This is a genomic window from Pseudomonas sp. FG86, assembly GCF_057808775.1.
This window is the reverse complement of the sequence record NZ_JBMDIS010000023.1, coordinates 54,813-95,675: the sequence shown is the minus strand read 5'-3', so window position 1 is coordinate 95,675 and position 40,863 is coordinate 54,813. Positions and strand designations below refer to the sequence as shown.

Genomic DNA, 40,863 nt, shown 5'->3' with positions numbered 1-40,863 from the left:
GTTTCGACTGCGCCGGAAGTGGGGCGAATTATAGACTTCCAGAATCTGCCGTCAACCCTTTATTTTGCTTTCTTATCAATTAGTTAACATTGATTAAAAAACCACCAAACTGTTTTATATGGGACCCGGGCGCTCCTATATAGAAGAAGCGTTATTTAGATGACCCCCGCCTCTCTTAAAGCAGCCACGCTAGCCGGACCCAATCCCAGTACCTCCTGGAGTACCTGAACTGTATGCTCCCCCAGCAGTGGAGGCGCACTGCGATATTCCACAGGTGTCTTGGAGAGTCGGATAGGATTGGCAACCTGAGGCACACTCCCTGCCAGCGCATGGGGCAACGCCATCGCCAAACCACGCGCCTTGACCTGCGGATCAGCAAACACCTGCGCCAGATCATTGATTGGCCCACACGGAACCCCCACCCGTTCGAGTTGCAATACCCACTCACTCGTCGTCTTGAAGACCGTCGCCTGGCGAATCAGCGGGATCAGCGTCGCGCGGTTGGCAACCCGTGCCTGATTAGTGGCAAACCGCGGGTCATTCGCCCACTGCGGTTGCCCGGCGACTTCAGCAAACTTGCGAAACTGTCCGTCGTTACCCACGGTCAGGATGAAGTCACCATCTGCCGTTGGGAAATCCTGATAAGGCACGATATTCGGATGCGCATTGCCCAGGCGCTTGGGTGACACTCCCGTCGTCAGGTAATTCATCGCCTGATTGGCCAAGCAAGCCACCTGCACGTCAAGCAGCGCCATATCGATATGCTGGCCACCGCCGTCGTGATCCCGATGAGCAAGCGCTGCCAGGATCGCCACGGTCGAGTAAAGCCCTGTCAGGATGTCGGTCAGCGCGACGCCAACCTTCACTGGCCCGGCACCTTCATCGCCTTCTGGCCGACCGGTAAGACTCATCAGCCCGCCCAGCCCCTGAATCATGAAGTCATAACCAGCCCGAGCCGCATAGGGCCCTGTTTGACCAAAGCCCGTGATCGAGCAATAGATCAATTCAGGATTGATCTCCTTGAGCGACTCATAGTCCAGGCCATAAGCCGCCAGACCACCCACCTTGAAGTTCTCGATCAGGATATCGGACTTGGCTGCGAGGTCACGTACCAGCTTCTGCCCCTCCGGCTGCGTGAAGTCGATAGTCACCGACTCCTTATTACGGTTAGCCGAGAGGTAATACGCAGCTTCACTGGTGTTCTCGCCATACGCATCCTTAAGGAAGGGCGGCCCCCAGGCCCGCGTGTCGTCGCCACTACCCGGCCGCTCAACCTTGATAACCTCAGCCCCAAGGTCCGCAAGAATCTGCCCGGCCCAAGGGCCCGCCAGGACTCGCGATAAATCCAGTACCCGCAGGTGCGAAAGCGCGCCCATGCCCATGCTCCTATTAATAGAACGCCTGAAGGCCGGTTTGCGCACGCCCAAGAATCAAGGCGTGCACATCATGAGTACCTTCGTAAGTGTTCACCACCTCCAGGTTGACCAAATGACGCGCCACACCAAACTCATCGGAGATCCCGTTGCCACCCAGCATGTCCCGAGCCATGCGCGCGATGTCCAGGGACTTGCCGCACGAGTTGCGCTTCATGATCGATGTGATCTCCACCGCCGCCGTGCCCTCATCCTTCATACGGCCCAGGCGCAGGCAACCTTGCAGGGCCAAAGTGATCTCGGTCTGCATGTCAGCCAGCTTCTTCTGGATCAACTGGGTCGCCGCCAACGGACGACCGAACTGGTGACGATCAAGGGTGTACTGGCGAGCGGTGTGCCAACAGAACTCGGCCGCGCCCAAGGCCCCCCAGGAGATGCCGTACCGCGCCGAGTTCAGGCAAGTGAAAGGCCCTTTCAACCCACGCACATCGGGGAAGATGTTCTCTTCAGGCACAAACACGTTGTCCATCACGATCTCGCCAGTAATGGACGCACGAAGTCCGACCTTGCCATGAATCGCAGGAGCGCTCAGGCCCTTCCAGCCTTTCTCCAGGACAAAACCGCGGATATCCCCCGCATCATCCTTGCCCCACACCACGAACACATCGGCGATCGGGCTGTTGGTGATCCACATCTTGGCGCCCGTCAGGCTGTAGCCACCATCCACCTTGCGCGCACGTGTAATCATCGCGCCCGGGTCGGAACCGTGGTTGGGCTCTGTCAGACCGAAGCAACCGATCCATTCACCAGAGGCCAACTTCGGCAGGTATTTCTGTTTTTGCGCTTCTGTACCGAATTCGTTGATCGGCACCATGACCAGTGACGATTGCACACTCATCATCGAGCGATAGCCGGAGTCGACACGCTCCACTTCGCGAGCGATCAACCCGTAGCTGACGTAGTTCAAGCCACTGCCACCGTACTGCTCTGGAATCATTGCGCCGAGCAAGCCGGTTTCGCCCATCTCACGGAAGATCGCAGGATCGGTTTTTTCATGGCGGAAGGCCTCGAGTACGCGCGGCGCCAATTTGTCCTGGGCAAATTGCTGCGCACTGTCGCGCACCATGCGTTCTTCCTCGGTGAGCTGTTGATCCAGCAGCAGTGGATCGATCCAGTTGAAGCTTGCCTTGCCAGCCATGAATAAGTCCTCGCAGAGAAAGTCAGTAGTCGTGCAAGGAGCCTAGGCCGGACGACCGCAGAGGGCAAACGAGGTTTCCGCATAGGGTTGTGCTAATTTCTCACTTCGAAAAGACCGAGAAGGGCGCATACGCGCTTTATAAGTGAGTACAAGGTACATGCGTAGAAAAATCCCCAGCACCACTGCCCTTGTCAGTTTTGAAGCGGCAGCCCGCCACGAGAGCTTTACCAAGGCGGCGCAAGAACTTTCCATCACCCAGGGCGCTATCTGCCGACAAATCGCCAGTCTTGAGGAATTTTTAAGTGTCGAGCTGTTTCGACGCTCTCGGCGAGGCGTCAAACTGACGGAAGCGGGGCTCTCCTACAGTCGTCGAGTCGCGACGCAATTGGACGCAGTGGAACGCGATACGCTGTCCGTGATGGGGCAGCAGGGGGCAAACGTCATCGAACTGGCAGTGGTCCCGACCTTTGGGACTCAATGGTTGATCCCTCGCCTCAAGGACTTTCAACGCCAACATCCCGAAGTGACGGTGAACCTAACCAACCGCACGCGCCCCTTTCTGTTTGCCGACACAGAATTCGATGCTGCGATCTACTTCGGCGATGCCGACTGGTCTGGTACCGAATCCCACAGGCTGATGGGCGAGAATCCTGTCCCCGTATGCAGCCCCAGGCTATTAAGAACCCGTACGCACTTCAGCCCCCAGGAAATTGCCGAGCTGCCACTGCTGCAGCAGACGACTCGCCCCTACGCCTGGCGCCAGTGGTTCAACGCCCAACAGTTGAACATCCCCCGCGACATGACAGGCCCGAGATACGAGCTATTCTCGATGTTGTCCCAGGCGGCCATGCATGACATGGGCATCGCGCTGATCCCACCTTTCCTGATCCAACGAGAGCTCGACGAACACCAATTGGTCATCGCAAGCCCCAACGCACTGAGCAGCTCCAAGGCGTACTACCTGATGATTCCAGAGAGAAAAGTTGAGTCCGCCTCACTGCATGCGTTCAGAGACTGGCTCGTGGACCAATCACAGCGCTACATCCCCAGCATTTGAAGGCCATAGTTAATTTGCTGACCTTGTAGTCAGCTATTTTTATATCCTACAGATATACGTATATGTCGCTTTTTAACAGACTGTACTTGTCCTCCAGAAACATGACTCAAAGCCATGACTTTGCTGGCTTTGAGCAACTATCTTCGGCCAATGCTCGACTATTCACCGGGACGATGACAAAAACCTCAAAAATTGCCTTAACACCTTTAAATACCTGTATTTAAAGAGGTTATTTCAAAGTGTTGCGACAATCAGTCACAGGGTGACTTGTAGTTAATTTTTCGTCACCCGTCATAATCCCTTGATGGCCGTAAAGTTCGCCTGCAAAATGCCGCGCCCCGCTGTCATTTCAGCGGGATCGTGCTGATCGGCCGCCCCAGATGCGCCACCCACGGTGCACTGGCCTTTTTACAAAAAGATCAAAAGCAAAAAGATCATGCAGGAGATTTGACGTGCACATTGGTGTTCCTCTCGAAACCCAGACCGGTGAAACACGGGTGGCTGCCACCCCGGAAACCATCAAGAAGCTGATCGGCCAGGGCCATAAGGTCACTGTACAAAGCGGCGCAGGTGTTAAGGCCAGCATCGTCGACAGTGCCTATGAAACGGCAGGCGCGACCATTGGCAGCGCCAACGATGCGTTTGGCGCCGAGCTGATTCTCAAGGTGGTCGCCCCCAGCGACAGCGAACTGACGCTGATCAAAAGCGGCACCGTGTTGGTGGGCATGCTCAATCCGTTCAGCAACGAAATCATCACCAAGCTGGCCGAACACGGCATTACTGCCTTCGCGCTCGAAGCCGCGCCGCGCACCTCGCGCGCCCAAAGCCTCGACGTGCTGTCGTCGCAGGCCAACATCGCCGGTTACAAGGCTGTGTTGCTCGCCGCCCATCACTACCCACGCTTTATGCCGATGCTGATGACCGCTGCAGGTACTGTGAAAGCCGCACGCGTGCTGATCCTCGGTGCTGGCGTTGCCGGCCTTCAGGCCATCGCCACGGCAAAACGCCTGGGTGCCGTGATCGAAGCGTCCGACGTGCGTCCCGCCGTCAAAGAGCAGATCGAATCCCTCGGCGCCAAGTTCGTCGACGTGCCCTACGAAACTGACGAAGAGCGTGAATGCGCCGTGGGTGTCGGCGGCTATGCGCGCCCAATGCCAACCAGCTGGATGCAACGCCAGGCCGTGGCCGTGCACGAACGCGCCAAGCAAGCCGACATCGTTATCACCACCGCGCTGATCCCTGGACGCAAGGCACCGACCTTGCTCAGTGCCGACACCGTCGCGCAGATGAAGCCCGGCTCGGTGGTCATTGACCTCGCCGCCGCCCAGGGTGGCAACTGCCCACTGACCGTCGCTGACCAGGTAGTGGTCGAAAACGGCGTGATCATCTGCGGCCCGACCAACCTGGCCGGTGCCGTTGCCGCCGACGCATCGGCCTTGTACGCGCGCAACCTGCTGGACTTCCTGAAGCTGGTCTTCAACAAGGAAGGGCAGTTTGAAATCAACCTCGAAGACGACATCGTCGCTGCGTGCCTGATGTGCCGCGACGGCCAAGTCATCCGCAAAAACGCCTAAGCAGGGATTCAGACGATGGAAGAGCTTATCTCCCCCGGTATCTACAACCTGATCATCTTTGTGCTGGCGATTTATGTCGGTTATCACGTGGTCTGGAACGTCACACCCGCACTGCACACGCCATTGATGGCGGTGACCAACGCGATTTCGGCGATTGTGATCGTCGGCGCCATGCTCGCCGCTGCGCTCACCGTGACCCCGCTGGGCAAGACCATGGGCACCCTGGCGGTGGCCCTGGCAGCAGTGAACGTGTTCGGCGGTTTCCTGGTGACTCGCAGGATGCTCGAGATGTTCAAGAAGAAAGCCCCGAAAGCAAAAGAAGAGGCGCCTAAGTAATGAGCATGAATCTGGTTACGACGCTCTACTTGATCGCGTCTATCTGCTTTATCCAGGCCCTCAAGGGCCTGTCGCACCCCACCACATCGCGACGCGGCAACCTGTTCGGCATGCTCGGCATGGCGCTGGCGGTACTCACCACCGTGGGCCTCATCTATAAGCTCGGCGCAGAACTCGCCACCGCGGGCATCGGCTATGTGATTGTCGGCCTGCTGATCGGCGGCACCGCCGGCTCGATCATGGCCAAACGCGTCGAAATGACCAAGATGCCGGAGCTGGTGGCGTTCATGCACAGCATGATCGGCCTGGCAGCGGTGTTTATCGCCATTGCCGCGGTGGTCGAGCCGCAATCCCTGGGTATCGTCAAACACCTGGGCGACTCGATCCCTGCCGGTAATCGCCTGGAGCTGTTTCTCGGCGCGGCGATTGGTGCAATCACCTTCTCCGGTTCGGTGATCGCATTCGGCAAACTCTCGGGCAAGTACAAGTTCCGCCTCTTCCAAGGCGCACCGGTACAGTTCGGCGGCCAGCACAAACTTAACCTGGTGCTGGGCCTTGCCACACTGGGCCTGGGCCTGGCCTTCATGCTCACCGGCAACCTCACCGCCTTTGCGCTGATGCTGGCCCTGGCGTTCGTGCTCGGCGTGCTGATCATCATCCCGATTGGCGGCGCCGACATGCCGGTCGTCGTTTCGATGCTCAACAGCTACTCCGGCTGGGCAGCGGCGGGGATCGGCTTCTCGCTGAACAATTCGATGCTGATCATCGCCGGCTCGCTGGTGGGTTCGAGCGGTGCGATCCTCTCGTACATCATGTGCAAGGCGATGAATCGCTCCTTCTTTAATGTACTGCTCGGCGGTTTCGGCAACACGCCGGATGCTGGCGCGGCGGCAGGCTCTAAAGAAGCACGCCCGGTGAAGTCCGGCTCGGCAGACGATGCCACCTTCCTGCTGACCAACGCCGACACGGTGATCATCGTGCCGGGCTATGGCTTGGCAGTGGCACGGGCACAACACGCGCTCAAAGAGCTGACAGAAAAACTCACCCACCGCGGCGTGACCGTGAAGTACGCGATCCACCCGGTGGCAGGGCGTATGCCTGGGCATATGAACGTGTTGCTGGCCGAGGCCGAAGTGCCTTACGACCAGGTGTTCGAGATGGAAGACATCAACTCCGAGTTTGGCCAGGCCGACGTGGTGCTGGTGCTGGGTGCCAACGATGTGGTCAATCCGGCCGCCAAGAACGATCCGAACTCGCCGATCGCCGGCATGCCGATTCTGGAAGCGTTCAAGGCCAAGACCATCATCGTCAACAAGCGCTCCATGGCCAGCGGCTATGCCGGCCTGGACAACGAGTTGTTCTACCTGGACAAGACCATGATGGTCTTTGGTGACGCCAAGAAAGTCATCGAAGACATGGTCAAAGCTGTCGAATAACACTGCGCCAGCGCAATACCTGAAACCCTGGCCTCCAGTAGGCTAGGGTTTTTTATTGCTGCATGAAACCCGACAAAAGGCTCTAAATCGGCACCCGGCATTCGACCATGGTAGCGGGCCGAAATTGTTTGAAATCACTAAACTGCGCACCTTGCCTCCCGTAGCCCGAGATAACAATCCATGTACCGTGATCGTATCCGCTTGCCTTCGCTGTTGAACAAGGTCATGAGCGCGGCAGACGCCGCCGCACTGATCGAGGACGGCATGACCGTCGGCATGAGCGGCTTCACCCGTGCCGGTGAAGCCAAGGCCGTTCCCCACGCCCTGGCCGAACGCGCCAAGACTTCGCCTCTGAAAATCACGTTGATGACCGGTGCCAGCCTGGGCAACGACCTGGACAAGCAACTGACCGAGGCTGGCGTGCTGTCCCGGCGCATGCCGTTCCAGGTCGACAGCACCTTGCGCAAGGCCATCAACGCCGGCGAGGTGATGTTCATTGACCAGCACCTGTCAGAGACCGTCGAGCAACTGCGCAACAACCAACTCAAGCTGCCCGACATTGCCGTGATCGAAGCCGTTGCGATCACGGAACAAGGCCATATCGTGCCCACCACCTCCGTGGGTAACTCGGCCAGCTTCGCAATTTTCGCCAAGCAGGTCATCGTCGAGATCAACCTGGCGCACAACCCGAACCTGGAAGGGCTGCACGACATCTATATCCCGACCTATCGGCCAACCCGCACACCGATCCCGCTGGTGAACGTCGACGATCGCATTGGCAGCACCGCGATCCCGATCCCACCGGAGAAGATCGTCGCCATCGTGATCACCAACAAGGCCGATTCCGCCTCGACCGTGACACCACCGGACAACGACACCCAAGGGATCGCCAATCACCTGATCAACTTCCTCAAGCAGGAAGTGGACGCCGGACGCATGACCAACAAGCTCGGCCCGTTGCAGGCTGGCATCGGCAACATCGCCAACGCGGTGATGTGCGGCTTGATCGAATCGCCGTTCGAAGACCTGACCATGTACTCGGAAGTCCTGCAGGACTCGACGTTCGACCTGATTGACGCGGGCAAGCTGAGCTTCGCCTCCGGCAGCTCGATCACCTTGTCGGAACGGCGCAACGCCAACGTGTTCGGCAACCTGGAACACTACAAGGACAAGCTGGTACTACGCCCACAGGAAATCTCCAACCACCCGGAAGTAGTTCGCCGGCTGGGTATCATCGCCATCAACACCGCGCTGGAGTTCGACATCTACGGCAACGTCAACTCTACCCACGTGTGCGGTACGCGAATGATGAACGGGATTGGCGGCTCGGGTGACTTCGCGCGCAACGCGCACCTGGCGATCTTCGTCACCAAGTCGATTGCCAAGGCCGGTGCGATTTCCAGCGTGGTGCCGATGGTCAGCCATGTGGACCACACCGAACATGACGTCGACATCCTGGTGACCGAGATAGGCCTGGCTGACCTGCGTGGCCTGGCGCCCCGGGAGCGTGCACGGGTCATCATCGACAACTGCGTACATCCGGCTTACCGCGATGCGCTGAACAGCTACTTCGAATCGGCCTGCGCCATCGGCGGGCACACCCCGCACATCCTGCGCGAAGCACTGAGCTGGCACATCAATCTGGAAGAAACCGGGCATATGCTCAAGGCGTGATTGGTACAGATCCGAGCTGATGCAAACACAGTTTCATCAGCTCGGCTGTCTGACTGAGCTTTTTGCAAAAAACTGTACTGCTGTACCGGTCATTTCCTACCGAAATATCCCACACTCATCATCGAAAACACCTATTTCGCACTATTTCAGTGCGTACAGGTACAGTTGCTCCATTTCCGTACAGTACAGCCGCTATAAACAGTTAACTGGCCCCTCACAATACAGGTGAACTGTATCTAGAGAGTCTTGTGTCGGAGGAGGATCATTGGCATCAGTTAAACCACTACCTAATCCCGCCACAAGCGGAAGGATGTCATCATGGAACGTACACTCAGTTCCGATCTGTTCTTCGAAGAAAAAGCTGTAAACACCCAGGCTTCCCTGCCTCTGCGCGTTCTCGCCAACCTGATGCTGTGGCAGCGCCGCATCTCCAGCCGCCATCAATTGGCTCGCCTGGATTCGCGTCTGCTGGCTGACGCCGGTATCAGCGAAGCTCAACGCTACGAAGAGCTGAGCAAGCCGTTCTGGCGCTGATTGGCGCTCGCTGGCCCTGACCTGACGGGTCCACTGCCAGCAACCTGATTTGTCAAAACAAAGCCCGCCCCGGGTAACCGGAGGCGGGCTTTGTTGTATCTGGGGCCTGGCTTTTTTGATCGCCGAACAGAAGCCTTTCATCTCAACCGGTACAGTTTAAATAAAACAACAATTAAGCAGTACAATTTAACTCCGGTGTACCTGTTTCGGCAGCGGGGACTCGCACACCATGGTGCTTCAGCAATCATGGAAGCCCCGTCATGAACCTCCGTCCTTCGTCCAGCAAACGGCTGCTTATCCTTACTGCTTCAGCATTCGCCAGGTGGGTACGACGTCACTATGAGCGGCGCCAGCTGGCACAACTCGATCCCCGGGAACTGTCGGATGCCGGCATCAGCCACGCCGACCGAATGGCAGAGCTGGCCAAACCGTTCTGGCGTGACTAGACGGTCAAGAGGCTTTCCGAACGGACAAGCGGCGGCTTAATATCCACTCACCACGTGGCGAACCTTGTAGAACGGGCGTCTGATGCTCAATAGCAACGACAGTGCCCGTTTCACATGTGGCCACTCTGCGCCGCTTTTTCCATTTATCTACAGGAGTCCCCCATGTCCCGTCTTCGCCTGCTGAGTGCTGCCGCCCTGTTGGTATTGGCTGCCAATGCCAATGCGAGCAGTTTCATTGTGACCACCGACTCCATCGTTGGCGCACTGAAAGCCACCTCCGACGCCAGCTCCGATGCCACTTCATCGCTGCGTGACAACAAAGTCGTGCGCGCCTCCCGTGACGACGCCGCCAGCTTTGTCGCCAGCGAAGGCGCCATTCGTGGGGTGAAGCTGGAAAGCGCCCTGGCCCAGATCCGCCAACAAGCGCCACAACTGAACGCCGCGACTGACGCACAACTGGCCCAGGCTATCCTGGCCATCTAAGTCGCAGCACGCAGGGAGCGAGCGCCGCTCCCTGAATGCCATCGGACTGGCTCTCGCCCGGGCATTGCGCTAGCCTTGGCGCTCGCTTTCAGTTGTCGAGTCCCATGGCTTTTTCATTCCGCCTGTTGATTGTTCCTGTGTTGTTTTCGGCCTGCTGGTCGTCGACGGCTTCGGCCTTTGACCTGACCACCCAGAGTACCGTCGTGAGCGCGTACGCCACCAGCAAGGTGACCTCCGCGCCGTTTGACAGGAAGCTGATAATGGCCGCCCAGGATGACGCTGCCGCATTCATTGCCACCGACGGCCAATGGCGGGGGGCCCGACTGGAGTCAGCGCTGGATTATCTGCGCCGTACCCAGCCAAAACTTAACGCCAGCGACCTTGAACTGGCGCAAGCAATTCTCGTCCAATAATCATCTTTGTATTTCGGAGTCATTCCATGCGTAGCCCGCTGATCGCCGCCACCCTTGGCCTGCTGTTGTTGGCAGACGTTGCCCAGGCGCATACCTTGGTGGCCACCAGTAACATCATTGTTCGCGCCTCTGGCCGCACCATTGATTTCACCTCGGACACCACCACCTCCATCCGCGACTCCAAAATCGTGCGCGAAGCCCACGATGATGCCGCCAGCTTCGTCGCCACCAATGGCGAAATTCGCGGTGCACAGTTGGAAGCCGCCTTTGACACCCTGCGGACCCGCGTACCGGAAGCCCGCGACGCCAGTGACCAGACCCTCGCCGAAGCCATTCTCGCTCTGTGAGGCGCATTAACGCCTGGCTCCTGGCCGGGGTTGTGCTGCTGTGTGCCAGCACCGCCCAGGCCAGCCTGCAACTGCGGCTCAAGACCGATGGCTTGAGCCCGGCTGAACAGCAGGCCAGCCAGGCATTGCTTGATGAGGCGATGCGCTCCTTGCCGCCGCGCTTCATCGAACAGCTGGACCGGCGCATCGATGTCGGCTGGACCGACCAAATGCCCGGGAACGCCTATGGCCAGGCTTCCCTGGTGTCCGAGCTGGACCTCAACCGCAACCTTCTCGCCAGCCTGACCGACGGCAGCGCCGCCACCCAGAAGACCAACCGCCCCCACGGCACCGTGCGCCGGGAAATGCTCGCCACCGTGCTGCATGAACTGACCCACATCTATGACCGTGCGCGCCTCTGGTCCAAAGACGAACGCACACTGATCCAGCGTTGCAGCCGCCAGAACAACATCACCGGCTTGATCGGCCTGCCTGACCAATGCCGTGGCCAGAACGATCGCCGTTTCACCCTCAGTGACGACCCGCGCCTGCTGGACCTCGCCGGCTGGCCGCAATACGTCGGCCGCCGCGGCGAGCGTGAACAGCACAACCACCAGGTCGCGCGCAGCCCGGATATCTACGAAACCACCAGCCCGCTGGAGTTCGTTGCGGTCAACATGGAGTACTTTCTCCTCGACCCAAGCTACGCCTGCCGTCGCCCGTCATTGTTCCGCTATTACCAGCAACACTTCGGCTGGGCACCACCGGCACAGGACACCTGCGCAAGCACTTACGCCTTCCTCAACGCCGGTAACGATTTCGCCAAGACGCCCCTGGGCCAGGTCGATCCGGAGCGAGTGTATGAGATCGACTACCTGCTGGCCGAAGCCAACCAGAACCTGGTGAGCCGCTGGGGCCACAGCATGTTGCGCCTGGTGATCTGCGCGCCCGGGCGCCCCCGTGGCCCGGATTGCAGGCTGGACCTGGACCAGCACCTGGTGTTGTCCTACCGCGCCTTCGTCGGCGATGTGCAGCTGTCGAGCTGGGATGGCCTGGTGGGCAAGTACCCGTCACGGTTGTTCGTCCTGCCACTGTCCCAGGTGATCGACGAATACACCAAGACCGAGCTGCGCGGCCTGGCCTCGGTGCCGTTGAAACTCACGCGCCAGGAAATCAACGACACCGTTGAGCATGCCGCCGAGATGCATTGGAGCTACGACGGCAATTACTTTTTCATCTCTAACAACTGTGCGGTGGAAAGCCTGAAACTGTTGCGCAGCGGCAGCGCCAATCCGCAACTGACCGGGCTCGACAACATCACCCCCAACGGCCTGCTCGAAGTCCTGCAGGCACGCGGCCTGGCGGACACCAGCGTACTGAAGGACAAACGCGAGGCGTTACGCCTGGGCTACCACTTCGACTCGTTCCGCGAACGCTACCAGGCGATGTTCGATGTACTGCGCAAACACCTGCCGATCAAGCAGACCCAGGTTGAAGACTGGTTATCCCTGAGCGCGGCCGAGCGCCGGCAATGGTTCGGCCAGGCCGACCTGCGCACCAGCGCCGCGCTGCTGTTGCTGGAACAGGCGAGCTTTCGCAAGCAGCTGATGCTGGCCCAGGATGAGGTCAAGCAGCGCTACCTCGGCGCTCGTGAGCTGAAAAATGGCGGCATGGAGAAAGCCAACGCCACGCTGCAACAGATCCTCGCCAACAGCGGCTTCCTCAGCCGCCCGGCGGAACTGCTGGGCAGTGGTGGCTACGGCTTGCCGCAACCGTCGGAATCCAAACGCCTCGAATCAGAAAGCGCCGAGCGCCAGAAGCAATTGCAATCCCTCACCGGCGAGCTGGATAAAGAGGTGAGGGCGCTGCTGGAGCCCTCCCGTGCCGCTGAGATTGCCGCGTGTGAAGCCAACCTCAAGCAAGTGGGCGAGCATTTGCGGGCACTGCACAAGGCCGCCGGCGGGCTCGAACTGCCCTGAAATGCCCGAGATAAACGTATTCCAAATGTGGGAGCCAACCCTCTCCCACATTTGACCTGTGTATCCCTGTAGACCGTGCGTCTTCCCACCACCCTCCGTTTGCCCAGCGAAAGCTGGTTGAAAGCTTACGCGTCTAGGATCGCCCCCCACTGCCGGCAACAGACCGGCTGTTAACAACAACAATGGTGATTCCCGATGTCCGCCCGTACCCACCTGTTCGTCCCCCCTCCACCCGTACGCCTCGTGCCTTTCGTTCTGCGCTGAACCACCCGGTTCGCCATTCCCTAGTCGCGCTACGCCTGGAGTATTCCTATGCTGACTTTCCTTGGCTTTGCCATGGTCATCACGTTCATGTTCCTGATCATGACCAAGCGCCTGTCCGCGCTCATCGCCTTGATCATCGTGCCCATCCTGTTCGCGCTGTTCGGGGGTTTCGCACCGAAGATCGGCCCGATGATGCTCGAAGGCATCACCAAGCTCGCGCCGACCGGCGTCATGCTGATGTTCGCCATTCTCTACTTTGCCCTGATGATCGACTCCGGCCTGTTCGACCCGGCCGTGCGCAAGATCCTCAAGATGGTCAAGGGCGACCCGCTGAAAGTCTCGGTCGGCACCGCCGTGCTGGCCCTGGTGGTGTCCCTCGACGGTGACGGCGCTACCACCTATATGATCTGCGTGGCCGCCATGCTGCCGCTGTACCAGCGCATCGGCATGAGCCCGCGGATCATGGCCGGGCTGATCATCCTCGCCGGCGGCGTGATGAACATGACCCCCTGGGGTGGCCCGACCGCCCGTGCAGCCAGTGCGCTGCATGTGGACCCGTCGGACATCTTCGTACCGATGATCCCAGCCATGGCCGCTGGCGTGGTGGCGATCCTGGTGATTGCCTACATGTACGGCAAGCGTGAACGTGCGCGGCTGGGTGAACTGCACCTGCAAGGCGACGAGATCGACCACAGTGAGATCAGCGTGTCGCAATTCCCGGACGCCCGCCGTCCCAAGCTGATCTGGTTCAACGGCGCCCTGACCCTGGCCCTGATGGGCACCCTGATTGCCGGCCTGCTGCCGCTTCCGGTGCTGTTCATGGTGGCGTTCAGTATCGCGATGATCGTCAACTACCCGTGCCTGCAACAGCAGAAAGACCGTGTCGCCGCCCACGCCGGCAGCGTATTGGCCGTGGTGGGGTTGATCTTCGCTGCGGGTATCTTCACCGGCATCCTGTCGGGCACCGGCATGGTCGACGCCATGTCCAAGAGCCTGCTGGCGGTCATCCCTGAAGCCCTGGGCCCGTACCTGGCGGTAATCACCGCGTTGGTGAGCATGCCGTTCACCTTCTTCATGTCCAACGATGCGTTCTACTACGGCGTACTGCCGGTCCTGGCCGAAGCGGCCAGCCACTACGGCATTACCGCGGTGGAAATGGCCCGCGCCTCCATCGTTGGCCAACCCGTGCACTTGCTCAGCCCGCTGGTACCCTCGACCTATCTGTTGGTGGCCCTGGCCGGCATTGAATTCGGCGATCACCAACGCTTCACCCTCAAGTGGGCAGTGCTGGTATGCCTGTGCATAATGTTCGCCGCATTGCTGATGGGGATTTTTCCGCTGTTCAGCACTCTATAATCGTACCGACCCACTCACCGCGCGGCGCTGCAGCTTGCGCGGTTTAACATTTGCTCAAAGGAATACACATGGAATGGCTGACCAATCCGGAAATCTGGATTGCCTTCTTCACCCTGACGGCCCTCGAGATCGTCCTGGGCATCGATAACATCATCATGATTTCGATCCTGGTCAGCCGCATGCCCAAGCATATGCAGGCGCGCACCCGGATTTTCGGCCTGGCCCTGGCCATGGTCACCCGCATCCTGCTGCTGCTGTCGATCACCTGGGTCATGCGCCTGACCGACGATCTGTTCGTGGTCTTCGGCCAAGGCATCTCCGGTCGCGACCTGATCCTGTTCTTCGGTGGCCTGTTCCTGCTGTGGAAAAGCTCCCAGGAGATGTACCACGCCCTGGAAGGTGAAGACGAAACCCACGACGAGCCAAAGGGCGCCGGGGGCAAGTTCATCTACACCATCATCCAGATCGCGATCATCGACATCGTGTTCTCGCTGGACTCGGTGATCACCGCGGTCGGCATGGTCTCCCATGTGCCGGTCATGGTCGCAGCGATCATCGTTGCGGTACTGGTGATGATGCTGGCAGCCGGCACCATCAGCGATTTCATCGACAAGCACCCATCGCTGAAGATGCTGGCGCTGTCGTTCCTGCTGGTGGTCGGTACCGTGCTGATCGCCGAAGCCTTCGACGTGCATGTGCCAAAAGGCTACGTCTACTTCGCCATGGCGTTCTCGCTGGCGGTGGAAGCGGTGAATATCAAGATGCGCACAGCCATCGCGAAAAAGAAGAAACAGCAGGACCCTGTGAAACTGCGCAAGGACATTCCGGGTCAATAACATTGATCCGCTGCCGAAATGGGGCGTTCGCGCCCCATTTTTTCATCTGCAAAAAGCTGAATTCATGACAGTTTTGTTTCAATCCCCACTTTAGCTATGCGATGCTGGCGCAGAGCCCATTCGCCAACTACAGCTTAAGTACAAGACGTAGAACGGCACGCGGCAATTCTCCTTAGCTCCTGTTGGAGCACACCCACACGGGGGGCCGAGCATGCTGACCTTGCTCAATCTGCTTTCCGCCGTGACCCTCTTGATCTGGGGCACGCACATTGTCCGTACCGGCATCCTGCGGGTCTACGGTTCCAACTTGCGCCAAGTCATCGGACAGAACATGTCCAAGCGCTGGCTGGCATTTGTCGCCGGTATTCTGGTGACGGCCATGGTGCAAAGCAGCAACGCCACGGCGATGCTGGTGACTTCGTTCGTCGGCCAAGGGCTGATGGGGCTGATGCCCGCCCTGGCGACCATGCTCGGTGCCGACGTCGGTACCGCACTGATGGCGCGGGTGCTGACGTTTGACCTGTCCTGGCTGTCGCCGCTGCTGATTTTTCTTGGGGTGATTTTCTTCCTGTCGCGCAAACAGACGCGGGCAGGGCAGTTGGGCCGGGTCGGAATCGGCCTCGGGCTGATCATCCTCGCACTGCAACTGATCGTCGAAGCCGCCGGGCCCATTACCCATGCGCAAGGCGTGAAGGTGCTGTTCGCCTCGCTGACCGGCGACATCCTGCTCGACGCCTTGGTCGGCGCCTTGTTCGCGATGATCTCCTATTCCAGCCTCGCCGCTGTACTGCTGACCGCTACCCTGGCCGGCGCCGGGGTCATCGGCTTGCACGTGGCGATCGGCCTGGTGATTGGCGCCAACATTGGCAGTGGCGTGCTGGCCTTCCTCAGCACCAGCATGCAGAACGCCGCCGGCCGCCAAGTGGCTCTGGGCAGCCTGCTCTACAAACTGATTGGCCTGCTGCTGATCATCCCGGTGCTCGACCCGCTAGTACGCTGGATGGACGGCCTGGACTACAGCGCCCAAGGCATGGTCATCACCTTCCATCTGCTCTACAACGTCAGCCGCTGCCTGATCCTGTTGCCGACCATCGGCCCGATGGCCCGGCTATGTGCCTGGCTGCTGCCCGAACGTGAAGAGGCCAACGGCAAGGCCAAGCCACGCCACCTTGACCTCGCGGCGCTGAGCACGCCGAGCCTGGCACTGGCCAACGCCGCGCGGGAAACCTTGCGCCTGGGCGACCTGATCGACAACATGCTCACCGCCATGCGTGAAGTATTGCGCGGAAAACAGACGGCCATCACCCAGGAAATGCGCAGCCTCAGCGACGACGTCGAGTCGCTCTACAGCGCGATCAAGCTCTACCTGGCGCAAATGCCCCGCGAAGACCTCAGCGAACAGGACAGCCGCCGCTGGGCAGAAATCATCGAACTGTCGATCAACCTGAAACTGGCTGGCGACCTGATCGAACGCATGTTGCGCAAAGTCCAACAGCAAAAAACCTCCCAGCGCCGCCAATTCTCTGAAGTGGGCCTGGAAGAACTCACCGGCCTGCACAGCCAACTGATCGCCAACCTGCGCCTGGGCCTGTCGGTGTTCCTCAGTGCCGACCCGGAAAGCGCCCGCCAACTGCTGCGCGAAAAGCGCCGCTTCCGCGCCCAGGAACGCCGCCTGGCACACGCTCACGTCAGCCGCTTGCAGCGCAAGATCGTACAGAGCCTGGAGACCAGTTCCCTGCATCTGGAACTGATTGCCGACATGAAGCGCTTGAACTCATTGTTTTGCAGCAGTGCCTATGTAGTCTTGGAAACCTCCGACACCGGCGCACTTTCCGCCGAAGATATTGCCGACATCACACATTCGCCCTGAACGTACGGTGGCCCGTGAAGTCAGTTAAAACTGACCTCACTCGCCAGGAAGCTTGTTATGCGTCGCCTGTTATTCGCTTGCCTGCTCATGGGCTCTGCACACGCCTTTGCCTTTGATCGCCTGCAGGTCGAGGGCTACACCTTGCCCAACGGCCTGCAGTTGCTGCTCAAACCGGGCACCGAACGTGGGCACGTGGCCATTCGCCTGGTGGTGGGCGTGGGCCTGGATGACTTCAGCTGCGAGGACAAGGAACTGCCGCACCTGCTCGAACACCTGCTGTTCAGTGGCATCGACGGGGGCGGCGAAGGCGATCTGGAAGACCGCATGCAAGCCCTGGGCGGCGAGTGGAACGCCTACACCAGCAACGCCGACACCACCTTCGTGATCGAAGCCCCCGCGCAAAACCAGCGCAAGGTGCTGGACCTGCTGCTCGCCATCATCACCCGCACCACGCTGACCGACGCCAATATCAAAGCCGCCAAGCAAGTCGTCGAACGCGAGGACGGCGGCCACTACTCGCACCTGCAACGCCTGCTGGACCGCCAGGACCTGGGCCACACCGCCAGCAACCAATTGGCCGTCGAACTGGGGCTCAAATGTGCCGAACGCGCCGAGGTTGGCCAACTGACTCGCAACCAGCTGGAGCAACTGCGCAAAAATTGGTACGCCCCCAACAACATGACCCTGATCATCGTCGGCGACCTCGACAAGCTGCTGCCGGCCTACCTGGAACGCACCTATGGCGCGCTTGACCCGGTCGAGCCGACCGAGCACCTGGCCCTGCCGGAAATCCAACACGCCGCCGCCAGCCACCGCGACCTGATCCACGGCTGGGTCGGTGACAGCGCCAAACTGCACTGGCTGTTCCCCGAGCCGGTACTGGACGACCAGCATGATGAAACCTACGACCTGCTCAAGGATTACCTGGATTGGGCGCTGTACCGCCAACTGCGCCTCAAGCATGGGCTGTCCTACGGCCCCTGGAGCGAACGCGAAGTGCTCGGTGGTGTCGGTTTCCTGAGCCTGAACGCCGACCTCGAGCGCGATAGCCTCCCTGCAGCCGAACAGGTGCTGCAAGACCTCAAGGCGCAATTGCTCAAGGACGGGCTCGACCCCACGGTATTCACCCGCCTCAAACAAGCCGCCATCGCTCGCCAGGCCTGGGCCGTGCAGGGCAACAGCGCCCTGGCCGACTATTACTGGAGCGCTTCGGGCGACTACAACAACGGGCGCTTCAGCGACCCGGCCAAACGCATCAAGGCCGTCAGCCTGGAGCAGACCAACCAGGCCATGCGCGAGGCGTTCAAGCAGCCAGGCTACTGGCGTATCGAGAAACCGCTGCTGAGCTACGACGGGCTGAGCTGGATCGGCGCCGGGGTGCTGGGGCTGATCGCCACTGTGTTGATCGGCATGCGCCGCTATCGCAAACGGATCCTGTAATGAGGCACCCAACCCAGGGCTAAGACGTTATTCTGTCTGGGATTTTTTCCTACGAAGACTGTGACTGCCGAATGCCGAACCTGACTCACTACATCCAGCGCATCCTCGAACTGATGAAGCGCTACCCAGGGGTGATCGCACTCGGCGGTTTCATATCGGGGGTCAGCAGCTTCATCCTGGTGGACCGCCAGCAGGGCATGGCCAGCTGGATCGCAGTGATCATGCTGGTGAGCTGGCTGTGGCTGATGCTGGAAAACAGCTTTACCCAGCTGTTCACCAAAGTCTTCAAGCGCGAAATCCCCGAACCGCTGCTGCGCTATGCCACCCAGATGATCCACCAGGAAAGTCTGTTTTTTGTACTGCCGTTCTTTTTCGTCACCACCACCTGGAACAGCGGCCAGTCGATCTTCACCGGGCTGCTTGGCGCGGCGGCGCTGGTGTCGATCACCGACCCGCTGTACTACAAGTGGCTGGCGCCCAAGCGTTCGCTGTTCCTTGCGCTGCATACCCTGACCCTGTTCGCCGCACTGCTGACCGCGCTGCCGATCATCCTGCACCTGACGACGGCCGAGAGCTACAAGCTCGCCCTCGGCGTGGCCATGGTGCTGTCGATACCCAGCCTGGCCGTGAGCTTGCCACTGCGCAGCCTCAAAGGCTGGGCGATGCTGCTGGGTGTCACGGCGGCCATTGGCTGCGCCGGCTGGTTCCTGCGCAGTTGGGTACCACCGGCAACCCTGTGGATGACCGAAGTGGCCATCAGCACCCAATTGCAAGACCGCACGCCGGGCGATGACCTCACCGAAGTCAGCGCCGCCCAACTGCGCAGCGGCGGCCTGTATGCCTATACCGCGATCAACGCACCACGCGGGCTGGATGAGCGGATCTACCACGTATGGAAATTCAACGGCAAAGAAGTCGACCGTATTGCCCTGGATATCCATGGTGGCCGCAAGGAGGGTTACCGCGCCTGGACGCACAAGCAGAACTTCCCGCCCGACGCGGTGGGCCGCTGGCAAGTGCGTGTGTTGACCGAAGACGGGCAGGTGATCGGAGTGTTGCGTTTCAAAGTGACTGACACAGCACAAACGGACAACCCAAAGTAGGCTATATCGTGCTATTACGTAGGCATTGTGGATAGCAGACAAGCTCGGAGCTTATGACCAGTAGCACCACGGCCGGCACAGCCCACCTCGATACGTCCACCGCTCCTCCGTTGCTCAGGATTACGGGGGACTGGACGCTTGCCCACTACGCCAACCTGAAGAAGCTGTCAGACAAACTCGACGGCCAATACGACGCTGGCGCGCGCATCGACCTCAATGGCCTGGGCGCCCTGGACACGGCCGGTGCTTCGCTGCTGGTGGAGCTGCTGGGGCCGGCCCGCATTGAGCAATCGACCGAACAGACCGATTGCAGCCTGTCCACCGCCGACCGCGCGCTGCTCAAGACCGTCTACCGCTCACTCAATGATTTCTGCGTGCCGGAGAAAGCCCCGGAGGAGGCCACCGGCATCCAGGTGCTGGCGCGTATCGGCCGTGCTGTGGATGCGGTCTGGCAGGACAGCAAGCAACTGTTGGGCTTTATCGGCCTGATCCTTGAGACCTTCGCCCGCAGCATCTTGCGCCCCAAGCGCTGGCGCGTGACCCCCATGGTCGCCCACATCGAACAGACCGGCCTGGACGCCGCGCCCATCGTTGCCTTGCTGACGTTTCTGGTGGGCGCCGTGGTGGCCTTCCTCGGTGCCACAGTGCTCAAAAGCTTCGGCGCGACCGTTTTTACCGTGGACCTGGTGGCGTTTTCCTTCCTGCGGGAATTCGGCGTGCTGCTCACCGCAATCCTGATCGCCGGTCGCACCGCCAGTTCGTTTACCGCGCAGATCGGCTCGATGAAAGCCAACGAAGAAATCGACGCCATCCGCACCCTGGGCCTGGACCCAATGGAACTGCTGGTATTGCCACGCGTGCTGGCGCTGCTGGTAGCGCTGCCGATGCTGACGTTCCTGGCGATGCTCTCGGGGATTGTCGGCGGTGGGGTGGTGTGTGCCGTGACCCTGGATATTTCGCCGGCAATGTTCCTCTCGCTGCTGCAATCGGACATTGGCGTACAGCATTTCCTGGTGGGCATGGTGAAAGCGCCGATCTTCGCCTTCCTGATTGCCGCCATCGGTTGCCTGGAAGGCTTCAAGGTCAGCGGCAGCGCGGAGTCAGTCGGCGCCCACACCACGTCCAGCGTGGTGCAATCGATCTTTGTGGTGATTCTGCTGGATGCGGTCGCCGCGCTGTTCTTCATGGAGATGAACTGGTGAGTCGCCTACCCCGAGCCCCCAGCGAGGCGGTGATCGAGGTCCGTGGACTGTGCAATCGCTTTGGCCGCCAGAGCGTGCACGAGAACCTCGACCTGGATTTGTACAAGGGCGAAATTCTCGCAGTGGTCGGCGGCTCCGGCAGCGGCAAGTCCGTGTTGTTACGCAGCATCGTCGGCCTGCGTCGGCCCAGCGAAGGCGAGGTGCGGGTATTCGGCAAAAACCTGCCAAGCCTGCCGGAGCATGAGCGCTCCCTGGTGGAACGGCGCTTTGGCGTACTGTTCCAGAAGGGCGCGCTGTTTTCCTCGCTGACGGTCACCGAGAACGTCGCACTGCCGCTGATCGAACACGCCGGCCTGAGCCGCGCCGATGCCGAACACCTGGCAGCGGTCAAACTGGCCCTGGCCGGCCTGCCACTGTCGGCAGCCGACAAATACCCGGCGTCGCTGTCCGGCGGCATGATCAAGCGCGCCGCCCTGGCCAGGGCCCTGGCGTTGGACCCGGACATCCTGTTTCTCGACGAACCCACCGCCGGCCTCGACCCGATTGGCGCGGCGCAATTCGACCAACTGATCCTGACCCTGCGCGATGCGCTGGGCCTGAGCGTGTTCCTGGTCACCCATGACCTCGACACGCTGTACACCATCACCGACCGCGTGGCGGTGCTGGCGCAGAAGAAAGTGCTGGTGGCCGACGCCATCGATGTTGTCTCGGAAACGAACGACGCCTGGATTCACGAATATTTCCACGGCCCCCGGGGCCGCGCGGCATTGGATGCCGCTCAACCGCTCAACGAGGTATGACATGGAAACCCGAGCCCATCATGTGATGATCGGTCTGTTCAGCGTGATCGTGGTGGTCGGCGCGATGCTGTTTGGCCTGTGGCTGGCCAAGTCCAGCGTCGACACCGCCTTCGAGGACTACGAAGTGATCTTCAACGAGGCGGTCAGCGGCCTGTCCCAGGGCAGCTCGGTGCAGTACAGCGGGATCAAGGTGGGTGATGTGATCAGCCTGCGCCTGGACCCGAACGACCCGCGTCGCGTGCTCGCGCGCATCCGCCTCTCTGGCCAGACGCCGATCAAGGAAGACACCCAGGCCAAGTTGGCCCTGACCGGCATCACCGGTACTTCAATCATCCAGCTCAGCGGTGGCACGCCACAAAGCCCGAAACTCAAGGGCAAGGACGGCAACCTGCCAGAAATCATCGCGTCGCCGTCGCCTATCGCGCGGCTGTTGAATAACAGCAACGACTTGATGACCAGCATCAACCTGCTGCTGCACAACGCCAACGACATGTTCTCGGCGCAGAACGTCGAGCGCATCAGCAATACCCTGGATCATCTGGAACAAACTACCGGTGCGATTGCCGACCAACGTGGCGATATCAAGGTGGTCATGCAGCAACTGATGCAGGTCAGCAAACAAGCCGGTGCCGCCCTGGAGCAGACCACCGCGCTGATGCGCAATGCCAACGGCCTGCTCAACGATCAAGGCAAGCAGGTATTCGGCAGCGCCGAGCAAGCCATGAAATCCCTTGAGCAGAGCACCGCGACCATCAATACCTTGCTGACTGACAACAAGGATTCGGTGAACAGCGGCATGCAAGGTCTTAACGAACTGGCGCCGGCCGTGCGCGAACTGCGCGAAACCCTCGGCTCGCTGCGCGCCATCTCCCGTCGCCTGGAAGCCAACCCCAGTGGCTACCTGCTGGGCAGCGACAAGAACAAGGAGTTCACGCCATGAAGCGTGCTTACCAAATAATGGCCCCTGTGGCCCTGGCCCTGGCGCTGCTCGGCGCGTGCTCGATCCTGCCCAAGGCGGATCCGTCGGACACCTACCGACTGCCCTCGGCCCAGGCCGCCCACCAGGGAGCGCCGGTCAGTTGGTCGCTGCGCCTGACCAAGCCGCAGACCAGTGAGTTCCTCGACAGCCCGCGCATCGCCGTGGTGCCCAATGGCGATTTGATCAGCAGCTATGCGAACTCACGCTGGAGCGATCCGGCGCCCGTGCTGTTGCGTAATCGCCTGTTGGACGGGTTCCAGCGCGATGGGCGAGTGACCCTGTTGAGCACCGACGACACCAACCTGCAGGCCGACTATGAGCTGGGCGGACAGTTGCAGGCGTTCCAGAGTGAATACCGGGGCAGTGCGGTGGACGTGTTGATCCGCCTCGACGCACGCCTGGTGCGTGGGAGTGATCAGCGGATTATTGCCAGCCGGCGGTTTGAAGTGCGCCAGGCAGTGACAGACACCCAAGTGCCGGCGGTGGTGGCGGCTTTTGGCCAAGCCGGGGATCAGTTGAACAGGCAGGTGGTGGAATGGGTTGTTCAGCAGGGTAACGGTACTGTGAAACGCTGAGGGCCTCATCGGGGGCAAGCCCCCTCCCACATTTTGAATGTGTTCACAGATCAACATGTGGGAGGGGCTTGCTCCCGATAGCATCCAGCCTTAACCGAAGAACCAGTAGCACACCGCAATCGCCGCCACCACGCCAGCAAACTCAGCCAGCAACGCACACCCTACGGCATGCCGCGCCCGCTGGATGCCCACCGAACCGAAGTACACCGCCAACACATAAAAGGTGGTTTCCGTACTGCCCTGAATCGTCGCCGCCACCAACGCCGGGAAACTGTCCACCCCCTGCGTCTGCATGGTCTCAATCAACATCGCCCGGGCCGCGCTGCCGGAGAATGGCTTGACCATCGCGGTCGGCAGGGCATCGACAAAGCGCGTGTCCATACCGGTCCAGGCCACCACGTGGCGAATGCCTTCAAGGCCGAAGTCCAGTGCACCGGAGGCGCGCAACACGCCCACCGCGCAAAGCATCGCCACCAGATACGGCAGCAGGTTCTTGGCAACATCGAAGCCCTCCTTGGCCCCTTCGACAAACGCCTCGTAGACCTTCACCTTGCGCAACGCACCGATCACCACGAACAGCATGATCAGGCCGAACAGCGTCAGGTTGCCGAGGATAGAGGACAGGCCGGCCAATGCGGTGGCTGACAAGGTCGCCAGCAACGCCATGAAACCACCCAGCACCAGCGCACCAGGAATCAGGTACGCCAACACCACCGGGTCCCACAGCCGCAGGCGCTGCATGATCGCGACCGACAACAAGCCCACCAGCGTCGACGCACTGGTGGCCAGCAGAATCGGCAGGAATACCAGCGTGGGGTCGGCAGCGCCTTGCTGGGCGCGGTACATGAAGATGGTCACCGGTAACAACGTCAACGATGATGCGTTCAGCACCAGAAACAGGATCTGCGCGTTACTCGCGGTGTTGGGGATAGGGTTGAGTTCCTGCAACGCCTTCATGGCTTTCAGGCCAATGGGCGTCGCGGCGTTGTCCAGGCCCAGGCCGTTGGCGGCGAAGTTGAGCGTGATCAAACCGATGGCAGGGTGCCCGGCGGGCACTTCCGGCATCAGGCGGCGAAACAGCGGGCCAAGGGCCTTGGCCAGCCAGTCGACAATCCCGGCTTTTTCGGCAATCCGCAGGAAGCCCAGCCACAACGTCAGGGTGCCGAACAGCAGCACCATCACTTCCACCGACAACTTGGCCATGGCGAAAATACTTTCCACCATCGCCGCAAAAATACCGGCGTTACCGCCGATCAGCCATTGCGCCAGTGCCGACACCATTGCCACGACAAAGAAGCCAAGCCACAGGCCATTGAGCATCAGTTGAATCCCCCGAAAGATGGGGCGAATGATAGCGGGGCTGGCAGAAACGACAAACCCCGGATTTCCCGGGGTTTGTTTCGTTCACGCGGGTTTCAGCCGCGGCTGGCCTCACCGACCGGCAGCGCTTGCTTGCTGCGCCAGTGCGGCAGGGAGTTCCAGTAGCGCTCGCCCTTGGCGTCGTCGTACATGCCTTCCCAACGGGAGATCACCAATACCGCCAACGCGTTGCCGATGACGTTGAGTGCGGTACGCGCCATGTCCATGATGCGGTCGACACCGGCAATGAATGCCAGGCCTTCCAGCGGAATGCCCACACTGCCCAGGGTGGCCAGCAGCACCACGAAGGAAACGCCCGGTACACCGGCGATGCCTTTGGAGGTGACCATCAGGGTCAGTACCAGCATCAACTGCTGGCCGATCGACAGGTCGATGCCGTACAGCTGGGCAATAAAGATCGCCGCGATGCTCTGGTACAGGGTCGATCCGTCGAGGTTGAACGAGTAACCGGTCGGTACCACGAAGCTGCAGATAGCCTTTGGCGCGCCGTAGGCCTCCATCTTCTCGATCACCCGTGGCAGCACGGTTTCGGAGCTGGCGGTGGAATAGGCCAGCACCAGTTCATCCTTGAAGATGCGCATCAGCTTGATCACCGAGAAGCCAAACAGGCGAGCGATCAGGCCCAGGATCACAAAGGCGAAGAACAGGATGGCGACGTAAACCAGGATCACCAACTTGGCCAGCGGCAGCAACGATGCGAAGCCGAAGTTGGCGACGGTCACCGCGATCAGCGCAAAGACGCCGATAGGGGCGTACTTCATGATCATGTGGGTGACTTTGAACATGCTCTCGGACACGCCCTGGAACATTGTCACCAGCGGCTCGCGCAGTTCCGGCTTGAGGCTCGACAGGCCCAGGCCGAACAGCACGGAGAAGAAGATGATCGGCAGCATTTCGCCACGGGCCACGGCGGCGAAGATGTTCGAAGGGATCAGGTTGAGGATGGTCTGGATGAACGCATGCTCATGCTGCACTTCGGCGGCAGTGGCGGTGTACTTGGAGATATCGACGGTACCCAGGGTACTCATGTCGATGCCGGCACCGGGGTGGAACAGGTTGGCCAGGAGCAAACCGACCACAATGGCGATGGTGGTGACGATCTCGAAGTAAAGAATGGTTTTGACGCCGATGCGACCGAGTTTTTTCGCGTCACCCACCCCGGCAATGCCGACGATCAGCGAGGAAATCACAATCGGGATCACGATCATCTTGATCAGGCGGATAAAGATATCGCCTGCCGGCTGCAACACATTGCTGATCCACCAGGCCTTTTCAGCACTGAAATGGTTGAGCACTGCACCGATTGCGATCCCCAGTACCAAACCGATGAGGATCTGCCAGGCGAGGCTTAGCTTTGCCTTCTTCATGTCATTACCCTTACTTCAAGTGGACTTAAGGCACATGCGCCATCTGGAACGCTCGGAAGCGAAAAAGTGAGTGCATCTGCCTCCATGGAAGGTCACCGCAGCGTGGCCGAAATGGCTTACTGGCAGGCGAAAAAAGGCGCAACTATTCCCATGCAAGGGGGCGACGTCTAATGCCGTAAACGCCTACCCCATGCCGAATCGGCATGACTTTTTTGAATAATAACTGTCCGAACGGTCAGTTCAAATGCGACAGATTGCCAGGTGAATATGCCGTGAACTGGCCGATTCAGGCTCGCACAGAGATTCAGGGCGAGTTGTGGTCTACGGCAAAAATGCCTGGGAATTCAGAGGGGTCATGTCAGAAATGGCCTATAGCGCAGACAAAACTTTCTCGATGGATGGTCTCCACCGACACACCAAGTAATGGTTGAGGGAGCGCAAAAAGAAGTTTCTCGGCTATGGACGGTATGGGAGGCGAGGGGGGCTTAATAAGCCCGTCGCAAGTTCAGCAAGCTTGAGGACTTGTGAACTTGCGCCGCAGCTTTTCGCCTGACCCGGCCCTTGCGCAGGTACTCCCTGTACCCGTAGGTCACGCCGATCTCGATTGATCAGAACAACCCGGCCCCCTGGTCATGCATCACCCCTGGCGGGCGATGCAAACAGAAAGAAGCGAGGGGCTTCTTTCTATGGACGCCAGCCCCGTAGACGCCAGACGCGTCAGACGGAACCTAGTACCAATTCGGATCTTTCTTCAGCTGTTCCATCAGCAGCTTTTTCATGCCCTCATCCGGCTTACCGATAAAACGGTAATCGGCGTGTCGCGTCGGGGATTTATCTGCCGGCAAACCGGCGGGGACTTCCACCAACATGGCGTAGGCATCTTCCTTGTCGAAGCTGAAGGCAACGATCAAGCGCTTATTCCGGCACGTGTCCGCGGTTTCACAGAGCGGCCCGACCAAGTACTTGTCGCCATCCTCCTCGACAGCATTCATTTGCTCCGCCGCACCGGACAGGTTCATCACCCATTCCGGCAGGCGTTCTTCTTTCTTCACCACGCTTTGCCAGGTTTCACGGTATTGCGGGTCCGTGCTGAGCAATTCGCTGGCCCGGGTCTGACCGTCGTTGGCGGCCATTGCCAGGCCGCTGCCGCCCAGGAGCAGGACGGCAGCTATGGCTTTGAGAGACAAAGTGGTCATATTCAGCCTCGGCCGCGACGACCAAAGAAGAACGAAGCGATGAACATCACCAGGAAAACGACAAACAGGATCTTGGCGATACCCGTTGCGGTGCCCGCGATACCACCGAAGCCCAGGACTGCAGCCACAATGGCGATGATCAGAAATGTGATTGCCCAACTCAACATGGTGATTCTCCTTACGCTTCTATAGGGGTAACAGCGGTAGTGCCGTACAGCCGCTCGACTCGAGCGGCCTTTTGTTGCCTAGAACACCCAGCGCTCCTGGGATGGCAGTTCACTCAGGGATGAATCCTGGTCAACCATCCGCAGCTGCGGGGCTGTTGCATCGGCAGAAACGCTGCCAACGGAACGGAAATGGGTCTGCGTCATCACTGGACGTTCAAAATGCGGGGTTTGCTGCTGACCGTGCTGCCAATGCTGCAGTTGCTGGCCGCCAATCAACGTGACCATCAGGGCCAGGCTGGCAAACAGACCTTGTTGCAAGCGCAGTGGCGATACATGCAAGTGGCTGAGGCTTTGGCGAGTCATGCTGCATTTCTCCCGCATTCTGATTATTCGTTCATGACACTCTTGGGAGAGGTATTGCAGAGCGCATGCCAGCTTTTTTACAAAATAAAACTCAATAAAAACAATGAGTTAAATATTTTATCTAGGGATAAGGCCCAGCATCCTGCACGATGCCTCCGTGTGGGCCGTGCGAAATGCACGATAGCCAACGGTCGGATCGATGGATCGAAAACAGAAACTGCGTTGCCGAAGTGGCAAGACGGCATGAAAACGCCATCAGGTAGGCCTTGTAGGAAGACATGCAGATACCTGCACGACCTTGCCTTTTATCGATCAGAATAAACCATGCAACTTGCCCGATTATTACGGGACTAAACACCATCATTCATAGTTTAAGGAGCGCGGGACAGATGGAATCAGCCAAGGAACTTCAAGGCCGTATTCTTTTAGTGGATGACGAATCCGCGATCCTCCGCACCTTCCGTTATTGCCTGGAAGATGAAGGCTACACCGTGGCCACCGCCAACAGCGCCGCCCAAGCCGATACCCTGATGCAGCGCCAGGTGTTCGACCTGTGCTTCCTGGACCTGCGCCTGGGCGAAGACAACGGCCTGGATGTATTGGCCCAAATGCGAATTCAAGCCCCCTGGATGCGCGTGGTGATTGTGACCGCGCATTCGGCGGTCGATACGGCCGTGGATGCCATCCAGGCCGGTGCTGCCGACTACCTGGTCAAGCCCTGCAGCCCGGACCAGTTGCGCCTGGCCACCGCCAAGCAGTTGGAAGTGCGCCAGCTCTCCGCGCGCCTGGAAGCCCTTGAGGGCGCAGTCCGCCAATCGAAGGACGGCCTCGACTCCCATAGCCCGGCGATGATGGTGGTGCTGGAAACCGCACGCCAGGTGGCCGGGACTGATGCCAATATCCTGATCCTCGGCGAGTCCGGCACGGGTAAAGGCGAGCTCGCTCGTGCTATTCACGGCTGGAGCAAACGTTCGAAGAAGTCCTGCGTCACCATCAACTGCCCCTCTCTGACGGCGGAACTGATGGAAAGCGAATTGTTCGGGCACAGCCGCGGAGCCTTCACCGGCGCCAGCGAGAGTACCCTGGGGCGTGTCAACCAGGCGGACGGCGGCACGTTGTTTCTTGACGAAATCGGCGACTTTCCCCTCACTTTACAGCCCAAATTACTGCGATTCATCCAGGACAAGGAATACGAGCGCGTGGGCGACCCGGTGACCCGGCGCGCCGATGTGCGCATCCTCGCGGCTACCAACCTGAACCTGGAAGACATGGTGCGCGACGGTCGCTTCCGCGAAGACTTGCTGTACCGCCTCAATGTCATCACCCTGCACCTGCCGCCGTTGCGCGAACGCAGTGAAGACATCCTGACCCTGGCCGACCGCTTCCTGGCGCGCTTCGTCAAGGAGTATGCCCGTCCGGCACGCGGCTTCAGCGACGAGGCCCGCGAGGCCCTGCTGAACTATCGCTGGCCGGGCAATATCCGCGAACTGCGCAACGTGGTGGAACGCGCCAGCATTATCTGCCCTCAGGAAAAAGTCGAAATCAGCCATCTCGGCATGGCCGAGCAACCGACCAACAATGCGCCGCGGATTGGCGCGGCGTTGAGCTTGGATGAACTGGAAAAAGCTCACATCGGCGCGGTACTGGCCACCAGCGATACCCTGGACCAGGCGGCCCGAACCCTAGGCATCGACGCATCGACCCTGTACCGCAAACGCAAACAGTACAACCTGTGAGCGGTACCTTATGAAGCTAGCGATGACACTGCGCACTCGATTGTTCTTGAGTATCTCCGCGCTGATTACCGTCGCCTTGCTGGGGTTGATCCTGGGCCTGGTCAGTGTGATGCAAATGGCCAAGAGCCAGGAGTCGCTGATCCGCAGCAACTTCATCACCTTGGACCTGGGCCTGAAGTTGCAACAAACCCTGGGGGACCAGTTGATCCTGATGCTGGATAAGCCTCCGGACCTGGCGGCCCTGCAAACCTCCAAGCAGTACTATTTCGAGCTGCTGAACCAAGGCATCGCCCATGAGGAGCAAGATGGCCTCGCCAGCGGGTTCAGCCAGGCGCGAATTGACTACCAGCAGTTCCTGAAGGCATTCGAGGACTCCCAACAAACCTCGCTTGCCCACAATAAGAACGAAAAGCTCACCGAATCCTTCAATGCGTTGCGCAATGGCCTGCTCGCCGAACACAAGCGCGCCCTGGAGAATATCAACACCAGCGAGCACAAATCCCGTGACCGTGCGTTGTTGATCGCCGGACTGCTGGGCCTGGTCGGCCTGGCGGTGCTGATCATCGGTTTCATCACCGCCCATGGCATCGCACGGCGCTTTGGCGGGCCGATCGAAGCCTTGGCCAAGGCGGCGGACAAGATCGGGCAGGGCGATTTCGAAGTAACGCTGCCCATCTCGTCGGCCGCGGAGATGAACCAACTGACCCGCCGCTTCGGCATCATGGCCGAGGCATTGCGCCAACATCAGGCAACCAATGTCGACGAGCTATTGGCCGGTCAGCAGCGCTTGCAAGCCGTGCTCGACAGCATCGATGACGGGCTGTTGATGATTGACCGCCAGGGCCATCTGGAACACCTCAACCCCGTCGCACAGCGCCAGTTGGGTTGGGACGAGGAACGTCTTGGCCAAGGCTTGAGCGAAGCACTGGGGCGCCCTGAAATGGATGAACAGCTTCAATTGGTGCTGCGCGGCGGCAACCTGGAGCGGGCGCCCGAGGACCTGGAAGTGGAAGTCGAAGGTGAATTGCGCCTGCTGACCTACAGCCTGACGCCGGTCAGCCATACCCAAGGCCACATCCTCGGCGCAGTGATGGTGCTGCATGACGTGACCGAGCAGCGCGCCTTTGAACGGGTACGCAGCGAATTCGTGCTACGCGCCTCTCATGAACTGCGTACGCCAGTGACCGGTATGCACATGGCATTTGGTCTGTTTCGCGAGCGCGCGAAGTTTCCTGAAGACTCGCGGGAAGCGGACCTGCTGGATACGGTCAATGAAGAAATGCAGCGCCTGATGCAATTGATCAATGACCTGCTCAACTTCTCGCGCTATCAGAACGGTCTGCAAAAACTCACCCTGGGCCCGTGCGATGTCACTGACTTGCTGGAGCATGCACGTGCCCGCTTCGCTGAACCGGCGAATGCGCAACATATCGAATTGCTGGTTGAAGCCCAAGCCGACTTGCCGAGGTTGTATGCCGACCAGGCTCAGCTGGAGCGCGTGCTCGATAACCTGTTGGGCAACGCCCTTCGCCATACCGCCGAAGGCGGGCAGATTCGCTTGCAGGCCCGGCGACATGGCGAACGGGTGATTATCAGCGTCGAGGACAATGGCGAAGGTATCGCCTATGGCCAGCAAGGCCGTATCTTCGAACCCTTCGTCCAGGTGGGCCGCAAGAAAGGCGGCGCCGGCCTCGGCTTGGCGCTGTGCAAGGAAATTGTGCAGCTGCACGGCGGTCGCATGGGCGTGTACTCGCGGCCGGGGCAGGGCACGCAGTTCTACATGGCACTGCCCTTGTAGGCGCCTGGCTCGCAGTGGCGCGAGTGCTGTCGAAGGGTCGCGCCGTCCCGCTGCGTGTAGCCGTCACGGGCTTGCGGGGGCGCCACAAGCACGCTTGTTCGCAGATTCAACGGCGATTCAGGGCACGCAGGATGGCGGCGCTTTCCGCATCCGGTGTGCCATCGAACAACGACGGCCGGAAGTGCATCTGGAATGCGGCGATCACGTGGCGCGTGGCGACATCCAGCTCGCCGGTTTGCGGCGTCTGGTAGCCCAGGCGGGCCAACTCTTCCTGGAACCAGGTGATGCTCGGCAGATCGGTGGTGTACTGCAACTGGAAGCGGGCGACGGCCTGCGCATCGGGCCAGATCCCCAAGCCCTCGTCAGCCAGGCGCTTCCACGGGAACAACGGACCCGGATCCAGCTTGCGCAGCGGCGCGATGTCGCTATGCCCAATGATATTCCTGGGGTCGATGCCATTGCGTTTGCTGATGTCCTTGAGCAACACCACCAGGGATTTCACCTGGGCTTCGGAATACGGGTACCACACGCGCCCCGTCGGCGTGTCGCGATACCCCGGGTTGACGATTTCGATGCCGATGGAGCTGGAGTTCAGCCAGGTTCGGCCCATCCACTCGCTTTCCCCTGCATGCCAGGCGCGCTGGCTTTCGTCCACCAGCTTATAGATGGTGGCAGAGGCGTCGTCGCCGATCAGATAATGGCTGCTGACCTGGCCATGCGTGAGCAAGGCCAGGGAGCGCTCAAGGTTGGTGGAGGTGTAATGCACGACAACGAATTGCACACGGTTGTCGTGGTTCACGGAAGGGTGGCTGGTATCCAGACGCGGGCCACTGGCGCAGCCGGCGAGCAGGAGAAACACAAAGGCGAAGCACAGGGATTTCATGGCGGAAGACAGTACGCTGAAGACAATAATGCAACAGTGTAACGTACGGCTTCTTGCCTGGCGGTCAAATTACAAAATGGAACATCTTTCAGGCCGCCTGCACCTGGTTACGCCCTGCCGCCTTAGCGCGGTATAACGCCTCGTCGGCGCGCTTGAGTGCCAGCTCACTGCGTTCGCCAGGCTGGAACTGCGCCACCCCCATCGACACCGTGATTGTCACCGGCTCGCCCTTGAAGTGAAACGGACAGGCCTCGATGGCAGCGCGCAGCATGCCACCCACCGCCAAGGCATCCGCCAGGGATGAGTCCGGCATCAGCAAGACAAACTCCTCACCGCCAAAACGCGCGATGAAGTCGCCCGGACGCAGGCGCTTGCGCAATACGTTGGCGATGATCTTCAACACTTTGTCACCCGCCAGGTGACCATAGCCGTCGTTGATGCGCTTGAAGTGGTCGAGATCCAGCATCGCCAGCGACAGGCTGTTGCCACGCTGATGCCAGATGTTCACCTCATGGTCCAAGCGCTCGCTCCAGGCCGCACGATTGGGCAGGCCGGTGAGCGGGTCGATCAGGGCCTTCTGGCGTTGCACCTCCAGGTGCTCGCGATAGCCCTGGGCCTCCTGTTCCATATTGGCGACGCGCTCCGCCAGCCCCTTGAGCCGCGTGGACAATTCCTGCTCGCGCTGGTCGCGCTGCTGCTGGTGTTCATCCATGGTGCCGAGCAAGCCTTCAAGGTGGCTTTCGAGCACCTTCTTGAGACTGTCCAAGTCAGCCGCTTCCTGCACGCTGCTTTGCAGGCCGTCGACCTGCTCGCGAATCTGCGTGTCCAGCTCACGGGCTGCTGAGCGGCTGTCGGCATGGCCGTCGCTGGCCACCTGCAAATGCCCCTGGAACGCTTCGAGCCGCTCGTTCAATTGCTTGAGGTAAGCCTCGAACTCATGCTGGCCGCTGTCGGTGACCGCCAGCATCAGCACGGCCAGGTCATCGAGAATCGGCAGCAATTCGTACCAGTTCAGCCCATGGGCCAGGCGTTCGCGCATGGCTTCGGCCTGGGGCCGATGGCGTTCGGGGAGGGACAGGTCTTCCAGCAGGCCGAGCAATGTGTCTTCGATGTGCTTGGCCACGGAGCTGTAGGACGGCTCAGGCGAATCGGGCAGCGCGTAGACGCCATCCGATTGCAGCTCGTCAGGATCGGCACTCTCCAGGACGGGCGGCAGGGACAGGCTGCCGATAGTGGTCTCGTCTGGCGCATCGATCAGCACGTCGGGCGCCTCGATAAAGGCAGCGAGTGCGCTTTCGGGTGCTGGCTCCTGGATCGCCGGTTCAGAGACCTCGGTCTCAGCTGCCTTGATCGGCTGCGCGACAGGAGTGGCCTGGGCCGGAGCCTCGAATACGAAGGTTTCGCTGGCGACTTTCGCGGCACCGGCAACCTCTGCGACCGGTACAGCCTTGACGGGCGCGACTGACACGGCAGGCGCAGCAGGCGCAAGCTGAGGTTGAGACTCAGGGGCTGCCGGCAGCGGCGCAAAGGCCCGCAAGGCTTGGGCCAACTCTTCGGATTGTGCAGGCGCTTGGGGTGCTGGTTCGGCTGCGACCTGGGTAGCAACAGGCGGCGGCGCGGACGGCGGCGACGCTGGTTCGCCCACTGGCGCCTCAGTGCTGGCCTCCCGAGTGCCAAACAGGCGTTGCAGCAGGCCCGGCCCGGAGCGCGTGGCTTCACCCTCCGGCTCCAGATTATTCAACGCTTGCCCTTGCAGGGCGCTCAACTCACTGAGCAACAGCGGAATCTCGCGCGCCTGGCCGACACGGCCATCCAACTGCTTAGCGAAGGTTTTCAGCGGGCGCGCGACTTCACGGGGCAGCGGCAGTTTTTGCAACTGCGTCACCAGGGCCGTCAGCGCAGCACCCATCTGGTCGACACGCGTTTCGCGGCGCTGCTCTGAATCCAGCACGGCTTTTTCCAGTCGCGGCAACAAGGCAGCAAGGGCGGCGTCCATATCATCCGTGCGCACGACATCGCGCATTTCCTTCATGCATTGATCGACCGCGCGGTCGGTGCCCTCAGCAGCCAGCGTGCTGCGTACCAACCCTCGGCGCAGCAGGTCGAGGCGAGAGGCCCAGCGACGTTCGAGCTTTTCTTGTTGCTCGATGCTTAACAGGTATTTTTCTTTCCAGCGCTGGGCGTCGTCGCTCATGCAAGGGGTCCGCGAGGGCCGGGGCTCAACGCGGGCAATGCATCAACCGTGAGCGAACCCGGCAGACGAATCTCTACCGCGACCGGCAGGTGATCGGAGATAGGCTGCGCCAGCACCTGCACACTTTCGAGTGTGAGGGTCGGGCTGAGCAGGATATGGTCAAGACAACGCTGCGGACGCCAGCTGGGAAACGTGGCTTCGACTTGCGGCGCCAGTAGCCCGAGGTCCCGCAACGGGGAATTCTGCAACAGGTCGTTGGCATGGGTGTTCATGTCACCCATCAGCACTTGATGCTTGTAGTTGCCAATCAACTCGCGCACGTAGGCCAGTTGCAGGTTGCGCGTACGCCCCCCGAGCGCCAGGTGCATCATCACCACCACCAAGGCCTCCGGCCCTTCACCGAAACGCACGAGAATCGCTCCCCGGCCCTTGGGGCCCGGCAGTGGGTGATCTTCGATGGCGGTCGGTTTAAGGCGGCTCAGCACACCATTACTGTGCTGCGCCAGACGCCCGAGGTTGCGATTGAGTTGCTGATACCAGTAGGGGAAGGCACCGAGCTGAGCCAGGTGCTCGACCTGGTTGATGTAGCCCGAGCGTATGCTGCCGCCGTCGGCCTCCTGCAAGGCGACCAGGTCAAAGTCGTTGAGCAGGTTGCCGATCTTTTGCAGGTTACCGGCCCGCCCATTGTGAGGCAGCAGATGCTGCCAGCCACGGGTCAGGTAGTGCCGGTATTTTTCGGTACTGATACCGACCTGGATATTGAAGCTGAGCAGGCGCAACCGGCTATCTGCCGGCAAGCCCGTGGATTCCAGGTGATGCTCATTGACCCGCGCGTCATGCAGGCCAACAACGCGTTCGGTACCCCAGCGGCGCATGACAGGCCCCTTACTTGGCTGCGCGCTCTTTGGCGATCAGTTGGTCGGCAACATTGAGGGTCGCTTCAGGACCACCGGTAGTGCCCAGGTCGAAACGGTATTTGCCGTTGACGATCATGGTTGGAACGCCCTGCACGCCATACTTCTGCGCGAGTTCCTTGGCCTGCTTGATCTGGCCCTGGATGGCGAAGGAATTGAAAGTGGCCAGGAACTTGTCCTTGTCTACACCCTGGGTTGCGACGAAGTCAGCCATTTCATCAGGCTTGGTCAGGCGCTTGCCTTGTTTCTGGATCGCGTCGAAGACGGCGTTGTGAACCTTGTGCTCCACACCCATGGCTTCCAGGGTCAGGAACAGTTGGCCGTGTGCATCCCAAGGGCCGCCGAACATGGCCGGAATACGTTTGAAGTTCACATCGGAAGGCAATTTCTCAACCCATGGGTTGATGGTCGGTTCAAAGGCGTAGCAATGCGGGCACCCATACCAGAACAGCTCCACCACTTCGATTTTACCGGGTACCGATACAGGTACAGGGTTAGCCAATTCAACGTAGGTCTTACCGGCTTCAAGCGGCACGTCGGCAGCTTGTGCGGTCATGCCGAAGAGGCTGGCAGTGACGAGAGCGGCGCTGAGGATCAGATTACGCATGCTTTACTCCTGGACAAATAAAGTCGCCTCACGCGACCTTTGTTGTGACAGGTCTACGCGGGCATGAGTTCGTTAGTGTAACGGCACCGGCCACAAAAAAGGGCGGCCTAAGCCACCCTTTTTATGCTTGCATCGCGGGATTAATCGAGCGTTAACGTACTGCCCGGATCAGTGCAGGCCCTGGATGTACTGGGAAACCGCTTCGATATCCTTGTTGCTGAGCTTGGCAGCAATGCTCTGCATGATCTTGGTATCACCGTCGTTGGTACGATTGCCTTCACGGAAGTCAGTCAGCTGCTTGGCGACATACTGCGCATGCTGGCCGCTCAAGTGAGGGAAGCCTGCCGCTGCAAGGCCTGCGCCATTAGGCGAGTGGCAACCGATGCACGAAGGCATGCCTTTTTCAAGGTTGCCACCGCGGAACAGGTCTTGGCCACGGGCCACCTGCTTGGGATCGGCAGCTCCCACACTGCCTTTCTGGCTGGAAAAATAGGCGGCGATATCGGCCAGGTCCTGGTCACTGAGGTTGGTCAGCAAGCCGGTCATTTCCAGGACCGTGCGCTTGCCGTCCTTGATGTCGTGCATCTGCTTGGTCAGGTAACGCTCCCCCTGGCCGGCCAGTTTGGGGAAGTTCGGCGCCGGGCTATTACCATCCGGTCCATGGCAAGCACCACACACGGCGGCTTTCGCCTGACCCGCAGCAGCGTCGCCTGCAGCATGGGCAACACCGGTGATGCCCAAGGTCAACAGCAGACTCACGATCAGTTTGTTCATCAGCTAATCCAACTACGGCTAAGGGTTTAAGAGTTATCTAACCGGGTTTACTCACCATCATTTCAATAATGGCCTGGTAATCCTCGGGACTGCAGTCCATGCACAAACCACGCGGCGGCATTGCCTTGAAACCCTGGGTCACGTGTCGCACCAGCGTGTCCATGCCCTGCGCCCGCCTGGGCGCCCATGCTGCCTGGTCACCCCGCTTCGGGGCGTTCGGCAGTTGGCCGGCATGGCAAGCCACGCAAACTCGGTTGTACACCGCTTCCGGATCCTGTGTAGCCTGAGCGCCGTAAAGCGGAACCAGGACACCGATAGCAAGCAACCATCTGGTCATACATCGACCTTTTCAGGGTTTGAGAGCGTTTTGCGTTCTAATGCGCAATAAAGGTCTATCGCTCCCGTGAACTTCATCCTTCGCTGGGACAAAGCACACACAAAATCTGCGGCATTATATACTGGCGCTACTGAAACGGAAACGACACCGCTTGCCGCACCCTTTTTCGGCACCGCCCACATCGGAAATCTCATGCAACTCAAGAATCCCATCCTCGGCCTGTGCCAACAGTCCACGTTCATGCTCAGCGCCGCCAAAGTTGACCAATGCCCCGATGACGAAGGCTTTGAAGTCGCCTTTGCCGGTCGCTCCAACGCTGGTAAATCCAGCGCGCTGAACACCCTGACCCACGCCAGCCTGGCGCGTACCTCGAAAACCCCGGGCCGCACGCAGTTGCTCAACTTCTTCAAGCTAGACGATGATCGGCGTCTGGTCGACCTTCCCGGCTACGGTTACGCAAAAGTCCCTATCCCGTTGAAGCTGCACTGGCAGCGTCACCTGGAGGCTTACCTGGGCGGCCGGGAGAGTTTGAAGGGCTTGATCCTGATGATGGACATCCGTCATCCAATGACCGACTTCGACCTGCTGATGCTCGATTGGGCAGTCGCCAGCGGCATGCCAATGCATATCCTGCTGACCAAGGCCGACAAGCTGACCTACGGCGCCGCCAAGAACACGCTGCTCAAAGTGCAGGCCGAAATCCGTAAAGGGTGGGGTGACGCGATCACCATCCAGTTGTTCTCAGCGCCAAAGCGCATGGGCCTGGAAGACGCCTACACCGTGCTGGCCAGTTGGATGGAATTGGCAGACAAGGGCGCGGAAATCGCCGAGTAACTTTTCGACGGGCAAAAAAAACCCCGGACTTCGTATGGGGAGGGGAAGTTCGGGGTTCAAGTTCCGGACCGCTAGGGCGGGGTCCAGATATCTGCCAACACTTAACACAACATAGGAGCATTGAAGGGCTTCACCACCCATTCAGTAACTCTGAGTCGCATTTCATGAGTTAAGTTCCTGCCCGCCCAAAAAACTATTGGCAATAACTGACATCACTTTCGGATCTAACGCGCTCAGCCGCCACGCTGGGTGGCGGCAAAGCCGCGAAATCAGTGGGCTTCGTCCCAGTTGTCGCCCACACCCACTTCCACCAGCAAGGGCACATCCAGTGTCACGGCCTGGCTCATGTGCTGACGAATCTCCTCACGCACTGTATCGACCAGGTCTTCGCGAACCTCCAGCACCAATTCATCGTGCACCTGCAGGATGACTTTGGCGTCCAGGCCCGACTCGGCCAGCCAGTGATCCACCGCCACCATGGCTTTCTTGATGATGTCCGCCGCCGTGCCCTGCATCGGTGCGTTGATCGCCGTCCGTTCGGCACCCTTGCGCAGCGCCGGGTTCTTCGCGTTGATGTCCGGCAGGTACAGGCGACGACCAAAAATGGTCTCGACGTATCCCTGCTCGGCCGCCTGGGCGCGGGTGCGTTCCATATAAGCCAGCACGCCAGGGTAGCGGGCGAAGTAGCGGTCGATATACGCCTGGGATTGCTTTCGGTCGACGCCGATCTGCTTGGCCAGGCCAAACGCGCTCATGCCGTAGATCAGGCCGAAGTTGATCGCCTTGGCGCTGCGCCGCTGGTCGGTGGTCACCGCATCCAACGCCACCCCGAATACTTCGGCAGCGGTAGCCTTGTGCACATCCAGGTCATTACGGAAAGCATGCAGCAGGCCTTCATCCTTGGCCAGGTGCGCCATGATCCGCAGTTCGATCTGCGAGTAGTCCGCCGCCAGCAACTTGTAGCCTTTGGGCGCGATGAACGCCTGGCGAATCCGCCGGCCTTCGGCGGTGCGGATCGGAATGTTCTGCAAGTTCGGGTCACTGGACGACAAACGCCCGGTTGCTGCCACCGCTTGGTGATAAGACGTGTGAATACGCCCGGTGCGCGGGTTGATCTGCTCTGGCAGGCGGTCGGTGTAGGTGCTTTTGAGCTTGCTCATCGAGCGGTATTGCATCAGCACCTTGGGCAGCGGGAAATCCTGGTCGGCCAACTCGGCGAGCACCGCTTCGGCGGTCGACGCCTGGCCCTTGGCGGTCTTGCTGAGCACCGGGTGACCGAGTTTTTCGTAGAGGATCGCGCCCAATTGCTTGGGTGAGCCAAGGTTGAATTCTTCACCCGCGATGGCAAATGCCTCACGCTCCAACTCGACCATCTTGTTCCCCAGCTCAACGCTCTGCACACCGAGGAGCTTGGCATCCACAAGCGCACCCTGGCGTTCGATACGCGCCAACACCGGCACCAACGGCATTTCGATATCCGTCAGCACTGAGGCCAGGCTTGGGATAGCCAGGAGTTTTTCATGCAGGGTCTGATGCAGGCGCAAGGTCACGTCAGCATCTTCTGCGGCATATGGGCCGGCTTGTTCGAGGGAGATCTGGTCAAAAGTCAGCTGTTTGGCGCCTTTGCCGGCGATATCCTGGAAGCTGACGGTGGTGTGACCCAGGTATTTCTGAGCCAGGCTGTCCATATCATGGCGGGTGGCGGTGGAATCCAGGACGTAGGACTCGAGCATAGTGTCGTAGGCAATGCCCTGCACCGAGATGCCGCATGCCTGATCACCGCCGATAGCGCAGTTGGCCAGGATGTTCATGTCGAACTTGGCGTGCTGGCCGACCTTGAGCTTGCTCGGGTCTTCGAGAATCGGCTTGAGTGCGCGCAGCACCGTGTCACGGTCCAGTTGCTCCGGTACGCCCATGTAGGAATGGGTCAGTGGGATGTAGGCGGCTTCATAGGGCTGGACTGCAAACGACAAGCCCACCAATTGCGCCTGCTGGGCATCAATGCCAGTGGTCTCGGTGTCGAAGGCAAACAACTTGGCGTCGCCGAGCTTCTTCAACCACACGTCAAAACGCGCCTGGTCGAGGATGGTTTCGTACTTGAGTGCGGTATCGACGAGCGGCGCATTCTCCACAACCGGAGCCGCCACCTCCAGCCCCGAGCGCTTGGCGTCGCGTTGCACTTCGTCGAACCAGCTCTTGAACTCCAGGAGGGTGTACAACTCCAGGAGCTTCTCGCGATCCGGCTCGATCAGGTGCAGGTCATCCAAGCCCACATCCAGCGGTACATCGATCTTGATGGTTGCCAGCTGGTAGGACAGGAACGCCATCTCCTTATGCTCCAGCAGCTTGGCCGGCAGCGTCTTGGCACCGCGGATGGGCAGGGTTGGCACGATATCCAGTTGCTCGTACAACTCTTTCAGGCCGCCATTAACGCCCACCAACAAGCCAGAGGCGGTTTTGGGACCAATGCCTGGAACCCCTGGAATGTTGTCGGACGAGTCGCCCATCAGCGCCAGATAGTCGATGATCTGCTCCGGAGCGACGCCAAATTTCTCCTTTACGCCCTCCACATCCATGGCGCTACCGGTCATGGTGTTGACCAAGGTAATGTGCCCGTCCACCAGTTGCGCCATGTCCTTGTCACCGGTCGAAATCACCACCGGGCGGTCAGCGGCCGCGCTGCTGCGGGCCAGGGTGCCGATGACATCATCGGCCTCGACGCCTTCGACGCACAGCAAAGGGAAGCCCAGGGCGATCACACTCTGGTGCAGCGGCTCGATCTGCAAGCGCATGTCATCGGGCATGCTCGGACGGTTGGCCTTGTACTGCGCGTACATATCGTCGCGAAAGGTCCCACCCTTGGCGTCGAACACCACCGCGAACGGGCTGTCCGGGTACTGCTTGCGCAGGCTCTTGAGCATGTTCAACACGCCCTTGACCGCACCGGTCGGCAGGCCTTTGGAGGTGGTCAGCGGTGGCAGCGCATGGAAGGCGCGGTACAGATAAGAAGAACCGTCCACCAGGACGAGGGGTGCTTGGCTCATGAGCAGGATCAACCT

At 60.0% G+C, this 40,863-nt stretch carries 37 protein-coding genes; 23 read left to right on the top strand and 14 right to left on the bottom strand.

Going from position 1 to position 40,863, the window contains the following annotated elements; all coding sequences use genetic code 11:
* Positions 1–155: 155 nt before the first annotated feature.
* On the bottom strand, positions 156–1,376 hold the full coding sequence (locus ACODSV_RS17055) for a CaiB/BaiF CoA transferase family protein (protein ID WP_150054991.1): 1,221 nt from the start codon (positions 1,374–1,376) through the stop codon (positions 156–158).
* A 13-nt stretch (positions 1,377–1,389) separates the two neighbouring features.
* Positions 1,390–2,571 (bottom strand): acyl-CoA dehydrogenase, encoded by a 1,182-nt coding sequence (locus ACODSV_RS17050; RefSeq protein ID WP_024072659.1) that lies wholly within the window; start codon positions 2,569–2,571, stop codon positions 1,390–1,392.
* A 157-nt stretch (positions 2,572–2,728) separates the two neighbouring features.
* Between ACODSV_RS17050 and ACODSV_RS17045 the strand changes: the two genes are divergently transcribed.
* From ACODSV_RS17045 to ACODSV_RS16950, 20 genes are all read left to right on the top strand, one after another.
* Positions 2,729–3,628, top strand: a complete 900-nt coding sequence (locus tag ACODSV_RS17045; RefSeq protein WP_024072658.1) for a LysR family transcriptional regulator — start codon at positions 2,729–2,731, stop codon at positions 3,626–3,628.
* A gap of 452 nt (positions 3,629–4,080) precedes the next feature.
* Positions 4,081–5,202 (top strand): Re/Si-specific NAD(P)(+) transhydrogenase subunit alpha, encoded by a 1,122-nt coding sequence (locus ACODSV_RS17040; RefSeq protein WP_150054992.1) that lies wholly within the window; start codon positions 4,081–4,083, stop codon positions 5,200–5,202.
* A 15-nt stretch (positions 5,203–5,217) separates the two neighbouring features.
* Positions 5,218–5,538 (top strand): NAD(P) transhydrogenase subunit alpha part 2, encoded by a 321-nt coding sequence (locus ACODSV_RS17035; protein WP_003220416.1) that lies wholly within the window; start codon positions 5,218–5,220, stop codon positions 5,536–5,538.
* Complete coding sequence (locus ACODSV_RS17030) at positions 5,538–6,974, top strand: NAD(P)(+) transhydrogenase (Re/Si-specific) subunit beta (protein WP_024072656.1); 1,437 nt, start codon at positions 5,538–5,540, stop codon at positions 6,972–6,974. Before ACODSV_RS17035 ends, ACODSV_RS17030 begins: the two co-directional genes overlap by 1 nt.
* A gap of 180 nt (positions 6,975–7,154) precedes the next feature.
* A complete protein-coding gene (gene scpC / locus ACODSV_RS17025) occupies positions 7,155–8,648 on the top strand; it encodes a succinyl-CoA:acetate CoA-transferase ScpC (RefSeq protein WP_024072655.1) in 1,494 nt (497 codons plus the stop codon).
* Positions 8,649–8,966: 318 nt separating this feature from the next.
* Positions 8,967–9,182 carry a DUF1127 domain-containing protein gene (locus ACODSV_RS17020; protein ID WP_003214752.1) on the top strand — a complete coding sequence of 72 codons (216 nt, stop codon included), beginning with the start codon at positions 8,967–8,969 and terminating at the stop codon, positions 9,180–9,182.
* Positions 9,183–9,442: 260 nt separating this feature from the next.
* Positions 9,443–9,628, top strand: a complete 186-nt coding sequence (locus ACODSV_RS17015; protein ID WP_024072654.1) for a DUF1127 domain-containing protein — start codon at positions 9,443–9,445, stop codon at positions 9,626–9,628.
* A gap of 162 nt (positions 9,629–9,790) precedes the next feature.
* Entirely contained in the window at positions 9,791–10,111 is a 321-nt protein-coding gene (locus tag ACODSV_RS17010) for a DUF2388 domain-containing protein (RefSeq protein ID WP_024072653.1), read from the top strand.
* Between the two features lie 104 nt (positions 10,112–10,215).
* Positions 10,216–10,524, top strand: coding sequence for a DUF2388 domain-containing protein (locus ACODSV_RS17005; RefSeq protein ID WP_024072652.1), 309 nt, complete (start codon positions 10,216–10,218; stop codon positions 10,522–10,524).
* Between the two features lie 26 nt (positions 10,525–10,550).
* Positions 10,551–10,871 (top strand): DUF2388 domain-containing protein, encoded by a 321-nt coding sequence (locus tag ACODSV_RS17000; RefSeq protein ID WP_024072651.1) that lies wholly within the window; start codon positions 10,551–10,553, stop codon positions 10,869–10,871.
* On the top strand, positions 10,868–12,829 hold the full coding sequence (locus ACODSV_RS16995) for a DUF7844 domain-containing protein (protein ID WP_024072650.1): 1,962 nt from the start codon (positions 10,868–10,870) through the stop codon (positions 12,827–12,829). Before ACODSV_RS17000 ends, ACODSV_RS16995 begins: the two co-directional genes overlap by 4 nt.
* A 312-nt stretch (positions 12,830–13,141) precedes the next feature.
* Entirely contained in the window at positions 13,142–14,449 is a 1,308-nt protein-coding gene (locus ACODSV_RS16990) for a CitMHS family transporter (protein WP_024072649.1), read from the top strand.
* 68 nt (positions 14,450–14,517) lie between these two features.
* Positions 14,518–15,285 (top strand): TerC family protein, encoded by a 768-nt coding sequence (locus tag ACODSV_RS16985; protein ID WP_003214768.1) that lies wholly within the window; start codon positions 14,518–14,520, stop codon positions 15,283–15,285.
* Between the two features lie 211 nt (positions 15,286–15,496).
* On the top strand, positions 15,497–17,155 hold the full coding sequence (locus ACODSV_RS16980; RefSeq protein WP_150095445.1) for a Na/Pi cotransporter family protein: 1,659 nt from the start codon (positions 15,497–15,499) through the stop codon (positions 17,153–17,155).
* Positions 17,156–17,212: 57 nt separating this feature from the next.
* A complete protein-coding gene (locus tag ACODSV_RS16975; RefSeq protein ID WP_150054994.1) occupies positions 17,213–18,595 on the top strand; it encodes a M16 family metallopeptidase in 1,383 nt (460 codons plus the stop codon).
* Between the two features lie 71 nt (positions 18,596–18,666).
* Complete coding sequence (locus ACODSV_RS16970; protein ID WP_150054995.1) at positions 18,667–19,698, top strand: DUF5924 family protein; 1,032 nt, start codon at positions 18,667–18,669, stop codon at positions 19,696–19,698.
* A 53-nt stretch (positions 19,699–19,751) separates the two neighbouring features.
* Positions 19,752–20,900: an ABC transporter permease gene (locus ACODSV_RS16965; RefSeq protein ID WP_024072645.1), complete on the top strand. Its 1,149-nt coding sequence runs from the start codon at positions 19,752–19,754 to the stop codon at positions 20,898–20,900.
* The gene (locus ACODSV_RS16960) at positions 20,897–21,700 is read left to right on the top strand and encodes an ABC transporter ATP-binding protein (protein WP_024072644.1); all 804 of its coding nucleotides are present in this window, start codon (positions 20,897–20,899) and stop codon (positions 21,698–21,700) included. The genes ACODSV_RS16965 and ACODSV_RS16960 overlap by 4 nt, the downstream gene beginning before the upstream one ends.
* A gap of 1 nt (position 21,701) precedes the next feature.
* Positions 21,702–22,640 carry an MlaD family protein gene (locus ACODSV_RS16955; protein WP_069074940.1) on the top strand — a complete coding sequence of 313 codons (939 nt, stop codon included), beginning with the start codon at positions 21,702–21,704 and terminating at the stop codon, positions 22,638–22,640.
* The gene (locus ACODSV_RS16950) at positions 22,637–23,254 is read left to right on the top strand and encodes an ABC-type transport auxiliary lipoprotein family protein (RefSeq protein WP_150054996.1); all 618 of its coding nucleotides are present in this window, start codon (positions 22,637–22,639) and stop codon (positions 23,252–23,254) included. Before ACODSV_RS16955 ends, ACODSV_RS16950 begins: the two co-directional genes overlap by 4 nt.
* Before the next feature lie 90 nt (positions 23,255–23,344).
* Here ACODSV_RS16950 and ACODSV_RS16945 read toward each other — a convergent pair whose 3' ends face one another.
* The 5 genes from ACODSV_RS16945 to ACODSV_RS16925 all read right to left on the bottom strand — a co-directional run bounded on the left by ACODSV_RS16945 (position 23,345) and on the right by ACODSV_RS16925 (position 27,727).
* On the bottom strand, positions 23,345–24,574 hold the full coding sequence (locus ACODSV_RS16945; protein WP_024072641.1) for a nucleoside recognition domain-containing protein: 1,230 nt from the start codon (positions 24,572–24,574) through the stop codon (positions 23,345–23,347).
* Between the two features lie 95 nt (positions 24,575–24,669).
* Entirely contained in the window at positions 24,670–26,001 is a 1,332-nt protein-coding gene (gene gltP, locus ACODSV_RS16940) for a glutamate/aspartate:proton symporter GltP (RefSeq protein ID WP_024072640.1), read from the bottom strand.
* A gap of 728 nt (positions 26,002–26,729) precedes the next feature.
* A complete protein-coding gene (locus ACODSV_RS16935; RefSeq protein ID WP_102624633.1) occupies positions 26,730–27,197 on the bottom strand; it encodes an inhibitor of vertebrate lysozyme family protein in 468 nt (155 codons plus the stop codon).
* Between the two features lie 2 nt (positions 27,198–27,199).
* Positions 27,200–27,364: a DUF1328 domain-containing protein gene (locus ACODSV_RS16930; RefSeq protein ID WP_003170804.1), complete on the bottom strand. Its 165-nt coding sequence runs from the start codon at positions 27,362–27,364 to the stop codon at positions 27,200–27,202.
* Positions 27,365–27,442: 78 nt separating this feature from the next.
* Complete coding sequence (locus ACODSV_RS16925; RefSeq protein WP_024072638.1) at positions 27,443–27,727, bottom strand: hypothetical protein; 285 nt, start codon at positions 27,725–27,727, stop codon at positions 27,443–27,445.
* A 389-nt stretch (positions 27,728–28,116) separates the two neighbouring features.
* On the opposite strand from ACODSV_RS16925, the gene algB reads away from it, so the two are divergent.
* Together algB and ACODSV_RS16915 are read left to right on the top strand one after the other, a co-directional pair.
* A complete protein-coding gene (gene algB / locus ACODSV_RS16920; RefSeq protein WP_024072637.1) occupies positions 28,117–29,463 on the top strand; it encodes a sigma-54-dependent response regulator transcription factor AlgB in 1,347 nt (448 codons plus the stop codon).
* Between the two features lie 10 nt (positions 29,464–29,473).
* The gene (locus tag ACODSV_RS16915; protein WP_150055258.1) at positions 29,474–31,261 is read left to right on the top strand and encodes an ATP-binding protein; all 1,788 of its coding nucleotides are present in this window, start codon (positions 29,474–29,476) and stop codon (positions 31,259–31,261) included.
* Positions 31,262–31,367: 106 nt separating this feature from the next.
* Here the strand turns inward: ACODSV_RS16915 and ACODSV_RS16910 are convergent, their stop codons facing one another.
* The 6 genes from ACODSV_RS16910 to ACODSV_RS16885 all read right to left on the bottom strand — a co-directional run bounded on the left by ACODSV_RS16910 (position 31,368) and on the right by ACODSV_RS16885 (position 36,970).
* Entirely contained in the window at positions 31,368–32,144 is a 777-nt protein-coding gene (locus ACODSV_RS16910; protein ID WP_024072635.1) for an N-acetylmuramoyl-L-alanine amidase, read from the bottom strand.
* A gap of 88 nt (positions 32,145–32,232) precedes the next feature.
* Positions 32,233–34,338 carry a diguanylate cyclase gene (locus ACODSV_RS16905; RefSeq protein WP_150055256.1) on the bottom strand — a complete coding sequence of 702 codons (2,106 nt, stop codon included), beginning with the start codon at positions 34,336–34,338 and terminating at the stop codon, positions 32,233–32,235.
* Positions 34,335–35,213, bottom strand: a complete 879-nt coding sequence (locus tag ACODSV_RS16900) for an endonuclease/exonuclease/phosphatase family protein (RefSeq protein ID WP_150055255.1) — start codon at positions 35,211–35,213, stop codon at positions 34,335–34,337. The genes ACODSV_RS16905 and ACODSV_RS16900 overlap by 4 nt, the downstream gene beginning before the upstream one ends.
* Positions 35,214–35,223: 10 nt before the next feature.
* A complete protein-coding gene (gene dsbA / locus ACODSV_RS16895) occupies positions 35,224–35,859 on the bottom strand; it encodes a thiol:disulfide interchange protein DsbA (protein WP_024072632.1) in 636 nt (211 codons plus the stop codon).
* Positions 35,860–36,027: 168 nt separating this feature from the next.
* Positions 36,028–36,633: a c-type cytochrome gene (locus ACODSV_RS16890; RefSeq protein ID WP_024072631.1), complete on the bottom strand. Its 606-nt coding sequence runs from the start codon at positions 36,631–36,633 to the stop codon at positions 36,028–36,030.
* Between the two features lie 37 nt (positions 36,634–36,670).
* Positions 36,671–36,970, bottom strand: coding sequence for a c-type cytochrome (locus ACODSV_RS16885; RefSeq protein WP_024072630.1), 300 nt, complete (start codon positions 36,968–36,970; stop codon positions 36,671–36,673).
* A gap of 192 nt (positions 36,971–37,162) precedes the next feature.
* Here ACODSV_RS16885 and yihA point away from each other — a divergent pair, with 192 nt between their 5' ends.
* Positions 37,163–37,804: a ribosome biogenesis GTP-binding protein YihA/YsxC gene (gene yihA / locus ACODSV_RS16880; protein WP_024072629.1), complete on the top strand. Its 642-nt coding sequence runs from the start codon at positions 37,163–37,165 to the stop codon at positions 37,802–37,804.
* Between the two features lie 269 nt (positions 37,805–38,073).
* On the opposite strand, the gene polA is transcribed toward yihA, so the two are convergent.
* Positions 38,074–40,848 carry a DNA polymerase I gene (gene polA / locus ACODSV_RS16875; protein WP_024072628.1) on the bottom strand — a complete coding sequence of 925 codons (2,775 nt, stop codon included), beginning with the start codon at positions 40,846–40,848 and terminating at the stop codon, positions 38,074–38,076.
* Between the last annotated feature and the right edge of the window lie 15 nt (positions 40,849–40,863).

Coding starts and splice junctions, on each gene's coding strand:
- ACODSV_RS17055 (WP_150054991.1), bottom strand. CDS start 1,376: ATGGGCGCGCTTTCGCACCTGCGGGTACTGGATTTATCGCGAGTCCTG.
- ACODSV_RS17050 (WP_024072659.1), bottom strand. CDS start 2,571: ATGGCTGGCAAGGCAAGCTTCAACTGGATCGATCCACTGCTGCTGGAT.
- ACODSV_RS17045 (WP_024072658.1), top strand. CDS start 2,729: ATGCGTAGAAAAATCCCCAGCACCACTGCCCTTGTCAGTTTTGAAGCG.
- ACODSV_RS17035 (WP_003220416.1), top strand. CDS start 5,218: ATGGAAGAGCTTATCTCCCCCGGTATCTACAACCTGATCATCTTTGTG.
- ACODSV_RS17030 (WP_024072656.1), top strand. CDS start 5,538: ATGAGCATGAATCTGGTTACGACGCTCTACTTGATCGCGTCTATCTGC.
- scpC (WP_024072655.1), top strand. CDS start 7,155: ATGTACCGTGATCGTATCCGCTTGCCTTCGCTGTTGAACAAGGTCATG.
- ACODSV_RS17020 (WP_003214752.1), top strand. CDS start 8,967: ATGGAACGTACACTCAGTTCCGATCTGTTCTTCGAAGAAAAAGCTGTA.
- ACODSV_RS17015 (WP_024072654.1), top strand. CDS start 9,443: ATGAACCTCCGTCCTTCGTCCAGCAAACGGCTGCTTATCCTTACTGCT.
- ACODSV_RS17010 (WP_024072653.1), top strand. CDS start 9,791: ATGTCCCGTCTTCGCCTGCTGAGTGCTGCCGCCCTGTTGGTATTGGCT.
- ACODSV_RS17005 (WP_024072652.1), top strand. CDS start 10,216: ATGGCTTTTTCATTCCGCCTGTTGATTGTTCCTGTGTTGTTTTCGGCC.
- ACODSV_RS17000 (WP_024072651.1), top strand. CDS start 10,551: ATGCGTAGCCCGCTGATCGCCGCCACCCTTGGCCTGCTGTTGTTGGCA.
- ACODSV_RS16990 (WP_024072649.1), top strand. CDS start 13,142: ATGCTGACTTTCCTTGGCTTTGCCATGGTCATCACGTTCATGTTCCTG.
- ACODSV_RS16985 (WP_003214768.1), top strand. CDS start 14,518: ATGGAATGGCTGACCAATCCGGAAATCTGGATTGCCTTCTTCACCCTG.
- ACODSV_RS16980 (WP_150095445.1), top strand. CDS start 15,497: ATGCTGACCTTGCTCAATCTGCTTTCCGCCGTGACCCTCTTGATCTGG.
- ACODSV_RS16975 (WP_150054994.1), top strand. CDS start 17,213: ATGCGTCGCCTGTTATTCGCTTGCCTGCTCATGGGCTCTGCACACGCC.
- ACODSV_RS16970 (WP_150054995.1), top strand. CDS start 18,667: ATGCCGAACCTGACTCACTACATCCAGCGCATCCTCGAACTGATGAAG.
- ACODSV_RS16965 (WP_024072645.1), top strand. CDS start 19,752: ATGACCAGTAGCACCACGGCCGGCACAGCCCACCTCGATACGTCCACC.
- ACODSV_RS16955 (WP_069074940.1), top strand. CDS start 21,702: ATGGAAACCCGAGCCCATCATGTGATGATCGGTCTGTTCAGCGTGATC.
- ACODSV_RS16950 (WP_150054996.1), top strand. CDS start 22,637: ATGAAGCGTGCTTACCAAATAATGGCCCCTGTGGCCCTGGCCCTGGCG.
- ACODSV_RS16945 (WP_024072641.1), bottom strand. CDS start 24,574: ATGCTCAATGGCCTGTGGCTTGGCTTCTTTGTCGTGGCAATGGTGTCG.
- gltP (WP_024072640.1), bottom strand. CDS start 26,001: ATGAAGAAGGCAAAGCTAAGCCTCGCCTGGCAGATCCTCATCGGTTTG.
- ACODSV_RS16935 (WP_102624633.1), bottom strand. CDS start 27,197: ATGACCACTTTGTCTCTCAAAGCCATAGCTGCCGTCCTGCTCCTGGGC.
- ACODSV_RS16930 (WP_003170804.1), bottom strand. CDS start 27,364: ATGTTGAGTTGGGCAATCACATTTCTGATCATCGCCATTGTGGCTGCA.
- ACODSV_RS16925 (WP_024072638.1), bottom strand. CDS start 27,727: ATGACTCGCCAAAGCCTCAGCCACTTGCATGTATCGCCACTGCGCTTG.
- algB (WP_024072637.1), top strand. CDS start 28,117: ATGGAATCAGCCAAGGAACTTCAAGGCCGTATTCTTTTAGTGGATGAC.
- ACODSV_RS16915 (WP_150055258.1), top strand. CDS start 29,474: ATGAAGCTAGCGATGACACTGCGCACTCGATTGTTCTTGAGTATCTCC.
- ACODSV_RS16910 (WP_024072635.1), bottom strand. CDS start 32,144: ATGAAATCCCTGTGCTTCGCCTTTGTGTTTCTCCTGCTCGCCGGCTGC.
- ACODSV_RS16905 (WP_150055256.1), bottom strand. CDS start 34,338: ATGAGCGACGACGCCCAGCGCTGGAAAGAAAAATACCTGTTAAGCATC.
- ACODSV_RS16900 (WP_150055255.1), bottom strand. CDS start 35,213: ATGCGCCGCTGGGGTACCGAACGCGTTGTTGGCCTGCATGACGCGCGG.
- dsbA (WP_024072632.1), bottom strand. CDS start 35,859: ATGCGTAATCTGATCCTCAGCGCCGCTCTCGTCACTGCCAGCCTCTTC.
- ACODSV_RS16890 (WP_024072631.1), bottom strand. CDS start 36,633: ATGAACAAACTGATCGTGAGTCTGCTGTTGACCTTGGGCATCACCGGT.
- ACODSV_RS16885 (WP_024072630.1), bottom strand. CDS start 36,970: ATGACCAGATGGTTGCTTGCTATCGGTGTCCTGGTTCCGCTTTACGGC.
- yihA (WP_024072629.1), top strand. CDS start 37,163: ATGCAACTCAAGAATCCCATCCTCGGCCTGTGCCAACAGTCCACGTTC.
- polA (WP_024072628.1), bottom strand. CDS start 40,848: ATGAGCCAAGCACCCCTCGTCCTGGTGGACGGTTCTTCTTATCTGTAC.